The organism is Micromonospora sp. AMSO1212t, assembly GCF_008868145.1.
In the GTDB taxonomy this organism is placed as follows: domain Bacteria; phylum Actinomycetota; class Actinomycetes; order Mycobacteriales; family Micromonosporaceae; genus Micromonospora; species Micromonospora tulbaghiae.
The window spans coordinates 1-57,445 of sequence record NZ_WBKS01000004.1; the positions used below are offsets into that span (position 1 = coordinate 1).

The window sequence follows — 57,445 nt, forward strand, 5'->3', positions numbered from 1 at the left end:
TCTGTATCCCGTCGTCCGTCGTCGAGGAGCACCAGTGGTAACCAACGATTCGCCAGTCCTACCCCCGCTACGGACCGCCCGCGCCCCGCGCCCGGTCCGTGGGCGTCTCATCCTGCTCGGGCCGGCGTTCGTTGCGGCGGTCGCCTACGTCGACCCCGGCAATTTCGCCACCAACTCCACGGCCGGGGCCCGGTACGGATACCTGCTGGTCTGGGTGGTGGTGGCGGCGAACCTCGCAGCCATGCTGGTGCAGACGCTCACCGCCAAGCTCGGCCTGGCGACCGGGCGAAGCCTGCCCGAACTGTGCCGGGAACACCTGCCCCGGCCACTCAACCGGGTCATGTGGGCGCAGGCCGAACTGGTCGCCATGGCCACCGACCTGGCCGAGGTGATCGGCGGGGCGGTCGCGCTGTACCTGCTGTTCGGCGTCCCGCTGCTGCCCGGCGGCCTGATCGTCGGCGCCGCCTCGTTCGCCATCCTGGCGCTGCGCGCCAGGGGTTTCCGGACGTTCGAGATCGCCATCGCGGTGCTGCTCGGCGTGATCGTGCTGGCGTTCGCGGTCAACCTGGTCAGCGCGCAGCCGGACGTGTCCGACGCCGCGGCCGGGCTGCTGCCCCGGATGCAGGGAACCGACAGCATGCTGCTCGCCGCCGGCATCCTCGGCGCGACGGTGATGCCACACGTCATCTACGTGCACTCGGCGCTGACACCGAACCGCCTGCCGGCCGAGGGCGAGGCGCAGCGGCGTGTGGTCGCCAAGGGCCTGCGGGTCGACGTGCTGATCGCGCTCGGCATCGCCGGCGCGGTCAACCTGGCCATGCTGCTCGTGGCCGCGAGCAGCTTCCACGGCACCTCGATCCCCGGCACCGACACCCTCGAAGGCGTCCACGCCGGGCTCGCCACCACGCTCGGCACGGCCGCGGCGGTCGGCTTCGCGGTCGCCCTGCTCCTGTCCGGTCTCGCCTCCACGAGCGTCGGCACGTACGCCGGCGAGATCATCATGCAGGGCTTCCTGCGCCGCCGGATCCCGCTGCTGATCCGCCGGATGATCACGCTGCTGCCCGCGCTGGCGGTGCTCGCGATCGGCGTCGACCCGACCCGCGCGCTGGTGCTGTCCCAGGTGGTGCTGAGCTTCGGCATACCGTTCGCGCTGATCCCGGTGGTGATGTTCACGCGCCGCCGGGACCTGATGGGCAGCCTGGTCAACCGCCGGGCCACCACCGCCGCCGCGGTGACGATCACCGCGTTCGTGGTGGCGCTCAACGCGTTCCTGCTCTGGCAACTGGCCGCCTGAACACACCCGCGCCCGTCCGGCCGACGACGGCTGGACGGGCGCGGGTGATCGGGGCTCAGGCGGCCAGGTGCTTCTCCAGGTCGTCCAGGATCTTGTTGGCGGCGCCGACGCCGATGCCGGTCATCCAGATCTCGTCGGAGACCACGTGCGCCTTGCCGGCCTTGACGGCGGACAGGCCCTTCCACAGCGTGCCGCCGGTGACCTTCGCCTGCTCCGCGGCGGCCTTCTCGCCGTACGCGGTCACGAACACCACGTCGCCGTCGGCCTCGCCGATGCGCTCCGGGCTGACCCGGTCCATCCGCTTGTCCTCCTTGCCGGCGAGCATCTGCCGCTCGGGGCGGCCCAGGCCGGTGTCGCCGACGACGATGCCGGAGAACGAGTCCGGCCCGTACAGGCGGATCTCGGTCGGCATGAAGCGCACGATGGAGACCTTGCGGGACGAGGCGTCACCGAGCTTCGCGCCGAAGTCCTTCGCCCGCTTCTCGTACTCGGCCAGCAGATCCTTGGCCTGCTGCTCCTTGCCCAGCGCCGCGCCGTCGAGGAGGAAGTTCTCCTTCCAGGTGACGCCCACCTTCTCCGTGAACACGGTCGGGGCGATCTTGGCCAGCTCGTCGTAGAACTTCTCCTGGCGGAACTTGCTGCCGAGGATCAGGTCCGGGTTGAGCGCGTTGATCGCCTCCAGGTCCGGCTCGGTGAGCACGCCGACCTCGGTGATGCCGGCGAGCTTGTCCGCGCCGAAGTAGGTGGGCCAGCTCTTCGCCTCACCGGCGGTCGCCGCGCCCACCGGGGTGACGCCCAGCGACAGCGCGGTGTCGATCTTGTCGGTGTCGAGCACGACCACGCGCTTGGGCTCGACGGGCACCTTCGTGGTGCCCATGGCGTGGGTGATCTCCCGGGTCTCCCCGGTGCCGGTGCCGGCGACGGGGTCGCTCTCCCCGCATGCGGTGAGGCCGACGCCGAGAGCGAGGGCGGCGGTGAGTGCGACGGCGAGACGACGCATCAGGTTCCTTTCGGTGGTGCGGGCCGGCGCGCTCAGGCGTCGCCGACGGGGGCGCCGGCCGGGGCCGGCGTGACGGCCGGAACGGCCGAGGTCTGGGTGGAGCCGGTCTGGGTGCGGCCGGCCTGGGTCGACCCGGTCTGGGTGGACCCGGTCTGGGTGAGGGCGGGCACCACGAGCGGGGCGCCGCTGACCGGGCAGGGCACCACCACGCAGTCGAGCCCGAACACGTCGCGGACCAGGTCCGCGGTGAGGATCTCGCGCGGTTTGCCGGCGGCCACCACAGCGCCGTCGCGCATGGCGATCAGGTGGCCGGCGTACCGGGCCGCCTGGTTGAGGTCGTGCAGCACGGCCACCACGGTGCGGCCCCGCTCGGCGCGCAGCCGGTGCAGCAGGTCCAGCACCTCGACCTGGTGGGCCAGGTCGAGGAACGTGGTCGGCTCGTCCAGCAGCAGCGCGTCGGTGTCCTGGGCCAGCGTCATGGCGATCCACACCCGCTGGCGCTGCCCGCCGGAGAGCGTGTCCACCGCGCGGTCGGCGAGCGCGCCGACGTCGGCCAGCCGCATGGCCTCCTCGACCGCCCGCCCGTCCTCGGCCGACCACTGCCGCCACCACCGCTGGTAGGGCTGCCGGCCGCGCCCGACCAGGTCGGCCACGGTGATCCCCTCGGGCACCAGCGGGCTCTGCGGCAGGACGCCGAGCCGCCGGGCCACGTCGCGGGTCGGCAGGTCCCGGATCGCCGCGCCGTCCAGCAGCACCGCGCCGCGCCGGGGCGTGAGCAGCCGGGCCATCGTGCGCAGCAGCGTCGACTTGCCGCAGGCGTTCGGGCCGACGATCACGGTGAACGTGTCGGCCGGCAGGTCGAGGTCCAGCCCGTCCAGCACGGTGCGGCCCTCGTAGCCGACGACCAGGTCGCGGGTGGACAGCAGCGCGGTCACGACCGCCTCCCTCGGGTGCGGAGCAGCACGAAGATCAGATACGGCCCGCCGATCGCGGCGGTCAGCACGCCGGCCGGCAGTTGGGTGGGCGCCAGCAGCCGGCGGGCGCCCAGGTCGGCGAGGACCAGCAGCAACGCGCCCAGCAGCGCGGCGCACAGCAGCGGCGGGCGCTCGGCGCGGACCAGCCGGCGGGCCACCTGCGGGGCCACCAGCGCGACGAAGTCGACGGCGCCGACCTGGGCGGTGACCATGGCGGCGGCCAGCACACCCGTCCCGGCCAGGCCGATCCGCCGGGCCACCGGCCGCAGACCGATCCCGCGCGCGGTGTCGTCGTCGAGCGTGCTGCTGCGCAGCGCCCACCCGGCCCAGAGCAGCACCGGCAGCAGGACGGCGAGCGTGCCGGCGATCCAGGCCGCCTCGCTCCACCCCTTGCCGGCGAGCGTGCCGATCAGCCAGATCTGCGCGCGCAGCCCGTCGATCGGGTCGGCGGTGAGCATGACCACCTCGATCAGCGCCCGGAACGCGAACGCGACCGCCACACCGGCCAGCACGAACCGCTGGGCGGCCAGGCCGTGCCGGGCGCCGAGCGCGAACACCACCACCGCCGCGGCCAGGCCGCCGAGCAGCGCCGCCGGCGCCACCAGCACCGCCGCCGCGCCGCTGGTCAACGCGATCGTCGCGGCCAGCCCGGCGCCCTGGGTGACGCCGATGACGTCGGGGCTGGCAAGGGGGTTGCGGGCGACGCTCTGGATCAGCGTGCCGGCCACGCCGAAGGCCGCGCCGGCCACCGCCGCGAGGACCGCGCGAGGCAGTCGCAGGTCGCGCACCACGAGGTCGTACGGGGTGCCCGCACCGGAGAGCGACCGCACCACGTCCACCGGGGCGACGTAGGGCGTACCCAGCGACAGGCTGATCACCACGGCGAGGCAGAGCAGCACGAACAGAACAAGCGCCACCACGACGGGCCGCCACCGGAACGGCACCACCACCGCCCCGAGCCGCAGCACCCCTCGCCCGCGCCGCCGCCCACCGTCCCCACGTCGTTGATCTTGCACTTCGGGCCCTGCGGGTGCCCGGAATGCCCCTTCCGCCGGGGCAGCGAGTGCAAGATCGCGGGAGTGGGGGGCGGGGCGGGTCATGTGGTTACCGTCTTGGCTCGGTGGACCAGGAAGGCCAGGAGGGGCGCGCCGAGCAGGGCCGTGATGATGCCGGCGGGGATCTCGCCGGGCGGCGCGACCAGGCGGCCGGCCACGTCGGCCGTGAGCAGCAGCGCGGGGCCGAGCAGCGCGGCGACCAGGAGCGTCCACCGCTGGTCCGCGCCGACGAGCGCCCGGGCCAGGTGCGGCACCGCCAGCCCGACGAAGGCGATCGGCCCGGCGGCGGCCACCGCCGCGCCGGTGAGCAGCACGCCACCAGCCCCGGCGGCGAGCCGGACCAGGGCGACCCGGTGCCCGAGCCCCCGGGCCACGTCGTCGCCGAGGGCGAGCGCGTCCAGACCCCGGGCGGCGAGCGCGGCCAGCAGCACCCCGGCCACCACGAACGGCAGCACCTGCCCGGCCACGCCGACGTCGCGGCCGGTCAGCCCGCCGACCACCCAGAAGCGGTACTCCTCGAACGTGCGGGCGTCGATGCTGAGCAGCGCGTACACGATGGCGCCGAGACCGGCGTCGAGGGCCGCGCCGACGAGCGCGAGGGTGACCGGGCTGGCGCCCTCGCGGGCGCGGTTGGCGACGGCGAACACGAGCAGCCCGGTGAGCAGCGCACCGGCGATGCCGAACCAGACGTACCCGGCGAGCGTGCCGACGCCGAACACGGCGATGGCCAGCACCACGCCGAACGACGCCCCGGCGCTGATGCCGAGGATGCGCGGCTCGGCCAGCGGGTTGCGGGTGACCGCCTGGAACAGCACCCCGGCCAGCGCCAGCGCGAGGCCGACGACGAGCCCGAGGGCGGTACGCGGCAGCCGCAGTTCCCGGACCACGGTGGTGGCGTCGCCGCCGTCCGGGGACACCAGCGCGTGCCACACCTGGTCGACGGGCAGGTGCCGGCTGCCGAGCGCCAGGCTGGCCAGCAGCGCCAGCAGGAGCAGGAGTGCCGCCGCCACGGTGACCGCGACGCGGCGTACGGTGCCGCGGCGGACGGGAGCCCCGGCCCGCGCGGGCCGGACGGCGACGGTGGTCACGAGGGATCTTGGCCTTCCAGTTAGGTGCGCCTTACCTTAACTGACCTGCTAAGGCGTACCTAAGCGGGCGCTGTCGATGGGGTTGCGCCTCCACCGGGGGGAGGCGCGATGGTGGGCGCATGGACGGTGCGGAGCGCTACTCGATCGGTGACCTGGCCCGGCGGACCGGGCTGCCGGTGAAGACCATCCGGTTCTGGTCCGACCGTGGCATCGTGCCGCCCACCGACCGAGGGCCGGCCGGCCACCGCCGCTACGACGCGGCCGCGGTGGCCCGGCTCGACCTGGTACGGACGTTGCGCGAGCTGGGCGTGGACCTGACCACCGTGCGCCGGGTGGTGACCCGGGAGGTCACCCTGGCCGAGGTCGCCTCGGCGCACGCGGACGCGCTGACCGCGCAGATCCGCCTACTGCGGTCGCGCCGCGCGGTGCTCACGGTGATCGCCCGGCGCGGGGCCACCCCGTCGCAGGCCGACCTGCTGCACCGGCTGGCGGGCCTGGCCGAACGGGAACGACGGCGGCTGGTCGACGAGTTCCTCGACGCGTCCTTCGGCGGGCTGACCGATCCGGGGTTCGCGGGCATCCGCCGGTCACTCACACCGGAGCTGCCGGACGATCCGGACGACTGCCAGATCGAGGCGTGGGTGGAGCTGGCCGAGCTGGCTCTGGACCCGGAGTTCCGGGCCGGGCTGCGCCGGCTGGCCGAGCAGCACGCGGCCGACCGGGCGGGCGCCGAGGGCGTACGCCGGGACGTGGTCGCCGTGGTCCGGGAGGAGGTGGCCCCGGCGCTGGCCGCCGGTGTCGACCCGGCCTCACCCGGGGCAGACCCCGTTCTGGCCCGGGCGGCGGACCGGTACGCGCGGCTCTGCGGCCGGCCGGACGACGCCGGCCTGCGCCGGCGGATGCTGGACCGGTTGCGGACCGCGCGCGACCCTCGCCGGGAGCGGTACCTGGAGCTGCTCGCCGTGGTCAACGGCTGGCCACCGCCCGAGAGCCTGGCGCCGGTGCTGGACTGGTCGATCCGGGCACTGCACGCCCGGCAGCCCCTAGCCTGAGGACATGCGATTCGACAGGCACACGGTGGTGCTCCTGGTCCGCCCGGACGACGCGCCGGACCTGCCGCAGGACGCCCTCGACCGGATCCAGGACGCCCACCTGGCGCACCAGGCCGGGCTGGTGGAGCAGGGCGCGGTGCTCGCGGCCGGGCCGTTCCTGGACGGCGACGACGGGCGCGTCCGCGGTTTCGTGGTGCTGTCGGTGGACCCGCAGATGGCCCGTGAGCTGTACGCGAACGACCCGGCGGTCCGCGCGGGCCGGCTGGTCGCGCAGGTCAGCAGCTGGATGGTGCCGGAGGGTCAGGTTCGCTTCGAGGAGGTGCCGGTCCCCCGCTCGATGCTGGAGGCCGCGGCCGGCGACTGAGTGCCGCGGCTCGCCGCGCCCGGCCCCGGGCCCGGCTTCAGTCCTCGGCGGCCTGCCGGACGCCGGGCACCACAGGCACCGGCCACAGGGCGGCACGCGGCCCGGCCGGCACCTCGACCTGCTGGTCGGACCAGACGTACGTCTCGGGCAGCAGATCGGCGATCGGGATCGCGCGCAGCCCGTCGGGCGGGCCGACGATCACCTTGATCGACGGGAAGTAGTCGAGGAGCACCTGACGGCAGCGCCCGCACGGCGGCAGGACGCCCCGGCCCCGGTCCCCCACCGCGACGATGGCCTCCAGCTCACCCGCGCCCTGTGTCGCGGCGGCCCCGAGAGCCACCACCTCGGCGCACGGGCCGCCGGTGAAGTGGTAGACGTTCACGCCGCTGAACACCCGGCCCTCGGTGCTCCGCACGGCGGCGGCGACGGTGTGGTTGTCGCTGCGGCAACGCAGCTTCGCGACGGCGGTGGCAGCCTGCACGAGCGCCCGGTCGGTGTCCCGCATGATCATCCCCGCCCCTCGTCGGCCTCGTCCGTCGGCCTCGTCGGCGGCAACTTTATCCGGCGGGGACGGCCCGGGCAGGGAGGGCACGCCCGGCGCCGGTAACCCGGGGGCGGTCCGCCGCGCGGCTGCCTATCCTTGGCGACGACATGCAGAATCCAGCCGTACCCGCCGCCCCTGAGACCGCCCGCGACCTGCACCGCCGCCTCGGCCCCCTGATGTTCCGCGACCAGCGGCGGCTCCAGCGGCGGCTCGACGGCGTGCGCAAGCTGCGCGACCCGCAGCGGCGGGAGGCGGCGCTGGCCGAGATCGGGGCCGAGGTGACCCGGGCCGAGGCGCGGCTGGCGTCGCGCCGCGCGGCCGTGCCGGCGATCACCTATCCGCCGCAGTTGCCGGTCAGCGAGCGCAAGGACGACATCGCCGCCGCGATCCGCGACCACCAGGTGGTGATCGTGGCCGGCGAGACCGGCTCCGGGAAGACCACCCAGCTCCCCAAGATCTGCCTGGAGCTGGGGCGCGGCATCACCGGCCTGATCGGGCACACCCAGCCCCGGCGGCTGGCGGCCCGCACGGTCGCCGACCGGATCGCCGACGAACTCGGCACCGAGCTGGGCGACGTGGTCGGCTACAAGGTGCGCTTCACCGACCAGGTGGGCGACAACAGCCTGGTCAAGCTGATGACCGACGGCATCCTGCTGGCCGAGTTGCAGACCGACCGGATGCTGCGGCAGTACGACACACTGATCATCGACGAGGCACACGAGCGCAGCCTCAACATCGACTTCATCCTCGGCTATCTCAGGCAGCTCCTCCCCCGCCGGCCCGACCTCAAGGTGGTCATCACCTCGGCGACCATCGAGACCGACCGGTTCGCGAAGCACTTCGCCGACGCCGACGGCAACCCGGCGCCCGTGGTCGAGGTGTCCGGGCGCACGTACCCGGTGGAGGTCCGTTACCGGCCACTGGTCGAGGTCACCGAGACCGAGGAGGAGGACGAGGCCGACGAGGAGAACGTCCGGGACCAGATCCAGGCGATCGGCGACGCGGTCGAGGAGCTGGCCACCGAGGGGCCGGGCGACATCCTCGTGTTCCTCAGCGGGGAGCGGGAGATCCGGGACACCGCCGACGCGCTGGGCAAGCTGGTGCAGAAGAAGCGGTCGCTGCTCGGCACCGAGATCCTGCCGCTGTACGCCCGGCTCTCCACCGCCGAGCAGCACCGGGTCTTCGCCGCGCACAGCAACCGCCGGGTGGTGCTGGCCACGAACGTCGCGGAGACCTCGCTGACGGTGCCCGGCATCAAGTACGTGGTGGACCCGGGCACCGCCCGGATCTCCCGCTACTCCAGCCGGCTCAAGGTGCAGCGGCTGCCGATCGAGCCGGTCTCGCAGGCCAGCGCCAACCAGCGCAAGGGCCGCTGCGGGCGTACCTCGGACGGCATCTGCATCCGCCTCTACGACGAGCAGGACTTCACCTCCCGCCCCGAGTTCACCGACCCGGAGATCCTGCGGACCAACCTGGCCTCGGTCATCCTCCAGATGACATCGATCGGGCTCGGCGACGTCGCGGCGTTCCCGTTCATCGACCCGCCGGACCGGCGCAACGTCGCCGACGGCGTCAACCTGCTGCACGAGCTGGGCGCGCTGGACCCGGCCGAGACCGACCCGGCGAAGCGACTCACCGCCCTGGGGCGGCGGCTGGCCCAGCTCCCGGTCGACCCCCGGCTGGCCCGGATGGTCCTGGAGGGCGAGCGCAACGGCTGCGCCACCGAGGTGGTGGTGATCGCCGCCGCGCTGTCCATCCAGGACCCGCGCGAACGCCCGGCCGACAAGCAGGCCCAGGCCGACCAGGCGCACGCCCGGTTCGCCGACTCCGAGTCGGACTTCGTCGCGTACCTGAACCTGTGGCGGTATCTGCGGGAGAAGCAGCGGGAACTGTCCTCCAGCGCGTTCCGCCGGATGTGCAAGGCCGAATACCTCAACTACCTTCGGGTACGCGAGTGGCAGGACATCGTCAGCCAGTTGCGCCAGGTCCTGCGTACCTCGGACAAGGGTGAGGGCCGCCGCGGCGCCGGGGCCGACCTGCCGGAGGAGATCGACACCCCGAAGGTGCACCAGTCGCTGCTGCCCGGCCTGCTGTCGCACCTCGGCCTCAAGGACGCGCAGAAGCACGAGTACCTCGGCGCGCGGGGCGCGAAGTTCGGGATCTTCCCCGGGTCGGCGTTGTTCAAGAAGCCGCCGCGCTGGGTGATGGCCGCCGAGCTGGTGGAGACGTCGCGGCTGTGGGGCCGGGTGGCCGGGCGGGTCGAGCCGGAGTGGGTCGAGCCGCTGGCCCAGCACCTGGTCAAGCGCAGCTACAGCGAGCCGCACTGGGAGAAGAAGCAGGCCGCGGTGATGGCCTACGAGAAGGTCACGCTGTACGGCATCCCGATCGTCACCTCCCGCAAGGTGAACTTCGGGCGGATCGACGCAGGTCTGAGCCGGGAGCTGTTCATCCGGCACGCCCTGGTGGAGGGCGACTGGCAGACGCACCACCAGTTCTGGCGGGACAACCAGAAGCTCCTGACCGAGATCGAGGAGCTGGAGAACCGGGCCCGGCGCCGCGACATCCTGGTCGACGACGAGACCATCTTCGCCTTCTACGACCAGCGGATCCCCGCCGACGTGGTCTCCGGCCGGCACTTCGACTCCTGGTGGAAGAAGACCCGCCGGGAACAGCCCGAGCTGCTCACGTTCACCCGCGAACTGCTCGTCAACGACGGCCGGAGCGGGGTGGACGAGGGGGACTTCCCGGACGAGTGGCGGGCCGACGGCGTGACGCTGCCGCTGACGTACACGTTCGACCCGACCGCGCCCACCGACGGCGTGACGGTGGACATCCCGCTGCCGCTGCTCAACCAGGTGCCGGCGGAGACCTTCGACTGGCAGGTGCCGGGGCTGCGCGAGGAACTGGTGATCGCGCTGATCCGGTCGCTGCCCAAGCCGGTGCGGCGCAACTTCGTGCCGGTGCCCGACTTCGCCCGCGCCGCGCTGGCCGCGATCACCCCGGGCGAGGAGCCGCTGCTCGCCGCGCTGACCCGGGAGTTGCGCCGGATGACCGGCGTGACCGTACCGGCGGACGCGTGGGACCTGGGCCGGCTGCCGCCGCACCTGCGGGTCACGTTCCGGGTGCTCGGCGACGACGACAAGCCGGTCGCCGAGGGCAAGGATCTGCCGGCGCTGCAACGCGAGCTGCGCCAGGAGGTACGCCAGGTCGTGGCCGCCGCCGCGCCGGACGTGGCCCGTACCGGGCTGACCGAGTGGTCGATCGGCGCGCTGCCGCGCAGCATCGAGCAGGTACGCGCCGGCTTCGCGGTGACCGCGTACCCGGCGCTGGTGGACGAGGGCGCGACGGTCGGGGTGAAGGTGTTCGACTCCGCCGCCGAGCAGGAGGCCGCGCACTGGGCGGGCACCCGGCGGCTGCTGCGGCTGACGCTGCCGTCGCCGGCGAAGTTCCTCCAGGGGCGGCTGAGCAACGAGGCGAAACTGGCGCTGTCCCGCAACCCGCACGGCAGCGTGCCGGAGCTGATCGAGGACGCGGCCGGCGCGGCGATCGACAAGCTGATCGGTGACGCGGGCGGTCCCGCCTGGGATGCCGAGGGCTTCGCCGCGCTGCGCGACAGGGTGCGCGCCGACCTGGTGGACACGGTCGTCGAGGTGATGGAGCGGGTGCGGCGGGTGCTCGCCGCCGGGTACGCGGTGGAGCAGCGGCTCGGCGCCACCCGCAACCTGGCGGTGGTGGCCGCGCTGGCCGACATCCGCGGCCAGCTCACCGGCCTGGTGCACAAGGGCTTCGTGACCGAGACGGGGTACGCGCGCCTGCCCGACCTGCTGCGCTACCTGACCGCGATCGAGCGGCGGCTGGACCGGCTGGCCGGCAACCCGCAGCGGGACAAGTCTCAGCAGGACCGCGTCGCCGTGGTGCAGAAGGAGTACCAGGACATGCTCGCCGCGCTGCCCCCGCCGAGGCGCGCGACCCCGGCGGCCCGCCAGATCCGCTGGATGATCGAGGAGCTTCGGGTGAACGTCTTCGCCCAGGCCCTGGGAACCCCCTACCCGGTGTCGGAGCAGCGCATCTACCGAGCCATGGACGACGCCGAGGGCCGCTGACCCCCCCTCGACGCGTTGATCTTGCACTTGGCGCCCCCGCACCGGGGTTTTCGCCCCTTTCGCCGGGGCCCAATGTGCAAGATCAACGACGCGGCGGGGCGGGGCTACAGCGGCTCTACGCCTGGGGGGAGTTCGGCGGTGGCGGTGGCGTCGTGGACGTACTCCAGGAGGATGCGGCGCAGCTCGCGCCCGGCATGGGTGGGCACCACGTCGCGGCGGCGGGCCACCGCGATGGTCCGGCGGACGCCGGGCGGGACGAGCCGGGTGACCCGGATGCCGGCCCGGCGGGCCACCACGATGCCGGGCACCAGCGCGACGCCGAGCCCGGCCTCGACGAAGCTGAGCACCGCGTCCATCTCCCCGCCGTCCACGGACAGGGTCGGCTCGAAGCCGGCCGCACGGCACGCCTGGAGCGTGGCGTCGCGCAGGTCGTAGCCCTCGCGGAACATGACGAGCGGCTGGTCGCGCAGGTCGGTGATGCGCAGCTCCCCCTCGGGCGAGGCGCCGGGCAGCGGATCGACCGAGGCGACCACGAGGCTCTCGCGCAGGATCGGGTCGGCGCGCAGCCCCGGGTCGGTGCCGGCCGACGGCATGATGATCAGGGCGAGGTCGAGGTCGCCGCGGAGCAGGTCCCGGACGAGGTCCTGCGAGCCGCCCTCCTCGACCCGCAGGTCGACAGTGGGGTACGCGTCGCGGAACCGCCGCAGCACCGGCGGGGCGAGCGAGGTGGCCAGGCTGGGTGTGGCGCCGAGCCGGACCCGGCCACGGCGCAGCCCCACCAGCTCCTGCACCTCGCGGGTCGCGGTCTCCACGTCGGCCAGGATCCGCTTGGCCAGCGGCAGCAGCACCTCGCCGGCCGCGGTGAGTGTGATGTTGCCCCTTACCCGTTCGAACAACGGGGCACCGAGGTCGGCCTCCAGCGCGTGAATTTGCTTACTCAACGAGGGCTGGGTTATGCCGACAAGATCGGCTGCCTGGGTGAAATGTCGTACTTCGGCGACCGCTACGAAGTACCGAAGCTGATGGAGCTGCATCTACATAGCTTACGGCTATCAACACTGCGATTTCGATGCATTGGACGCCTGATCGAAGTGCTCCTAGCGTCGTTCGCGTGGTAATCACGAAAACTCGGTCGCCCATCCGCTCGAACGTCGGCCTCAAGGCCGTCATGGCGGTGACGGGCATCATCCTTGTGCTGTTCCTGATCCTGCACATGCTCGGGAACCTGAAGATCTTCACGGGCGAGACGTCGTTCGACCACTACGCGCACTGGCTGCGGGACATCGGCACGCCGCTGCTGCCCACGACCTGGTTCCTGTGGATCCAGCGCACGGTGCTCACCGCGGCCGTCCTCGGGCACATCGGTGCCGCCACCGTGCTCGCGATGCGGTCCCGGGCCGCCCGCCCGGTGAAGTACGCGCACCGCCGCAAGATCCACGTGAACTACGCGGCCCGCACGATGCGCTGGGGTGGTGTGATCATCCTGCTCTTCGTGATCTACCACATCCTGGACCTGACCACGGGTCACCTGAACCCGCAGGGCGACCCGTCGAACCCGTACGGCAACGTGGTCGCCGGCTTCGCGCCGGAGCGCTGGTACGTCACGCTCTTCTACACCCTCGCGCTGGTGACCCTCGGCTTCCACCTGCGCCACGGCGCCTTCAGCGCGTTCCGCAGCCTCGGCCAGCAGACGCCCAAGGGCGAGCGCCGGGCCCGGATCGCCGCGCTCGTCTTCGCCGTCGCGCTCGTCGGCGGCTACCTGCTGGTCCCGTTCGCCGTGATCACCGGATTGGTGGCCTGACATGGATCTCTACACCGAGGGCGACCCGATCGCCGACACCCGGGCCCCGGACGGCCCGGTCGAGACGCGGTGGGAGCGCCACCGCTTCGAGATGAAGCTGGTCAACCCGGCCAACCGCCGGAAGATGACGGTGATCGTGGTCGGCACCGGCCTGGCCGGCGGCTCCGCCGCCGCCACGCTGGCCGAGCAGGGCTACCAGGTGCGGTCCTACTGCTACCAGGACAGCCCGCGCCGGGCCCACTCGATCGCCGCGCAGGGCGGCATCAACGCCGCCAAGAACTACCGCAACGACGGCGACTCGGTGCACCGGCTCTTCTACGACACGGTCAAGGGCGGCGACTTCCGCTCCCGTGAGTCGAACGTGCACCGGCTGGCCGAGGTGTCGGTCAACATCATCGACCAGTGCGTGGCCCAGGGCGTGCCGTTCGCCCGCGAGTACGGCGGCCTGCTGGACACGCGCTCCTTCGGCGGCGCCCAGGTGCAGCGCACCTTCTACGCCCGGGGCCAGACGGGCCAGCAGCTGCTGCTCGGCGCGTACCAGGCCCTGGAGCGGCAGATCGGCCTGGGCAACGTGGAGATGAACGCCCGCCACGAGATGCTCGAACTGGTCCTCGTCGACGGCCGTGCGCGCGGCATCGTGGTGCGCGACATGGTCACCGGCGAGATCAGCACCGAGATGGCCGACGCGGTCGTGCTCGCCTCCGGCGGCTACGGCAACGTCTTCTACCTCTCCACGAACGCCAAGGGCTGCAACGTCACCGCCTCCTGGCGGGCGCACCGCAAGGGCGCGTACTTCGCCAACCCCTGCTACACCCAGATCCACCCGACCTGCATCCCGGTCTCCGGCGACCACCAGTCGAAGCTGACCCTGATGAGCGAGTCGCTGCGCAACGACGGCCGGGTGTGGGTGCCCAAGGCCAAGGGCGACCAGCGCAGCCCGCGGGAGATCCCCGAGGACGAGCGGGACTACTACCTGGAGCGGATCTACCCGTCCTTCGGCAACCTGGTCCCCCGCGACATCGCCTCCCGCGCTGCGAAGAACGTCTGCGACTCCGGACGCGGCGTCGGCCCGACCGGCCTCGGCGTCTACCTGGACTTCGCCGACGCGATCAACCGGCTCGGCCGCAAGGCCATCGAGGCCAAGTACGGCAACCTCTTCGAGATGTACGAGCGGATCACCGGCGAGGATCCGTACGAGGTGCCGATGCGGATCTACCCCGCCGTGCACTACACGATGGGCGGTCTCTGGGTCGACTACGACCTCCAGTCGAGCATCCCCGGCCTGTTCGTGATCGGTGAGGCCAACTTCTCCGACCACGGCGCGAACCGGCTCGGCGCCTCGGCGCTGATGCAGGGCCTGGCCGACGGCTACTTCGTGCTGCCGAACACGCTCGCCAACTACCTGGCCTCCTCCGGCCCGCTGGACAAGGTCGACGCCAGCCACCCCGAGGCGGTCGCGGCGCGTACCGAGGTCGAGGACCGGATCAAGCGGCTGCTCGCGATCAACGGCGACCGCACCGTGGACTCGTTCCACCGCGAGCTGGGCCAGATCATGTGGGAGCACTGCGGCATGGAGCGCTCCGAGGCCGGGCTGCGCAAGGCGATCGACGAGATCCGCGCGCTGCGCGAGCAGTTCTGGCAGCGGGTGCGCGTCCCGGGCGACGGCGAGGGGCTCAACCAGTCGCTGGAGAAGGCCGGCCGGGTGGCCGACTTCTTCGAGCTGGCCGAGCTGATGTGCATCGACGCCCTGCACCGCGAGGAGTCCTGCGGCGGCCACTTCCGGGCCGAGCACCAGACGCCCGACGGCGAGGCGCAGCGCGACGACGACCGGTTCGCCTACGTGGCGGCCTGGGAGTACACCGGCACCGGTGAGCCCGTGCTGCACAAGGAAGACCTGACCTTCGAATACGTCCACCCCACGCAGCGGAGCTACAAGTGAACCTGACCCTGCGCATCTGGCGCCAGCACGGCCCCGAGGACAAGGGTCGGATGGTGACCTACCCGGTGCAGGACGTGTCCCCGGACATGTCCTTCCTGGAGATGCTCGACGTACTCAACGAGCGGCTGATCCTGGACGGCGAGGAGCCAATCGCGTTCGACCACGACTGCCGCGAGGGCATCTGCGGCATGTGCAGCCTCATGATCAACGGTGAGGCGCACGGCCCGCAGCGCGGCACCACCGCCTGCCAGCTGCACATGCGGCAGTTCTCCGACGGCGACACGATCGACATCGAGCCCTGGCGGGCCCGCGCCTTCCCGGTCGTCAAGGACCTGGTCGTCAACCGCAACGCGTTCGACCAGATCATCGCCGCCGGCGGCTACGTCACCGCGCCGACCGGCAGCGCCCCGGAGGCGCACTCGGTGCCGGTGCCGAAGGCCGACGCGGACGCCGCGTTCGAGTCTGCGGCCTGCATCGGCTGCGGCGCCTGCGTGGCGGCCTGCCCGAACGGCTCCGGCATGCTGTTCACCGCCGCGAAGATCACCCAGCTCTCGCTGCTGCCGCAGGGCCAGCCGGAGCGCTACACCCGGGTGATCGGCATGGTGGACGCGCACGACGAGGCCGGCTTCGGCGGCTGCACCAACATCGGCGAGTGCGCCTCGGCCTGCCCGAAGGGCATCCCGCTGAACACCATCGGCCGGCTCAACCGGGACTACCTGAAGGCGACGGCCAAGCGCGCCGGCTCCTGACCGGACACCGCACGACCCAGGCGACCGCCGCGCCCCGCATCCGCGGGGCGCGGCGGTCGCGCTCGCACGGGGGTACGCCCCGGCGATTGGTACGGTGAAGCGCCAACCGCGTCACTGTCTCTCCCGGGAGGGCACCCATGGCCCGGACCGCTCCGGCGCAGGCGTCCTCCCCCGATGCGGGTCACGACGAACCGGCCGGCCCGCCGGAGTCGCTGCTGGAACGCGCCTTCACCGAGGCGCTGCACAGCGCCGACGACGCCGACGAGGTGGCCACCCGGATCCTCGACGCCGCCTACGAGCAGTTCTGCCGGATGGGCATCCGCCGCTCCACCATGGAGGACGTGGCCCGGCGGGCGGGCGTCTCCCGGATCACCGCGTACCGCCGGTTCGCCACCAAGGACCGGCTGGTCGAGCAGGTGGTCCGCCGCGAGTTCCGGCGCTACTTCGACCGGTTCCTGGTCGACATCCAGCAGGCGGAGACAGTCGGCGACCGGGTGGTGCTGGGCTTCGTCAGCGCGCTGGACGCGATCCGCCGCAACCCGCTGATCGGCGGGCTGATGAGCGTCGAACCGGACGTGCTCATCCCCTCGATGATCAGCGACGGCGGGCGGACGCTGGCGACTGTGCAGCGGTTCGTGGCCGGGCAGCTGCGCCGCGAGCAGCGCGCCGGCACCATCGCCGCCACTGTTGACGTCGAGGTGGTCGCCGAGCTGATGACCCGGCTGTCCTGCTCCTTCCTGCTCACCCCGAGTCACGTCATCGACCTCGACGACGCCGACGAGCTGCGCGCCATGGCCCGCCGGTTCCTCGTACCCATGCTGGAGCCCGGCTCACAGGCCGAGTGACCGGCCGATCACCTCCTTCATGATCTCGGTGGTGCCGCCGTAGATGGTCTGGACGCGGGCGTCCAGGTAGGCGCGGGCCACCGGGTACTCGCGCATGTAGCCGTAGCCGCCGTGCAACTGGAGGCACCGGTCCACGACGCGCTGCTGCAACTCGGTGCACCACCACTTCGCCATCGCCGCCGTCTCCGCGGTGAGGTCCGGCGCGACCAGGCACTGATCCACGAAGACCCGGCCCAGACGCAGCTCGGTGGCGAGTTCGGCGAGCACGAACCGGTTGTGCTGGAAACTGCCGATGGGACGGTCGAACGCCTGGCGCTGCCTGCAGTAGTCGAGCGTCTGCGCGAACACCGTCTCGGCGCCGGCGAGCGCCGCGACGGCTATCGACAGCCGCTCCAGCGGCAGGTTGCGCATCAGGTAGGCGAAGCCCTCGCCCTCGGTGCCGAGCAGGTTGGCCGCGGGCACCCGTACGTCGGCGAAGAACAGCTCGGCGGTGTCCTGCGCCTTCTGCCCGAGCTTGTCGAGGTTGCGGCCACGCTCGAACCCGGGCATGCCGCGTTCGACCACGAGCAGGCTGATCCCCCGCCGCCCGGCCCCGGGATCGGTACGGGCGACCACGACGACCAGGTCGGCCAGGATGCCGTTGCTGATGAACGTCTTCTGCCCGTTGAGGACGTAGTCGTCGCCGTCGCGTACCGCCGTGGTGGTGATGCCCGCCAGGTCGCTGCCGGCGCCGGGCTCGGACATCGCGATAGCCGTGACGATCTCGCCGGAGCAGAAGCCCGGCAGCCAGCGCTGCTTCTGCTCCTCGGTGGTCAGGTCGGTCAGGTACGGCCCGATGATGTCGTTGTGCAGGCCGAACGCCGGCCCGCTCGCACCGGCCCGGGCCAGTTCCTCGGTCAGCACGGCGTGGAAGCGCCGGTCGGTCACCCCGGCGCCGCCGTACCGTTCGTCGACGAAGAAGCCGAGCAGGCCGGCGGCGCCCGCGGCCCGCCACACGCCGCGGTCGACGATGCCGTCGGCCTCCCAGCGCTCGTGGTGCGGGGTGATCTCCTTGTCGATGAACGCGCGCACCAGTTCGGCGAACGCGAGGTGGTCGGCGGTGAAGACGGTGCGGTCCATGTGTGTCAGCTCCCTCCTCCGCGCTACCGGGCCATGTCCGCGACGGCGGCGACGAGGCGCCGGGGGTCCTCGCCCAGCGGCGCGACGTTGAGGATCGTCACGCCGGCGTCGCGGTACTCCTGGACCCGGTCGCGCACGTAGCTCTCCGGCCCGATCAGGCTGGTGCGTTCCAGCAGTTCCGCCGGAACCGCGGCGGCGGCCTCGGCCTTGCGGCCGTCCAGGTAGAGTTCCTGGATGCGGTCCGCCTCGGCGGCGTAGCCGTAGCGGCACAGCAGGTCGTGGTAGAAGTTGCGGCCCTTGGCGCCCATCCCGCCCACGTACAGGGCGATCAGCGGCCGGGCGAGGTCGCGCAGCCCGGTCACGTCCGGTCCGATGGCCAGCGGCCCACCGGCCACCACCTCCAACGGCCCGAGATCGGCCGACCGCTTCGCCCGGCCGGCCGCCAGCGCGGCGCCCCAGACGTCGCCCGCGCGCCGCGGGTCGTAGAGGAACGGCAGCCACCCGTCGGCGATCTCGGCGGTCATCCGGACGTTGCGGTCACCCAGGCTGGCCACGTGGATCGGGATGCGGTCGCGTACCGGGTGGGTGAGGATCTTCAGCGGCTTGCCCAGCCCGGTGCCGTCGCCGGGCGGCAGCGGCAGCCGGTAGAGGCCGTCGTTCGTCAGCGTCTCGCGCCGCCACACCCGCCGGCAGATCTCGATCACCTCACGGGTGCGGGCCAGCGGCCGGTCGTACGCGACGCCGTGCCATCCCTCGATCACCTGCGGTCCGGACGCGCCCAGGCCGAGGATGGCCCGGCCGCCGGACATCGCGTCCAGGCCCGCCGCGGTCTGCGCCAGCAGAGCCGGGGTACGCGAGAAGATCGGCAGGATCGCGGAGCCGATGTGGACGCGGCTCGTCCGGGCGGCCAGGTAACCCATTACCGTGGGCGCGTCGAAGCCGTACGCCTCGGACACCCAGACCACGTCCAGGCCGTCCTCTTCCCAGGCGGCCACGTCGTCGGCGCCGCTGCGGGGGTCGGCGGCGTACGCCAGTGTCGTCCCGATACGCATCAGTGCGCTGCTCCCTGCTTCCGGCCGACGGCGCCGCCGTCCAGCCACCGCGGTAGGTGTTCGTCCAGCCCCCAGTCGGTGAGGACGGGCTCGGTGTCCGCGCCCGGCACGGGCGGCGGGCCGCCGACCCGGCCGGGTGTCCCGGACAGACGGGGCGCCACGGCGGGCTGCCGGACGCCGAAGTGCTCCTCGTACGTGCCACGCGCGGCCAGGTGCGGGTGACCCGGCGCCTCGGTGAGCGACAGCACCGGCGCGACGCAGGCGTCGGTGCCGTCGAACACGGCCGTCCACTCGTCGCGGGTACGCCCGGCGAACACCTCGGCGAAGCGGGCGCGCAGCACCGGCCATCCGGTGACGTCGTGCCGGTCCGGCAGGTCCGCGTCGGCGAGCCCGAGCCGCCGCAGCAGTTCGGCGTAGAACTGGGGTTCCAGCGCGCCGACCGCCATGTGCCCGCCGTCGGCGGTGGCGTACACGTCGTAGAACGGCGCGCCGCCGTCGAGCAGGTTGCGGCCCCGCTCGGGTCGCCAGGCGCCCTGCGCGAGCAGCCCGGCGAACGGGGTGGTGAGGTGGGCCGCGCCGTCCACGATGGCGGCGTCGACGACCTGCCCACGCCCGGTGGCGCCGGCGACGTGCAGCGCCGCCAGGATGCCGACGACCAGGTAGAGCGCGCCGCCGCCGAAGTCGCCGACCAGGTTGAGCGGGATCTGCGGCGGCCCGCCGGCGCGGCCGATCGGGTGCAGCGCCCCGGCCACCGCGATGTAGCCGATGTCGTGGCCGGCGGCGCGGGCCAGCGGCCCGTCCTGTCCCCAGCCGGTCATCCGCCCGTAGACCAGCCCCGGGTTGCGGGCCAGGGCGGCCTCCGGTCCGACGCCGAGCCGCTCGGCGACACCGGGGCGCCAGCCCTCGATCAGGATCGCGGCCCGGCCGGCCAGCGCGAGGACCACCTCGGCGCCGTCGGGGTGCTTCAGGTCGACCACGATCGAGCGCTTGCCCCGGTTGAGCAGGTTCCGCGCGGGGTCGCCGGCCGCGAACGCGCCGGGTTCCGGCCGGTCGATGCGCACCACGTCGGCGCCGAGGTCGGCGAGCAGCATGGCGGCGAACGGGCCGGGGCCGATCCCGGCCAGTTCCACGACCCGGACGCCGGCGAGCGGGCCGCTCACGCGCCGGCCCGTGGGGCGAAGCGGGGCGCGCGCCCCTGGGCCCGGCCGATCAGGGCCTCGCCGAAGTCGGCGCCGGCCAGCGACTCGACCATGAGCCGGATCGCGTCGGCGGCGGCCTCGGCGGCGCCGGTCTCCAGGCCGGAGAACACCTGCCGCCGGATCACCGCCATGGAGGCCGGTGAGCAGTGCTGCGCCAGGTCCGCCGCATAGGCTTGTGCCTCGGCCAGCACCTCCTCGCGCGGGAGCACGCGTTGCACGAGCCCGATCCGGAACGCCTCCACCGCGTCGACCTTGCGGCCGGACACCAGCAGGTCCAGCGCGGCGCCGAGGCCGACCAGCCGGGGCAGCAGCCAGGCGCTGCCGTACTCGGCGACGAGGCCGAGCCGGCTGAACGTGGTGGACAGGCGCGCCTGCGCCGCCATGAACCGCACGTCGGCGTAGAGCGCGTGGACCAGGCCGAGGCCCGCCGCGCCGCCGTTCACCGCGGCGACGATCGGCGTGCCGAGCGTCAACGGCAGGTGCGGCGGGAAGCCGAACTCGCCCGCCAGCAGATCGCGGTTGTGCTCGTCGAGCAGCGCGGCGAGCGCCTCCGGGTCGGCGCCGGCACAGAACCAGTCGCCGGTGCCGGTGACCACGACCGCCCGTACCTCCGGGTCCGCGTCGGCCGCCACCAGAGCCGCGTAGTAGTCGCGGAACATCTCCAGCGTCATCGCGTTGCGCCGGTCGGGCCGGTCGAACCAGATGGTGCGTACGCCGTCGGCGGTGGCGGCCCGCAGACCGTCACCGGCCTGCTCGGACGCGCTCACCGACTCGATCCTTGTGACATTTGACATTTGATACCCTTGTCCGGTGGCGGAACGTGGCAAGACCCCGAGCGTGTCCCAGCCCCAGCTCTCCGAGACGGTGGCGAGCTTGCTGCGCGACCGGATCATGTCCGGCCAGCTGCGCCCCGGCGAACGAATCCGGCTGGAGGAAATCGCCCAGGAGACCGGGCTGAGCATCACACCGGTGCGTGAGGCGCTGCTGATGCTGCGCGCGGAGGACATGGTCGAGCTGCAACCGCGACGCGGGCACGTGGTGGCGCCGCTGTCCCGGCAGGACATCATCGACGTGTTCAGCCTCCAGGGCCACATCGCCGGTGAGCTGGCCGCCCGGGTCGCCGTCAGCATCACGCCGGACCAGCTCGACGACCTGCGGCAGCAGCACGAACGGCTGCGCCGCGCCGCCCAGGCCCGGCAGACCAGCCGGGTCGAGCAGCTCGAATACGAGTTCCACCGCCGGATCAACCGGCTCGCCGACGCGCGCAAGCTGTCCTGGCTGCTGCGGACCGTGACCCGCTACACGCCGTCGCGGTTCTACGCCGCCGACCCGGAGTGGCGGGCCGGCATGGTCGCCGATCACGAGGCGCTGCTCGACGCGCTCGCGGCAGGCGACCCGGAGGCCGTCCGGCCGGTCATGGCCCGGCACTTCACCGACGGCGCGGAACGGCTGGTCAAGCACCTCGACGGACTGGGCGTGTGGAACGAGTGAGTCACCGGCGGCCATGACGCCACGCGAACATCACCAGCGAGCGCTTCATCGCGGAGGCGGACGGCTGGAGCGTCATCACTTCGATCAGCGGCCGGAACCGCTGCCACGTCACCGATCGCGCCCGGCTGAACTCGCGCAGGCCGTCCGCGCCGTGGACCCGCCCGAATCCGGAGTCGCCCACACCGCCGAAGGGCAGTGACGGCACCCCCGCGTACCCCAGCACGGAGTTGACCGACACCGCGCCGGCCCGCAGCCGCCCGGCGAGCGCCAGGCCACGGCGACGGTCGCGGGTGAAGATCGAACCGGAGAGCCCGTAGCTGGTCGCGTTCGTCCGGCGTACCGCCTCGTCGGCGTCGGCCACCGGGTTGACCACGAGCACCGGGCCGAACGTCTCCTCGGTGACGGCGGCGCTGTCCTCGGGCACGTCGGTCAGCACGACCGGCTCCACGAACGGGGGACGTACCGAATCCACGTCACCGACCACCGCCCGGGCGCCCCGGTCGAGCGCGTCGGTGACGTGGCGCCGCACGACGTCCGGCTGGGTGGGCGTGGTCATCGGCCCGTACGGCGCGTCCGGCTCGGCGCCCGGCCGGACCTGCCGCGCCAGCTCGGTGAGCGTGGCCAGGAACGGCTGGTAGACGGACCGTTCGACGTAGACGCGCTCGACGCCGGCACACGTCTGCCCGGCGTTGCCCAGTCCCCCGAAGACCGCCGCCCGCGCGGCCGCGTCGAGGTCGGCGTCGGCGGTGACGATCAGAGCGTCCTTACCCCCGCCCTCGATCACCACCGGTGTCAGGCTCTCGGCGCAGGCGGCCATGACCGCGCGCCCGGTCGCGGCCGACCCGGTGAACGCGATCTTGTCGACCGACGCGCGGCACAGCGCCGCGCCGGTCGTGCCGTCGCCGGTGACCACCTGGAGGACCGGGTGGTCGGGGAACAGCTCGTGCCAGCGCTCGGCCAGCCACACACCGACACCGGGGGTGAACTCGCTGGGCTTGAACACCACAGCGTTGCCGGCGGCCAGCGCGTGCGACACCGCACCCATCGGCGTGTAGACGGGGTAGTTCCACGGGCCGATCACGCCGACCACGCCGTACGGCACGTACTCGACGGAGGCGGCCTGGTTGAACGCGAGCAGGCCGGAGGGGACCGAGCGCCGCCTGAGCACCCGCGCGGCGTGCCGGGCCGCCCAGTCCAGGTGCTCGACGGCGAGCATCACCTCGAGCTGCGCCCCGGCGAGGCTCTTGCCGGTCTCGCTCCGGACGATCCCGGCCAGCTCCTCGATACCGCCGGCGACTGCCGCCTTGTACGCCAGCAGGTGGCGGCGGCGTTGCCGGGCGTCCAGGCCGGCCCACCAGCCGGCCGCCTCGCGGGCTCGCGACACGGCGGCGCGCACTGCGGCGTCGTCGGCGATCTCGTAGTCGGCGCGGTGCTCACCTGTCACCGGGTCGACGACGCGCAGCCGGCGAGGGTGCTCCACGAGGGACGTCATCGACAGCCTCCTGACATTTGATATTCGATAGTCTAGCCTTGCTGTCAATCCCTGCTGACGCGCTGGAGGTACCGCAGTGGAGTGGAGCGACGAGCAACGATCCCTGGTCGAGGCGGTGCGGGACTTCTGCCGCCGCGAGGTGGGCACCCGCGAGCAGCGGCAGAACCTCACGAACGGCGGCCGGGAACCGCACAGCCCGGAGCTGTACCGCAAGATGGCCGACCTCGGCTGGCTGGGCCTGTCCCTGCCGGAGGAGTTCGATGGCGGCGGCGCCGGCATGACGGAGCTGTGCCTGTTCCTGGAGGAGACGGCCCGCGCGATGGCCCCGATCGGCGGCTTCACCACCTCGATCATCGTGGCCGCCACCTACCAGCGGTTCGGCACGCCGGCGCAGAAGAAGCTGATCCTGTCCGGAGTGGCCCGCGGCGTCATCGAGGCGGTCGCGATGTCCGAGCCCGAGGCCGGCTCCGACGTGGCGAACCTGAGCTGCCGCGCCGAGCGCCGCGACGACGGGTACGTCGTCAACGGCCAGAAGACGTGGTGTTCGAACGCCCACCTGGCCGAGCACATCCTGCTGGTCGCCCGCACCTCCGGCCGGGCCGGCGACCACCACGGCCTGACCATGTTCCTGGTCCCCGCCTCGGCGCCCGGCCTGACCGTCTCCGGCATCGACACCATGGGCGGCCGGGAGGTGAACGACCTCTACTTCACCGACTGCGTGCTGCCCGCCGACGCCGTGGTCGGCGAGGTCGACAACGGCTGGCGGCAACTGATGGCCGGGCTCAACATGGAGCGGCTGATCCTCGCCAGCGTCATGCTCGGCACCGCGCAGCGGGCGTTCGGCGACGTCGTCGAGTACGTGAAGCACCGGCGGCAGTTCCGCCGGCCGATCGGATCGTTCCAGGTGCTCCGGCACCGGCTGGCCGACCTGGCCACCGAGATCGAGTGCGCCCGGCTGCTGGTCTACGACACCGCCGCCAAGGTCGACAAGGCGCCGGACACGGTGCTGCCCCGGGAGAGTTCGATGGCGAAGCTCAAGGCCACCGAGACCGCCCGCCGGGTCGCCCTGGACGCGATGCAGATGATGGGCGGCTACGGCTACACCACCGAGTTCGACATGGAGCGCCTGGTGCGCTCGTCGATCGTGTCCACCGTCTACGGCGGCGCCAGCGAGATCCAGCGCGAGATCATCGCCAAGACGTACGGGCTGTCCGAGCAGATGTCCTGACGTGATCCGGCCCGCGCACCAGCAGGTCGATCACGCCCGTCAGGTCCTCCTCGCCGCCGCCCTGCGCCAGGCGGCGGCGCATCAGTTCGAAGTACGGGCTGAGCAGTTCCGGGCTGACGCCCTGCTGTTCGGCGGTGCTCAGGAAGGTCGGCGTGCCGGCCACCTGCATGGCGAGACTGGAGACGACACCCTTCGTGTAGTCGCCGCCGCGCAGCTGGTCGGCGGTCTGATGAACTGCCGGGGCCATCGTCACGAGCCAGTCGGCGAGCAGCGGGGCCAGCGACGCGGGGTCGATGTCCTCCTTGCGGATCAGGGCGAAGGCGTGCGCTGCCCCGGCGAACATCCCGTACATGGCGCTGAGCAGGGCCACGTCGTGCAGGGCGGCGAAGCCCGCGTCCCGGCCGACGTAGGTGGTGCCGGCCGGGACGCCCAACGTCTCCCGGTGCCGCTCGAACAGCTCCCGCGAGCCGCTGTAGAAGACGTAACCGCCGGCCTCCGGGAGGCCGATCATCGGAGGAACGGCCATGATCCCGCCGTCCAGGTAGCGGGCACCGCGCTCGCGGGCCCACTCGGCTCGGGAGCGGGCCTCGGCAGGGGTGCCGGTGGTCAGATTGACCAGATCCTTGCCGGTCAGGTCGGTGCCGGCCAGCACCTCCCCGACCGAGTCGTCGTCCAATAGACAGACGACGACCAGGGTGTTCGCCGCGACGGCCGCAGCGGCGCTGTCCGCGAGCCCCGCCCCCTCGTCGGAGATCGCCGCTGCGCGGGCCGGGGTGCGGTTCCAGACGGTGAGCGGGTGGCCCGCGGCGATCCAGGTGCGGGCCAGCGCGGTGCCCATCGCGCCGAGGCCCAGCAGCGTGACGGGGGTCTTGTCGACAGTGTTCGGTGCCATGCCCTCAGGCTGGTCGCAGGCCAAAAGATGATCAAGTACGCACTTCGGAGTAGGTGGTTACCCTGAGGTGAGCGAGCACGTCGGAGGGGCGGGGCATGGCGACGTTGAACCGGCCGGGCGCACCAGGAGGCCACGTCTGCGGGATCGACACCGCGATGGAGGTGATCGGGGGCAAGTGGAAGGTGCTGATCCTCTGGGCCCTCCACGAGCACCCCTGCCGCCGCTTCGGCGAGTTGCGTCGACTGCTGCCGGGGGTCACCGAGAAGGTGCTGGCCGCACACCTCCGCGAGATGGAGGCGGACGGCGTCGTGCACCGCGTCTCCTACGACGAGGTGCCGCCCCGCGTCGAGTACTCGCTGACCGCGGACGGCGTGCGCCTCAACGACGCCCTCGAGCCGCTGGCCGCCTGGGGACGCGAGCGGCCGATCGCCCGAGGGCTGGCGAAGACGGGCCGGGGCGTCTGAGGAGAGCGCCGGCCGCGGCCACTCGTCGAGGCCGCGGCCGGCCGGACCCTATTCGAACCGCTCGCCCCGCTCGGCCATGGCCACCAGCAGCGGCGGCGGGTCGAACCGCTGCCCGTACCGCTCGGCGAGCACCCGGGCGCGGGCCACGAAGCCCGGCAGCCCGCCGTCGTACTGGTTGACGTACTGGAGGACGCCGCCGGTCCAACTCGGGTAGCCGATGCCCAGGATCGAGCCGACGTTGGCGTCGGCCACCGAGGTCAGCACGCCCTCGTCCAGGCACCGCACCGACTCGATCGCCTCGATGAACAGCATCCGCTCCTTGAGGTCCTCGAACGGCGTGTCCAGGTTCGTGCCGCCGAACTGCTCCCGCAGCCCCGGCCAGAGCCCGGCCCGTTTCCCGTCGCGGTAGTCGTAGAAGCCGGCGCCACCGGAGCGCCCGGTCCGGCCGCACTCGTCGATCATCCGGTCGATCACCGCGTCGGCCGCGTGCGGCGTCCAGGTGCCACCGGCGGCGACTGTGGCCGCGGCCGTCTCCTGCCGGATCTTCCGGGGCAGGGTCAGGGTCAGCTCGTCCATCAGCGCGAGGACCGGCGCGGGATACCCGGCCTGGCTGCTGGCCTGCTCGACGGTCGCCGCCGGGATGCCCTCGGCCAGCATCGCCACGCCCTCGTTGGTGAACGTCCCGATGACCCGGCTGGTGAAGAAGCCCCGGCTGTCGTTGACCACGATCGGCGTCTTGCGCAGCCGGCGTACGACGCCCAGCGCTCGGCCCAGCGTGGTCTCGTCGGTCCGCTCACCGCGGATCACCTCGACCAGCGGCATCTTGTCCACCGGGGAGAAGAAGTGCAGCCCGACGAACTCATCCGGCCGGCTGACGCCCTCGGCGAGCAGCGTGATGGGCAGCGTGGACGTGTTGGAGGCGATGAGCGCGCCCGGCGCGACCTGCTCGATCTCGGCGTACACCTTGTGCTTGAGCGCCGGGTCCTCGAAGACCGCCTCGATCGCGAGGTCGACGCCGGCCAGGTCGGCGAGGTCGCCGGTGGCGTGGATCCGGCCCAGGATCTCGTCGCGCTCGTCTGGCGTGGACCGGCCCCGGGCGACCGCCTTGTCGAGCAGGCCCGCCGAGTACGCCTTGCCCCGCGCCGCCCCCTCGGCGGTGACGTCCTTGAGCACGACCCGCATCCCGGCACGGGCGCAGACGTACGCGATGGCGGCGCCCATCATGCCCGCGCCGACCACCGCGACGCTGCTCACCGGCTCGTGTGCCCCGCCGGCGGCCCGGGACCGGGCGGTCTGGAGGTCGAAGAACAGTGCCTTGATCATGTTCTTGGCGATCTGGCCGGTGGCCAGCTCGGTGAAGTACCGCCCCTCGACGGTGAACGCGGTGTCCAGGTCGACCTGGGCGCCCTCGACGGCGGCGGCGAGGATGTTGCGGGGCGCCGGGTAGGGCGCACCCTTGAGCTGTTTGCGCAGCAGGGCGGGCATGGCCGGCAACTGGACCGCGAGCCCCGGGCTGGACGGGGTGCCGCCGGGCATCCGGTAGCCCTTACGGTCGTACGGCTGGGTCGCGTCGGGGTGGGCGGCGATCCAGTCGCGGGCGGCGGCCATCAGGGCGTCCCGGTCGGTGGCGAGCTCGTCGACCAGCCCGTGCGCGAGCGCGTCCTGCGGCCGGCGGCGCTGGCCGCGCAGCAGCCAGTCGGTCAGCGCGGCGGTGACACCGAGCAGCCGGACGGTACGCACCACGCCACCGCAGCCGGGCAGCAGGCCGAGCGTGACCTCGGGGAAGCCGATCTCGATCGCCGGGTCGTCGAGCACGACGCGGTGGTGGCAGCCCAGCGCCAGTTCCAGTCCGCCGCCGAGGGCGGATCCGTTGATCGCGGCGACGACCGGCCGGCCGAGCGTCTCCAGCCGGCGTACGGCGTGCTTGAGCGCGGCCGCGCCGGCCGCTGACGCCTCGGCGTCGGCGGGGGTCAGCCGCACCAGGGTCTCCAGGTCGCCCCCGGCGAAGAACGTCTTCTTGGCCGAGGTGACGATCACGCCGGTGATCCGGTCGCGCTCGGCTTCGAGCCGGTCCACAGTGGCCGTGAGGCTCGCGCCGAACTCCGCGTTCATCACGTTCGCCGAGCGGCCGGGGTGGTCGAGGGTGAGCAGCACGATGCCGTCGTCGCCGTGCTCCCACCGGATGGTGTTGGCCATTCGTGCTCCTCAGATTCGTTCGATCACGGTCGCGATGCCCATGCCGCCGCCCGCGCAGAGCGTGGCCAGGCCGTAGCGGCCGCCGCGTCGTTCCAGTTCGTCGACGAGCGTGCCGAGGATCATGGCGCCGGTCGCGCCCAGCGGGTGTCCCATCGCGATCGCCCCGCCGTTGACGTTGACGGTGTCCGGGTTCAGGCCGAGGTCGGCGACGAACCGAAGGACCACCGCGGCGAACGCCTCGTTGATCTCCACCAGGTCGAGGTCGTCGACGCCGAGACCGGCCTTGGCCAGCGCCTTGCGGGCCGCCGGGGCCGGACCGGTGAGCATGATGGTGGTGTCGGCGCCGCTGAGCGCGGTCGCCAGGACGCGGGCTCGCGGGGTGAGGCCGGCGGCGGCGCCGGCCGCCTCACTGCCGACCACGACGAGCGCGGCGCCGTCGACGATGCCGGAGGAGTTCCCCGCGGTGTGGACGTGCTCGATCCGCTCGACCCAGTGGTACTTCTGCAACGCGACCGCGTCGAAGCCCGCCTTCTGGCCGATCTCGGCGAACGAGGGGCGCAGCGCGGCGAGGCTCTCCGCCGTCGAGTCAGCCCGGATGTGCTCGTCCCGGTCCAGGACGGTGAGCCCGTTGCGGTCGCGGACCGGCACCACGGACCGGGCGAAGTAGCCGTTGGCCCACGCCTTCGCGGCCCGCGCCTGCGACTGGAGCGCGTACGCGTCGACCGTCTCCCGGTCGAAGCCGGCGATGGTGGCGATGAGGTCGGCGCTGATGCCCTGCGGCACGAACCCGGTGGTGTAGTTGACCTCCGGATCGAGCGCCCACGCCCCGCCGTCGGAGCCCATCGGCACCCGGGACATCGACTCGACGCCACCGGCGAGGACGAGATCCTCCCAGCCGGAGCGCACCTTCTGCGCGGCGATGTTCACCGCCTCCAGGCCGGAGGCGCAGAAGCGGTTGAGCTGGACGCCGGCCACGGTGTCGGGCAGGCCGGCGGCGACGGCGGCGGTCCGGGCGATGTCGGCGCCCTGGTCGCCGAGCGGGGACACCACCCCGAGCACGATGTCGTCGATCAGCGCCGGATCGAGGCCGGGCATCCGCCGCAGGGTCTCCTCGATCAGGCCGGTGATCAGCGAAACCGGCTTCACCCCGTGCAGCGCTCCGGTCGGCTTGCCCCGCCCGCGCGGCGTGCGCAACGCGTCGTAGATGAACGCATCGGTCGTCATGCCAAGCTCCTCATTGCTCACCCGCATGCGAATTTCGCCTAACTTTTCTTGAGCCTGCCGCCGCTTGTCAAGAAGCGTTCCGCGCTGTCCGGCTCCGGCTCCGCGACGGAAACCGCCGAGGGGCGTCACCGGATCCACGCGAGCGGGCGCTAACGTGTAGCGGTGCGACGAACAGCCAGCGACACCGCCCCGGCACCGGTCAGACGGCCCAAGGACCGCAAGGCCCGGATCGCGCTCGCCGGTGCCGAGCTGTTCTGCGAGCGGGGCTACCACGGCGTCTCGGTGGACGAGATCGCCGCCGCCGTCGGCATCAGCGGGCCGGCCGTCTACCGGCACTTCCCGAACAAGTACGCGATCCTCGTGCACGCCACCCGCGAGGTCGTCGGCGCCCTGCTCGCCGCGACCGGGCGGCCGGCGGCGAACAGCGCCGACGGGCTGCTCGACGAACTGCTGCGCGCGCTCGCCGAGGTCGCGGTGAGCAGGCGGCGGGTGGCCGGGCTGTACCAGTGGGAGGGCCGCTACCTGACGCCCGAGCACCGGCAGGAGTTCGCCGCGTCGATGGCCACGCTCGTCGGCCGCGTCGCCGCGCCGCTGCGCGAGCTGCGTCCCGAGCTGACCGCCGGGCAGGCGGACCTGCTGGTGAACGCGGCGCTGAGCGCGTTCGGCAGCGTTACCACGTACCGGGCCGCGGCCACCGGCACCGACACCGAGCACCTGCTCACCCGGGTCGCCTGGACGCTGCTGCGGACCGACGCGCCGGCGGTGCCGCCGCGGCGGCGTCCCGCGCCGGAGGACACGCCCGCCACCGGCCCGGTGCGCCCGGCGTCGCGCCGCGAGCTGCTGCTGATCGAGGCGATGCGGCTGTTCCACAGGCACGGCTACCACGCCGTCGCGGTCGAGGACATCGGCCGCGCCGCGGGCATTCAGGCATCCAGCGTGTACCGCTACTTCCCCGGCAAGGCCGACCTGCTCGCGGCCGCCTACTACCGGGCCACCGACCGGCTGACCGGTGCCACCACCGCGGCGATCGCCGACGCGAGCGACCCGGCCGACGCGCTGCACCGGGTGGTGCGGGCCTACGTCGACTTCGCGTTCGGCCAGAGCGACCTGGTCGCGGTGTACCTGGCGGAGAACAACAACCTGCCGGACCGGGACCGCCACGAGTTGCGCGGCGCGCAGCGCCTGCACGTCGAGGAGTGGGTGGGCCTGGTCCGGGCGGTACGGCCGGACCTGCCGGCCGGCGACGCCCGCGTCCTCGTGCACGCCGCGCTGAACGTGGTCACCGACGTCGGACGGCTCGGCCGCTTCGACCGCACCGCGGGCTACGACACCTGGACCGCCCGGCTCGCGCTCGCCGTGCTGCACGCCTGAGCGGCGTCATCGCGAGGGCGCGGGCGGCGTGAACCGCTGTGGTTGACTGACACCCATGGTCCTGTGCCCGTCCGCGTCCGCCCGGACGGTCCGGTGACCACCGGGCCGGCCGCGGCCACCCGGCCACGCAACCGCAGGCAGGTCATCGTGGAGTCGGCCGGGCAGGTGTTCAGCGAGCGCGGCTACCACGGCGCGTCCATGGAGGAGATCGCCGCGGCGGTCGGCATCAGCGCGCCGGCGCTGTACCGGCACTTCCCGAACAAGTACGCGTTGTTCGCCGAGTGCGCCAACGTCATGGTGGACAACCTGGTCGGGGTCGTCGACGAGTGGCCGCCCGACGCGGCGCTGGCCGACGTGCTGGTGGCCCTCACCCGGGTCACCGTCGCGCACCGCGCCTCCGGCGGCATCTACCGGTGGGAGGCCCGCTACCTCGGGCGCGCGGACCGCCACCTGCTCCGCGCGAAGTTCGGCCACGTCGTGGGCCGGGTCACCGAGATGGTACGGCGGGAGTACCCGCTGCCCGAAGAGCGGCTGCGGGCGGTCGCGGCGCTCGGTGTGATCGGCTCGGTGACCATGCACCACACCTCGATCGCCCAGCGCCGGATCGAGGATCTGGTGCTCCGGTCCGCGATGCGGGTCGTGGCCACCGACCCGACGACCGCCGCCGGGACGGCGCGGCTGGTCGAGCTGCCCGCCCAGCCGGTGCCCCGCACCCGGCGCGCGGAGATCCTGGCCGCGGCCGTGCCCCTGTTCGCCCGGGACGGCTTCGCCACCGTCACCAACGCGCAGATCGCCCAGGCGGTGGGGCTCGCGCCGTCCGCGATCTACCGCCACTATCCCGGCAAGGTGGACATCCTCGTGGCCGCCTGCCTCCAGGCGGCGGAACTGCTCGCCCAGGCGGTGGACCGCAGCCTCCAGCGGGCGGCCGATCCTCGTCAGGCGGTGGTCGCGCTGGCGGCGGCGTACGTGGCCTACTGCTTCGAGCACAACACCCTCAACAGCGTCGCCGAGGCCGAGGTGGCCGGGCTTCCGGACGACGTCCGGCGTCCGCTCATCCTCGCCCAGCGGGAGCACATCGCGGTCTGGGAGCAGCAGTTGCGGGCGGTCCGGCCGGACCTGGACCGGCGGCAGGCCCGGCTGCTCGTGCACGCCGGCTTCGGCGTGGCGGTGGAGGCCGGGCGGGCCCTGCGCTGGCAGGACTCGCCCGGCCACCGGGACGCGGTGACCGCGCTGGTCACCGGCGCCCTGACGCTGTGAAGCCGCACGCGCCTCAGGTGCCCGGCCGGTTCATGACCGGGATCGTGATCGGGGTGTGCGACGCGGACGAGCCGTTGTTGAGGAACAGCATCGCCAGCCCGCGGATGAACCTGTCGAACAGGCCGAACGTCTCCGGCATGAGCGGCGAGAGCCCTTCGCGGAACATCACGTACGTCGGCCAGCCGGCCTCGATCACACCCCGGGAGATGTAGTCGCGGGGCAGCCGCAGCCAGTCGCCGATCCGGTCGGTGAGCACGTAGCGCGCGAACTCCCGCTGGAATCCCCGGGTGACGCCCAGGTCCACCGAGGACGTCAGGTTCAGCAGGATGTCGGCCAGGTCGATGCCCTCGGGCGTCGGCGCGAGGAGCGGGTTCAGCGCGTACCGGGACTGCTCCTCGGCGGCGGCCCAGCTGTTCGGGATGAACTCGTCGCGGACCCCGAGCAGGTGCAGGGCGACCTGCCACATGTGCAGGTAGGCCTCCTCCTCCGCGGCCGACATCCGCAGGCCCCAGCGACGCCAGTCGAGCAGCTTGCGGTGCACGTAGGTGCCGAGGCTGTGGAAGGTGATGAGGATGTCGCCGTTGCTGATCGGGATCGGGTGGTCGGTGACGCCGCGCCACGGCGCGGACTGCGGCAGCAGGTGCCGTACGGCCGCGTGGGTGAGCCGCGTCTTGTGCGAGGTGACCACGAAGCTGCCGGTGGCCTTGAACGCGTCGGGAGCGCTCAGGTCGTACCCGTAGGTGAAGGTCTTCGCGGCGCGCGACTTCATGTCCGCGCCGCCCTCGGACCAGTAGACGTTGCGGGCCTCGCGCGGGATCACCGTGCTCATGATCCCGCTGCCCAGGCCGTAGAGCAGGAACAGGTACATGCTCATGCGCTTGTTGAACTGGGCGGCGCGGTCCAGCTTGGCCTGGTCGGCCCAGGACGGCAGCGTGTTGACGCGCCGCAGGTAGGTGGTGAGCGCCGGGGGCAGGCCGGCGGGCAGCGCGTCGCCGTTGCGGATCCAGGACGCGAACGCGGTGTTCACCGCCGGGATCTGACCGGCGTCCAGCAGCGAGGCGACGAGCGGGTCGGTGTCGTCGTCCCAGACGTCCCACGGGTCGGTGACCGTGTCGGTCCCGGCGATCGAGCCGGACGACGACCACGCCCACGCCTTCGGGGTGTCCGCCACCGCCACCAGTCCCAGCGCGGCACCGAGCGTCAGGACGCTTCGTCTACTGAGATTCTCCATTAGCACCACTTCCCGGTTTCGACCGGACATCGCCCTGAACACCGGCCCGTGAGGTGCGCACAAGCAGGTTTCGAGTTATCCGGGGATGTGATTTTCTATTAACATAGAGGAGCTTGACTGCATGGGCAAGGGTGGACGGTGGAGGTGGTCGCGATGGCTCGTGACGGGCGGTACCGCTGGTTGCGCCGGATCGAGACGCTCGACCCGGTACGCGACCACCACGAGATCTACCGGCTCTCCGCCGGGTACGAGTTCCCCTTCGACTACCAGCGGGCGCTGGAGCTGGCGCTGCTGCGCACGTTCTGCGTGCCGGGCATCTCCGCGCTGCTCGACGCGACCGGCGAGTTCCGGCTGCGGGCGCAGCAGCGCTACGACGACACCGCGCTGCTGATGGCCGAACTGCTGGAGCACGGGTACGACTCGCCGCGCGGCCGGGAGGCGCTGCGGGTGGTCAACCGGGCGCACGGGCGGTACGCGATCTCGAACGACGACATGCGCTACGTGCTGTCCACGTTCGTCTACGAGCCCATCGACTGGCTGGACCGCTACGGCTGGCGCCCGCTGCACGAGCACGAACGGCTGGCCGCGTTCCACTACTACCGCGCCGTCGGCGGGCGCATGGGCATCCGGGACGTCCCGGCGGACTTCGCCGCGTTCCGGGCCTTCAAGGACGCGTACGAGCGCGAGACGTTCCGCCGCACGCCGAGTAACGAGCGGGTCGCGGCGTACACGCTGGACCTGTTCGCGTCCTGGTACCCGGCGCCGCTGCGCCCGGCCGCGCGCCTCGGCGTGCGCGCGCTGCTGCCGCCCGAGATGCGGGCCGCCTTCGGGCTCCCGGCCGCGCCACGGCCGCTGACCGCGCTGGTCGGCGGCGCGCTGCGCGCCCGGGCCGCCGTGGTTCGGCTGCTGCCCGCGCGGACGGTGAGCCGGCTGACCCGCGCGCCGCGCAACCGCACCTATCCCGGCTACCCGCGGGGGTACCGGCCCGCCGACCTCGGCGCGCCGCCACCCCCGCCCGGCATCGACCCGGCGCTACTCCGTGACGGGCTCCGCCACCGCGTCGCCCGGCCGGTAGAGGGCGTCGATCCGGTCGCCGTACCGGTCGACGACGACCCGGCGCCGTAGCTTCAACGTCGGGGTCAGCTCGCCCGACTCCGGCGTCCACGCCGACGGCAGCACCTGGAACGTCTTGACCTGCTCGGGCCGGGCGAGCCGCGCGTTCGCCGCGTCCACGGCGGCCTGGATCTCGGCCAGCAGCACCGGGTCCGACGCAAGGGCGGGCAGCTGCGGGTCGGCGACGCCGTGCGTGCGCGCCCACTGCGGCGCCACCTCCTCGTCCAGCACGATCAGCGCCGTGACGTACGGCCGCCGGTCGCCGATCGCCACCGCCTGACCGATGAGCGGGTGCGCCCGCAGCAGGTTCTCGATCTGCGCCGGCGAGATGTTCTTCCCGCTGGACGTGATGATGAGTTCCTTCTTGCGGTCGGTGATGGTGAGGAAGCCGTCGTCGTCGAGCGTCCCGACGTCGCCGGTGGCCAGCCAGCCGTCCGCGTCGACGACCGGCTCGACGGTGCCGTCCTCGCGCAGGTAGCCGGAGCACACGAGCGGACCCCGGACGAGAACCTCGCCGTCGTCGGCGAGGCGCACCTCCATGCCCACGTTGGGACGGCCGACGGTCCCGGTGCGGAATCGGTCGGGGGTGTTGAGGGTGGCGGTGCCGGTGGTCTCGGTCAGACCCCACACCTCCAGCACGTCGACGCCGAGCCCGGCGAGGAACCGCAGCACGTCCACCGGGATCGGGGCGGCGCCGCTGCCGGGCCAGACCATGTTGTGCAGGCCCAGTGTCGACTGCAACGGTCGCAGCACGGTGTCGCGGGCCTGCGCCACCCGCGCGGCCAGCTCGTCCGGCACCGGCTTCCCGGCCGCGCGCAGCTCGTACGCCTCCAGGGTCACCGCGGTCGCGGCGGCGACGGCGGCGCGGACCGCGGGCTCGGCGCCGGCCAGGTGGGCCTGGACGCCGGCGGCCATCTTCTCCCAGACCCGCGGCACCCCGAAGAACGAGGCGGGACCGACGGTGCGCAGCGCCGCGACGAGCTGCGTGGCGTCGGGGCAGATGGTCACGTGCCCGGCGCGGTAGATCGGGTTGTAGATGCCGAGGAACCGTTCGGCGATGTGCGCGAGCGGCAGGTAGGCCACAGTCGGCGCGTGGTCCGGGACGGACACCATCGCCTCCAGCGCCACCGCCTGGTAGAGCACGTTGTGGTGGCTGAGCACGACGCCCTTCGGGTCGCCCGTCGTCCCGGACGTGTAGAGCAGCGTCACCGGCTGCTCGGGCCGGATCGTGCGCCAGCGCCGCTCGAAGGCGTCCGGGTCCGCCTCGCGGGCGGTGCGGCCGAGGGTACGCACGCGGGACAGCGGCACGGCCTCCGTCGACGCTTCGCCCGGATCGTCCACCAGCACCACCCGGAGCAGGTCGGGCAGGTCGGGCAGGATCGGCCGCCAGCGCTCCAGCTCGGCCGGGCCCTCCAGCACGAGCACCTGGGCGGCGCTGTGCCGCGCCAGGTAGCGCATCTGCTCGGGGCTGAGCGTCGGGTAGATCGTGGAGGGCACCGCGCCCAGGTGGACCGCGGCGAGGTCGACCAGCCAGTGCTCGGCGCGGCTGGACATCATGACCAGCATGTGCCGCCCGGCCTCCAGGCCGATCTCGGCCAGGCCGGCGGACAGCTCGGCGACCTCGTCGCGCAGCTGCGCCCAGGTGCGGGTGTCGTCGCGGCCGAGCGTGGTCAGCGCGGGCCGGTCGCCGTGCTCGGTGGCGTTGCGGTGCAGCAGCGCCGGGACGGTCAGGTCGGCGGCTTTCTTGGCGCAGTCCTCGGCGAGGACGTCGGCGGGGTCCATGGGCTACTCCTTCACACGCAACCGGGCCTGGTGGTGGCAGGGCTGGCCGCACCCCGCCGTGGTGCCCGCGCGGGTTCCGCAGCCGATGGCAGCACTGTAAACGAGGGTTAACTTTCTGGGAAGGATCGCCCGCGATCTGGCGCTGTATCGACATGCGACGGTGACGCGGTGACGAACGCCGACTAACCAAGCGGTCCGCGGCTCACTGCGCGGTCCAGCCGCCGTCCACGTGCAACACGCTGCCGGTGACGTAGCTCGCGGCGTCCGAGGCCAGGAACAGCACCGCGCCGACGACCTCCTCGGGGCGGCCGAACCGGCCCATCGGGATGCGGTCACGCAGCCGCCTCGACCACTGCTCGTGGCCGCGCAGGCCCTCCGTCATCGGGGTCTCCAGGTAGCCGGGCGCGACCGCGTTGACGCGTACGCCGGCCGCCGCCCACTCCAGCGCCAGCGTGCGGGTGAGCTGCTCGACGCCGCCCTTGCTGGCGCTGTAGGCGGCCAGGCGCGGGAAACCGACCTGACCGTGCACGGAGGACATGTTGACGATGCTGCCCGCGCCCTGCTCGACCATGACGGCGCCGGCCGCGCGGGCGCAGACGAACACCCCGGACAGGTTGGTGTCGATCACCTGCTGCCAGTCCCCCAGGCTCAGCCGTTCGCTGCGGTGCAGCGCCGGGCTGATGCCGGCGTTGTTGACGAGGACGTCCAGCCGCCCCCAGCGCTGCCGCGCGAGGGTCAGCACGGCGTCCGCGGCGGACTCGTCGGCGACGTCACCGGCGACCACTGCCGCTGTGCCACCACCGGCCGCTATCCGGTCCCGCACCTCGTCCAGCGCGTCCGGGCGCCGCGACTGGAGGATCACCGACGCGCCGGCCCGCGCCAGCCCTTCGGCGATCGCCGCGCCGATGCCCTGGCTGGCTCCGGTCACCCACGCGACCCTGCCCGACAGCATCCCCTCGACCACCGCCACGGCGGGCTCCCCTCTTCTTGATCCATCGACAGTTGTCATCGCGAGCCTTGTGGACACCGTTACCACGTGCTCTCATGTGATACACGGGCGCAACATTCGTTTCACCGTATCAGCGGCCTCGACCCCGAGGAGTGAACGTGGAACCGGTAAGCAGACGCAAGATGTTGAAGGCCGGCGGAGCACTGGGCGCGCTCGGCGCGCTGAGCGTCGCCGCGCCGGCACAGGCGCGATCGGCGTGGACCTGGTCGCCCAAGGGATCGGTGGCCGGCGCCGGGGCGGGCGTGGACCCGCGCTGGGTGTGGGACGAGGAGGCCGACCCGCTCGTCGCCTCGCTCCTGGACCGGGGCGACGCACCACTGGTCAACCAACTGCTGCGGACGTGGACGAAGAACGGCCAGCCGCTGCCGTCCGGCCTCCCGGCGGACGTCCGCCAGTTCATCGAACGCGCACGCGTGCTGCCCTCCTGGGTCGACCAGGGCAAGCTGGCCACCGCCGTGCGCTTCAACGAGAAGCGCGGCCTCTACCTCGGCGTGCTCTACGGCCTGGCCAGCGGCATGATGAGCACCGTCATCCCGAAGGAGGCGCGCGCCGTCTACTACTCCAAGGGCGGCGCGGACATGAAGGACCGCATCTCCAAGACCGCCAAGCTCGGGTACGACATCGGCACCGCCAACGCGTACCAGCCCGACGGCTCGATGATCGTGACCGCCGTCAAGACCCGGCTGGCGCACGCCGGCGTGCGTCACCTCCTGCCGCAGTCGCCCGAGTGGGCCGACGTCGCACCCGAGGACATCCCGATCAGCCAGCGCGACCTGATGGTCACCTGGCACAGCCTGCCGACCACCGTCATGCGGAAGCTGACCGACTGGCGGGTGCCGATCCCCGCCGCCGAGTCGACCGCCTTCCTGCACCTGTGGCAGGTGGCCGCGCACATGCTCGGCATCAGGGACGAGTACATCCCGGCCACGTGGAGCGAGGCGAACTCCCAGGCCAGCGAGGTCCTCGACCCGATCCTGGCGCCCACCCGCGAAGGCAACGCGCTCGCCGACATCCTGCTCGGCCTCGGCAGGGAGATCGACGCCGGGCTGCTCAGCAAGCCCATCCTCGGCTCGTTCACCCGGTTCATGCTCGGCAACCAGATCGCCAACTGGCTGGAGATCCCACGCGACCTGCTCTGGGACACGCTCCTGCGGACGAGCTGGGGCCCGTTCATCGCGGTCCGGGAGGCGCTGCTGCCGTTCCCGCTCGCACCGGAGTGCTACTGGCTGTTCGACGAGTTCCTCCGCAAGCTCGCCCTGCTGTTCCTGTCCGAAGGGCAGTCCATCAACATCGAGATCCCGCTCGGCAACCGCGAGTTCTGACCACCGCGTCGCAGCCGGGGCGCCTCCCGTCCCCGGCTGCGGCGACGAGCGCCCGGGTGAGCACCATGACCGCGCCCCTCCCCCCGTTCCTGGGCTACGTGCTGGCCGCGCCGGTCCTCGTGGCCGCCGCCGAACTCACCGCGGCGTACCCGGCCGCCGCCCGGACGCCGTCGCCGGACGTGGCCGGGCTGCTCGGCCTCGGCCAGATCATGACGGCCGCGGCCCTGCCCGGGGCGGCGCTCATCTCCGTCGAGGTCGGCCCGGACGGGACCGTGTCGTTCACGCTGCCGCCGGACCGGTACGACGGCGACACCTCGGCCGCCGAACTGATCGCCGACGGGCTGTCCGTGCCGCGCCGGCGCGTCCGTGTGCCACCGCCACGGCCGGCAGCGGGCCGGACGCGTGGCGCACCCCATCCGGCGGTCGGAACCCGTACCCCGGTCCGGGTCGCCGTGGCGGTGGCCCGGCGGCGGCTGCTGGAGGCCGCGTCGGCGGCGCTCGGCACGCCCGTCGCCGGCCTGCGGCTCGCGGCCGGCGCCGTCACCGACCGCGCCGGCCGCCGCCTCGACATCGGCGCCCTCGCCGGCACCGCGGCCAGCACCAGCACCATCGCCGTGACGGTCGACCTCACGCCACGGTGACCGCCGCCGCCGATTCAACGGCCCCCTGCCGGGTAGCAGTCCGATGGACGGCACCGGAGAGGGGACAGACAGGCATGAAGGCACTGACCTGGCACGGTAAGCGGGACGTTCGCGTCGAGGACGTCCCGGACCCCCGGATCGAGGAGCCGACCGACGCGATCGTCCGGATCACCTCGACCGCCATCTGCGGTTCCGACCTGCACCTGTACGAGGTGCTCGGGCCGTACCTGAAGCCCGGCGACATCCTCGGGCACGAGCCGATGGGCATCGTCGAGGAGGTCGGGTCCGGCGTGACCCGGCTCAAGAAGGGTGACCGCGTGGTCATCCCGTTCAACATCTCCTGCGGCTCGTGCTGGATGTGCGAGCGGCAGCTCTACGCGCAGTGCGAGACCACGCAGGTGACCAGCCAGGGCAAGGGCGCGTCCCTGTTCGGCTACACCTCGCTGTACGGCTCGATCCCCGGCGGCCAGGCGGAGTACCTGCGCGTCCCGCAGGCCCAGTTCGGGCCGATCACGATCCCGGACAGCGGCCCGGACGAGCGCTGGCTCTACCTGTCCGACATCCTGCCCACGGCCTGGCAGGCGGTCAAGTACGCGGACACCCCGCCCGGCGGCACGCTCGCCGTGTTCGGGCTCGGCCCGGTCGGGCAGTTCAGCGCCCGGATCGGCCGCCACCTGGGCGCCGGCCGCGTGATCGGGCTGGACCTGGTGCCCGAGCGGCTGGAGATGGCCCGCCGCCACGGCATCGAGGTGCTCGACGTCAGCCAGCTCGACGACGTGCCCGGCACGCTCATCGACCTGGTCGACGGGCGCGGCCCGGACGCGGTGATCGACGCGGTCGGCATGGAGGCGCACGGCGCGCCGCTGGGCAAGATGGCCCAGACCGCCGCCGGGCTGCTGCCGGACAAGCTGGCCCAGGCGATGACCGACAAGGCCGGCGTGGACCGGCTCGTGGTGCTGCACGCCGCGCTCAAGGCCGTGCGGCGCGGCGGCACCGTGTCGATCTCCGGCGTGTACGGCGGCGAGCAGGACCCGATGCCGCTGATGGAGATGTTCGACCGGGGCATCCAGCTGCGCATGGGCCAGTGCCACGTGCGGCGCTGGGTCGACGAGATCATCCCGCTGCTGGAGCGCGACGACGACCCGCTGGGCGTGGAGGACCTGCGGACCCACCGGCTGCCGCTGACCGACGCGCCGCGCGCGTACGAGATGTTCCAGAAGAAGGAGGACGGCTGCGTCAAGGTCGTGCTCGCACCGTGACCCGCACGGTGGTCGTCACCGGCGCGACCAGCGGGATCGGCCGGGCGACCGCCAGGGAGCTGGCGGGCCGCGGGGACCGGCTGGTCCTCGCGGCCCGCTCCCCCGCCACGCTCGACGAGGTACGCGACGAGTGCCGGGCGGCGGGCGCGACGGCGATCGCCGTACCGATGGACGTGACCGAGCCCGGCGCGGTGGCCGCGCTGGCCGACGCGGCACGGGCCGAGTACGGCCGCGTCGACGCCTGGGTGCACACCGCCGCGGTGATGGCCTACGGCCGCTTCGACGAGACCCCGGCCGAGGTGTTCGAGCAGGTCGTCCGCACCGACCTGCTGGCCGCCGCCGCTGTGGCCCGGGAGGCGCTGCGCCGGTTCCGGGACGCCGGCGGCGGCACGCTCGTGCTCACCGGCTCGGTGCTCGGGCACATCACCGCGCCCTACATGAGCGGATACGTGGCCGCCAAGTGGGGCCTGCAAGGACTCACCCGCACGCTCCAGCAGGAGGCGCGGGAGACGCCCGGCATCGCGATCTGCCTGGTCAACCCGGGCAGCGTCGACACGCCCGTCTACCGGCAGGCGGCCAACTACCTGGGCCGGATCGGCCGGCCACCGCCCCCGATCGCCTCCCCCGAGCGGGTGGCACGCGCCATCGCGCACTGCCTCGACCGGCCACGCCGGGAGGTGTCGGTGGGACGGCTCAACGTGATCATGCGCTTCGGCTTCACCGTCCTGCCCGGCGTGTACGACGTGCTGGTCGGGCCGCTGATGCGCCTGGCCGGACTGACCCGGCAGCCGGTCGCCGCGCACCAGGGCATCGTGTTCACGCCCAACCCGGCCGGCGAGGCGGTCCGGGGCGGATGGGTGCCCGACGCGTCCCAGGTCGTCCGAGCCGTCGGCGGGCGCGCGGCGACAGTGGCGTCCGCGGTACGCCGCCGGCTGCCCTGACCGCCGCCGCGGACCGTCCGGTGGGCTGTCACGCGGGCGGACCCTCGTGCGGGTGGGCTGTCGCGCGGGCGGACCCTCGTGCGGGTGGGCTGTCGCGCGGACGGACCGCGACGAGGGTGGTTACCGTGTACGACGGGACACGGCGGAGGGACGAGCATGCGGCAACCAACGGGGCGGGAACCGGACCGGACACGCGGCGGGCGGGTGTGGAAGCTCGCCGGGCTGGCCGCCGTCGCCGGCCTGGCCTGGGTGGCGCGGGACGTGCCCGCCCAGCTCGGCGGCCGGCTCACCGGCGCCCGGGCGGACCGGGCGGCCCGGTCACCGCGCTTCCACGACGGCACGTTCCACAACCCGGCCGGCGCCAGCGCCACGATGGTCGCCGACCCGGGCCGCAACCTCGTCCGGGAGCTGATCTTCGGCAAGCAGAGGCGGCGGCCGGGCAGCCCGGTGCCGCTGCTGCGCCCCGGCGCCGCGCCGGCCGCCGACCCGGCCCGCGAGCTGAACGTCATCTGGTACGGCCACGCCTCCACGCTCGTCGAGATCGAGGGGCGCCGGGTGCTGCTCGACCCGGTGTGGAGCGACAGGTGCTCCCCGTCCGGACTGGTCGGCCCGCGGCGCATCCACGAGCCGCCGGTACGCCTGACCGAGCTGCCCCCGCTCGACGCGGTGCTGATCTCGCACGACCACTACGACCACCTGGACATGGAGACCGTCCGCACGCTGGCCGACCTCCAGTCCGCGCCGTTCGTTGTGCCGCTCGGCGTCGGCGCCCACCTGGCCCGCTGGGGCGTACCCGAGCACCGCATCGTCGAACTGGACTGGTCGGAGAGCCACCGGGTCGGCGGGCTGACGCTCACCGCGACCGCCGCGCAGCACTTCTCCGGGCGCGGGCTGCGCCGCGACGGCACGCTCTGGAGTTCCTGGACCATCACCGGGACGCACCGGAAGGTCTTCTACACCGGCGACTCCGGCTACTTCGACGGGTACGCCGAGATCGGCGCCGAACACGGCCCGTTCGACGTGACGCTCATGCAGATCGGCGCGTACGACCGGGCGTGGCCGCACATCCACATGTTCCCGGAGGAGGCGGTGGCCGCGCACCTCGACGTCCGGGGCGGACTGCTGGTGCCGGTGCACTGGGGCACGTTCAACCTGGCGCTGCACGACTGGTCCGAGCCGGTGGACCGGCTCTGGGCCGAGGCGAAGGCGCGGGACGTCCGGCTCGCGGTGCCGCGTCCCGGCGAGCGGGTGGTGGTGGACGAGCCGCCGGCGGTGGACGGGTGGTGGCAGTCGGTCGCCTGACCCGGCTCGGTCCCCGGGTGGCGCCGCCGCCTTCGTGCTCCGAGCGGGATCAGAGCACGAAGGCGTCCGTCCACAGCGCGCCCGAGCGGCCCGACAACGCGTCCAGCATCGCCACCGCCTGACCGTCGGTGAGCTGCGCGACGAAGTCGATGATCGCCCGGCCCCGGGCCCGTCCGATCCGGTCCGGGGTACGCGGGTGCAGCTCCGCCTCGGCCAGCTCCACCAGGTCGTGCAGCCGGCGCGGCAGCCGGGACTCCTCGTCCGGGTCCAGCAGCCACTCCCAGAGCGCCTCCACCAGCGTGCCCAGCAGCCGGGCCTGGCCGCGCTGGTGCAGGGCCAGGTCCGGGCGGGCCAGCACGAACCGGTGGTGCACGAACTTGAGCACCTGCACCTCGTGCCACTGCGGCTTCGCCAACAGCACGTACCCGGAGCGGACCCCCGGATCCGGCGTCACGGTGATGGCGTCCACGAAGCGGGTGGACCAGCGGGCCGAGAACCGGGCCACGTACTGCTCCGCCTCGATCGAGCCGTCGAACGGCAGCGCCAGCAGCCCCTCCACCAGCTCCTCGCGGACGTGCTCGACAGCGGCGGCGAACGCCTCGTCGTCGGCGATCCAGCCGTCCTTGCGGTGCAGTTGCCGGCGCAGCCGCTCGATCGCCGCGCCGGGCCGCCGGCCCGCCCCCTCCAGCGCCGACGCGGTGATCGACCGCAGGTGCCCGCACTCGCGCTGCCAGGCCATCAGCTCGGCCGCCACCGCGCCCTGCTGGAGCACCCCGACGCGGTAGAAGTCCTCCACATCGTGGATCGCGTACGCGATGTCGTCGGCGGTGTCCATCACCGACGCCTCGGGGGTCTGCTGCCAGTCCGGGATCCGCCCGGCGAACGGCTCCCGCGCCTGCCGCAGGTCGTCCAGCTCGGTGCGGTACGCGCCGAACTTCACCGACCCGCTCTGCGGATCCTCCGGCGGCGCCGCCGCGCCCCGGGGCGCCGGGTCCAGGTGACGCGGGTGCGGGTCGGGATGGTCCAGCCGGGTCCACGGGTACTTCAGCATGGCCGCCCGGACCGCCGCGGTCAGGTCCAGCCCGGTGGTCGCCGCGCCGCGGATCTCGGTGCTGGTGACGATCCGGTACGACTGGGCGTTGCCCTCGAAGCCGTCGGGCAGCCCGAGGCGCTGCCGGGCCAGCCGGTCGAGCACGCGCTCCCCCAGGTGCCCGAACGGCGGGTGCCCGAGGTCGTGCGCGAGCGCGGCGGCCTCCACCACCTCCGGGTCGCAGCCGCCGAGCTTCTCCAGCAGGTCCCGGTGGGTCGGGTCGGCGTTCAGCCGCTCCGCTATCGCCCGGGCCACCTGGGCCACCTTCAGGCTGTGGGTGAGCCGGTTGTGCACGAGCAGCCCGGACCCGCCCGGGCTGATCACCTGGGTCACGCCGCCCAGCCGGGCGAAGAACGGCGACCCGACGATCCGGTCCCGGTCGGCCCGGAACGGGCCGGCGGCCAGGTCGCCGAGCGCCCGGGCGCTGCCACCGAACAGCCGCCGGGCCCGCGGATCCGCAGGTGCCTCCATGATCGCCACGCTAGCGCAGCCGGCGGCGGGCCGGGCACAGGCGGTCGGAGGCGAACGGCACAATGCAGGGCGGAAACCACCCGAGAAGGCGGATGACAATCGTGACCCAGTCTGTGCACCAGCGGATCGCCGAGGAACTCGGCGTCGCCGAACGGCAGGTGCGGGCAGCAGTCGAGCTGCTCGACGGCGGCGCCACAGTGCCGTTCATCGCCCGCTACCGCAAGGAGGCCACCGGCCTGCTCGACGACGCGCAGCTGCGCACGCTGGAGGAGCGGCTGCGCTACCTGCGCGAGCTGGACGAGCGGCGCGCGGCGGTGCTGGAGTCGATCCGGAGCCAGGGCAAGCTGGACGAGGCGCTGGAGGCGCAAATCCTCGCCGCCGACTCCAAGTCCCGCCTGGAGGACATCTACCTGCCCTACAAGCCGAAGCGGCGTACCCGCGCGCAGATCGCCCGCGAGGCCGGGCTGGAGCCGCTCGCGGACACGCTCCTGGCCGATCCGGCCCAGGACCCGAAGACGGTCGCCGCCGGGTTCGTCGACCCGGACAAGGGCGTCGCGGACGCCGCTGCCGCCCTGGACGGGGCGCGGGCCATCCTGATCGAGCGTTTCGCCGAGGACGCCGACCTGATCGGCACACTGCGCGAGCAGATGTGGTCGCGGGGCCGGCTGGTCTCCCGGGTACGCGACGGCCAGGAGACCGCGGGCGCGAAGTTCGCCGACTACTTCGACTTCGCCGAGCCGTACCCGAAGCTGCCCTCGCACCGCATCCTCGCCATGTTCCGGGGCGAGAAGGAGGGCGTGCTGGAGCTGACCATGGACCCGGAGGCCGATGGCGACGCCGACGCGGCCACCGGGCCGAGCCGCTACGAGGCCGCCGTGGCGGGACGCTTCGGCATCAGCGACCAGGGACGCCCGGCCGACCGGTGGCTGGCCGACACGGTGCGCTGGGCCTGGCGTACCCGGATCCTGATCCACCTGGGCGCGGACCTGCGGATGCGGCTGTGGCAGGCGGCCGAGGAGGAGGCCGTGCGGGTCTTCGCCACCAACCTGCGTGACCTGCTGCTGGCCGCGCCGGCCGGGACGCGGGCGACGATGGGCCTCGACCCGGGCCTGCGTACCGGCGTGAAGGTGGCGGTGGTCGACGCCACCGGCAAGGTGGTCGCCACCGACACGATCTACCCGCACGAGCCGCGCCGGCAGTGGGACGCCTCGCTGCACACGCTCGCCACGCTCGCCGCCGCGCACGGCGTCGAGCTGGTCGCGATCGGCAACGGCACCGCCAGCCGGGAGACCGACAAGCTGGCCGGCGACCTGATCAAGCGGCACCCGGAGCTGAACCTGACAAAGGTGGTGGTCTCCGAGGCCGGAGCGTCGGTCTACTCCGCCTCCGCGTACGCCTCGCAGGAGCTGCCCGGCCTGGACGTCTCGCTGCGCGGCGCGGTGTCGATCGCCCGCCGCCTCCAGGACCCGCTGGCCGAGCTGGTGAAGATCGACCCGCGGTCGATCGGCGTCGGGCAGTACCAGCACGACCTGTCCGAGGTGAAGCTGTCCCGCTCGCTCGACGCGGTGGTCGAGGACTGCGTCAACGCGGTCGGCGTGGACGTCAACACCGCCTCCGCGCCGCTGCTCACCCGGGTCTCCGGCATCGGCGCCGGGCTGGCCGAGAACATCGTGCTGCACCGCGACGCCAACGGGCCGTTCCGCACCCGGGCGGAGCTGAAGAAGGTGCCGCGGCTCGGGCCGAAGGCGTTCGAGCAGTGCGCCGGCTTCCTGCGCATCCCCGGCGGCGACGACCCGCTCGACTCCTCCAGCGTGCACCCCGAGGCGTACCCGGTGGTGCGCCGCATCCTCTCCTCCACGGGGCAGGATCTGCGCGCGCTGATCGGCCGGTCGGCCATCCTGCGCGGCCTGCGCGCGACCGACTTCGTCGACGACACGTTCGGCCTGCCCACCGTCACCGACATCCTGGCCGAACTGGAGAAGCCCGGCCGTGACCCGCGCCCGGAGTTCCGCACGGCGACGTTCGTCGAGGGCGTGGAGAAGATCAGCGACCTGACGCCGGGCATGGTGCTGGAGGGCGTGGTGACGAACGTGGCCGCGTTCGGCGCGTTCGTCGACGTGGGCGTGCACCAGGACGGCCTGGTGCACGTCTCGGCCATGTCGCACACCTTCGTCAAGGACCCGCGCGACGTGGTGAAGTCCGGCGACGTGGTCAAGGTGCGGGTGCTGGACGTGGACGTGCCGCGCAAGCGGATCTCGTTGACGCTGCGGCTCGACGACGAGGCGCCGGCCGGTGGCCGTCCCGCAGCCGGGGGTCCGGGCGGCGAGGAGCGCGGCGGCCGGCGCGGTGGCGGGCAGCGCGGTGACGGCGGCGGGCAGCGGGGTGACCGCGGCGGGCAGCGCGGCGACGCCGGCGCCCGGCGTGGCGGCCAGGGCGAACGGGGCGGCTCGCGCGGTGGTCAGTCGCAGCGGCAGGGACGAGGTGGCGGAGCGGCGGCGCCGGTGAACGACGCCATGGCGGAGGCCCTGCGCCGCGCCGGCCTGGCCTGAGAGGCAGGGGAAGCGACGTGGCGGACGACGACCTCCAGTGGCGCGAGCGGCAGCGCCGCGCGGTGCGGGCACACGCCGAGGCCGAGGCCCGGCAGCGCGCCGCGGACCAGGCCGAGGCGGCGGCACTGGTGGCGTCGTTCGCCGCCGAGGCGATCCGCCTCGGGCTGCGCACCACCCGGCTCTCCGCCCGCTCCTACGACGGGCGAGCGCGTTACCGCACCCGGATCAGCGGCTGGTACATCGACCGGGCCCACACCCGGGCGGTGGATCGGGACGGTCGCTTCCATCTGCTCACCGTGCCGGCGAGCCTGCGCGCCCGGCTGTTCGGAGTGGATCCACAACCGGACCCGCCGCCCCTGGTGCTGGGCAAGGGCGGTCGCGACGGCGAGTCCGTTCCGCTGCGTGACGCGCTGCGGCGACGGCTCGCCGCCGGTGACTCCTGGGGGTAGCCGGCGGCGGACGCGCGCCGCCGTCGACACCTCACCGGCCCACTGTCGTTTGACCATCAGTGACGACGATGCGAATTGAGATCCTGGACGCCCGCAGCACGTCGGACCGCGAGCGCTGGGCCGCCCTCCACCAGACCTGGAGCCGTCGGGAGGTCTTCGCCCATCCGGCCTACCTCAGGCTCTTCGCGGGCCCGGAGGACCAGCCGTTGGCTGCGTACGCCCGCACCGGGAGCGGTTTCATCCTCTACCCGTTCCTGCTCCGCCCGGTCGACGCACCGCACCTGGACGTGCCGCCGGGCCGGTATCACGACGTCACCAGCCCGTACGGCTACGGCGGCGCCTTCCAGGAGGGCGCCGACGAACTCGACGCGAAGAGGTTCTGGGAGTCCTTCGACGTGTTCTGCGCCCGCCGCAACGTGGTGTCCGAGGTCACCCGCCTCACGCTCTTCGACGACGAGCGGCTTCCCTCGCCCGGCCCGGTCCGGGAGAAGCTCGTCAACGTGGTCCGCGACCTGCGCACCAGCGACGAGGACATGTGGCGCGAGTTCGACCACAAGGTGCGCAAGAACGTCAACAAGGCCCGCCGGAACGGGGTGACGGTCGAGGTCGACCTCGACGGCGCACGGCTCGACGACTTCCTGCGGATCTACCAGGGCACGATGGACCGGCGGGCGGCGACGAGCGGCTACTACTTCCCGCGTGACTTCTTCCAGACGATCATCGACGAACTGCCCGGCCAGTTCGCGTTCTTCCACGCACTGCACGACGGGCGGGTCGTCTCCACCGAACTGGTGCTGTCGAGTGCGCTGAGTCTCTACTCCTACCTCGGCGGCACCGAGCAGGCCGCATTCGACCTACGCCCGAACGACCTGCTCAAGTTCGAGATCTGCCGGTGGGGACGCGCCCAGGGCCGGATCCGGTTCGTCCTCGGCGGCGGGTATGCCCCGGACGACGGGATCTTCCGGTACAAGCGGGCCTTCGCCCCGCACGGGCTGGTGCCGTTCCACCTCGGTACCCGCGTGCTCGACGAACCGGTGTACCGGCGACTGTGCGAAGCGCACCAGCAGGAGGGGACGCGGCGGGACGCCGCCTGGTCGGCGTCTCCGGATTTCTTCCCCGAGTACCGGTGTGCGTTGCCCGGCAGCCGCTGACCGTCAGCGGGAGGCGTCCCGCCGCTCGGATGGTGGATCCGACTGCGGCGTCGGAGGCAATGCCTCGCCGGCCGGCGGGCGACGGCGGCCGGGCACCCGGGACGCTCCGGCCGGGTGGCTGTACCGCCCCCACCAGAACCGCTGGACGCCCAGGGTGAGCAGACCGGCGAGCACGATGGCACACAGGTTGATCACGAGTTGGAGAGCGGAGCCGGCCGCCTCGTGCCACACACCGTAGGCGAGCGCGACCGCGACGTTCGCCGCCGCCGGCACCGTGGTGACGGAGATCAGGACACCGACCAGGGAGCCGGACTTCTTCGACGTCAGTGAGAGCATTCCGGCGATCCCGGCCAGCATGCCGACCAGCCAGGAGAGCGCATCCGGGCGCCAGATGAAGTCGGTCAGGGGCCGCTCGGCGACGAGCATCTCCCGGGCGACCAGGCCTGCGGCCGTCAGTGCCCAGGTGCTGAGCACCGTGACCACCATCGCCACGACGAAGCCGACTACCAGCGCACGGAGGGCGGAACGGACCGTCCGGCCGTCGCGCCGCAGCAGGGCCACGCACAGAGCGGCCAACGGCCCGAACTCCGGGCCGACCACCATCGCGCCGACCACCAGGATGGGCTGGTCCAGGAGGACGCCGATGCCGGCGATGACGGTGGCGACGATGATCAGCGCGAGGTAGGTGCCGGAGAGCTGGGTCTGCTCGCCGGTCTGCGCGGCGATCTCGTCCCAGACCACCGCATCGGTTCCGCTGCCCGGCACGGTGTCGGCGGCCTTCTCGGCCGCTGCGGACAGGGCCAGCTCCACGTCGGTGGCGGAGACGCCACCGTTCTGCTCGACACCCAGCTCCTGAAGGCCGCGCAGCACCCCGTCCGCGCTCTCCCGCACCACGTCACAGAGGATCAGGTCGCCGGGTGGCTGCCGGGCCGCGCCCGGGAGGACCGCGAGGTGGGTGACACCGGGATCGGCAGCGAGGAGGTCGGCCACGGCCGCCGATCGTTCGGACGGCGCGATCAGTCGCAAGTGCAGCACCGGCGGATGCTATCGAACCGGCGCGATCCCTCTCCCCGTCCGGGCGCGAAACGATCGGGAGTGACATTCGGATAAGGCGGAAGACTGCCCTACAAACGATTTCCGATGGGATCGGTTACGGCTCCACAAGCAATTATATGAATAGACGGGAGAATCACCCGAGGGAGGTGTTCATGGGGAATCATCGGTGACGCCGCACAAATGCATTGGAGCGTCATGGGCTATCGGATTTTCCTCTCTCCCCCGGACGTCGGCCCCCTGGAGGAGTCGTACCTCCTGTCGGCACTGCGGTCCGGCTGGGTGGCGCCGACGGGACCGGAGCTCGACGCGTTCGAACAGGAGATCGCGCAGCGGAGCGGGAGACGCCACGCGGTCGCGGTCAGCTCCGGCACGGCGGCGCTGCACCTCGCGCTGCTCTGCACCGGCGCCCGGGCGGGCAGGGTGGTCGTGGTACCGACCCTCACCTTCGCCGCCACCGCCAACGCGGTGACGTACACCGGGGCGGAGCCGGTCTTCGTGGACTGCGATCCGAGCACGGGCAACATCGACGTCGCGCTGCTGGCCGAGACGCTGAGCCGGCTGCGCGCCGAGGGCGCCGAGGTAGCCGCCGTGGTGCCGGTCGACCTGTTCGGCGCCTGCGCCGACTACACGTCGATGCTGCCGGTCTGCGCCGAGGCGGGGGTGCCGGTCGTCGCGGATGCCGCGGAGGCGCTGGGCGCCGCCCACGCGGGCCAGCCGGCCGGATCGTTCGGCCTGGCCGCCGCCTTCTCGTTCAACGGCAACAAGATACTCACCACGTCCGGCGGTGGCATGCTCGTCTCGGACGACCAGGAACTCGTCGCGCGCTGCCGGTACCTCGCGACCCAGGCGCGCCAGCCGGCCGTCCACTACGAGCACACCGAGGTCGGCTACAACTACCGGCTGAGCAACCTGCTCGCCGCGTTGGGCAGGGCGCAGTTGCGCCGGCTGGACCGCATGATCGCCCAGCGCCGCCAGGCCCGGGAGCGATACGCGAAGCTCTTCGCCGCGAGCCCCGGTGTGCGCCTGCTCAACGACGCCGACGGCGACGCCAACCACTGGCTGACGGTCATCGTGGTTGACCCGCAGGAGGCCGGCTGGCACGCCTCCGATCTCGCCTCGCACCTGGCACGGCACGGCATCGAGACCCGACCGGTATGGAAGCCGATGCATCTTCAACCGGTGTTCCGGGACGCACGGCACATCGTCACCGGCGCCGCCGAGCGGCTCTTCGCCCAAGGGCTCGCTCTGCCCAGCGGCTCCGCCACCACCGAGGCCGACGCGCAGTTGATCGACGACACCATCGGCCGATTCCTGCTCAATCCGTGAGCCGGAGGCCGGCGGCGGCAGAAGTCGGCCTCCGAGGGACGGCCCAGTGGTCGTCCGCGTCACCGCACCACTAGCCATCGGAAGGACATTGACACGTGAGGCTGACCATCACCGAGGAATGCCGTTACGTCCGCACCCCGGACAACCGCTTCTGGGTCACCTTCGGCACCGACTACGCACTCTGGTGCCGCTACCTGGAGGCCTTCGACGAGGTGCGGGTCGTGGCTCGGGCTCGCGACGTGGCGGAGGTTCCGCCGAACGCCCTCCGCGTCGACGGTGACCGGGTGTCGGTGGCGCCCATTCCCTACTACCAGGGGCCGCGACAGTACGTACGGCAGATGCCACGGATAGACCGGGCCGTCCGCAGGATCGCCGCCGACGCGGAGGCGGTGTTGCTGAGGACGCCGTCGACGATCGCCACCCACATGCACCGGCACATCATGCGACGCGGTCTTCCCTATGCGATGGAGGTCATCGGCGACCCGTACGCCGTCTTCGCCCCCGGAGTGGTGGAACACCCGCTGCGGCCCTTCCTGCGCGCGTGGACCACCCGCAACCTCAAGCGGCAGTGCGAGTCCGCGGTGGCGGTGTCGTACGAGACGAGCCGGACGCTGCAGGCCCGGTACCCGACCCGGCCCGGGGCGCTCTCCACCGGCATCAGTTCGGTCAATTTGCCGCCCGCCGCCTACGTGCAGGAGCCCCGCACTCACCGGCCGCCCTCCGGATCGGTCACCCTCATGTCAGTCGGCTCGCTGGAGCAGCTGTACAAGGGCATCGACACGCTGATCGAGGCGATCTCCCTGTTGGGACCGTCGACACCGGCGGTACGGCACGTCCACGTCGGTCCCGGTCGCTACCAGCCTGCCCTGGAGGAACTCGCCACCCGCCTGGGGGTACGCGACCGGATCACGTTCGCCGGGTGGATTCCCACCGTCGAGGCGCTGCGGCACCGGCTCGACAGCGCAGACCTCTTCGTCATGCCGTCCCGGACCGAAGGTCTCCCCCGGGCTCTGATCGAGGCCATGGCCCGCGCGTTGCCGGCCGTCGGCTCCACGGCCGGCGGCATCCCCGAGCTACTCCCCCCGGAGATGCTGTTCACCGCCGGTGACGCCGACGACCTGGCCAAGGTCCTCCGTCGCACCCTGGCGGACCGGGAGGGAATGGTTGCCGCGTCGCGGCGCAACCTCGCGGTCGCCCGGGAGTTCGCCGAGGACAGCCTCGTCCCGAGGCGTACCGAGTTCTACCGGGCGGCCCGCGGTCTCATGTCGGGCCGGCCGAGGCTGCCGCAACCCGCCGCCCCCGCCGCGGAGGCCGTCCGGCACGAGAACCGGCCGGCCTGATGATCCGGCCATGACGACAGGAGGCCGGCACTCGTTCGGAGTGCCGGCCTCCTGTCGTCGAGTCAGACGGGTGTGCGGTCGCGTGCTGCCGTCGGCTGCCCAGGCATGGTGATCGTCTGCCGCCAGCCCCGGTACCAGTCGACGGTTCGGCTCACCCCTTCGGTGAGGGAGACGGTCGGCTCGAAGCCGGTCAGCCGCCGCAGGTTGCCCAGATCGGGGCACCGGCGTCGCACGGATCGGTCCGGGGCCGGCATGGGCAGCAGCGTGGCCGAGACGCCCACCACGTCGAGCACGAGCCGAGCGAGATCGGCGATGTTCGTCTGCTCCCTGTCGTTCCCGATGTGCACGATCTCCGGGCCCTCGACAGCGGCGCCCATCAGTCGCACGACCGCCTCGATCGCGTCGTCGACGTAGCAGAACGCGCGGTACTGATCGGCCCCCCACACCCGGAACGGGTTCTCACCCTCCATCGCCCGCAGCGCCATTTCCGGAACGACGTGGTCGGCACCCATCCGGGGCCCGTAGACGTTGTGGAATCGGCCGATGACCACCGGCACGCCCGTGGCACGGGCGTGGTGCAGCAGCATGGCCTCGCCAGCGAGCTTGCTGATGGCGTACGACATCCGGGGAGATGCCACGTCGGCAACCATGATCGGGACATCTTCCGGTGTGGGAACCGGCACCAGGCCGGCATCGACGCCACCGGCGTAGATCTCGCTCGTCGAGCTGAAGAAGACCTTCGGCCCGGGCCGCAGCCAGTTCACGAGATGGGCCACTGTGAGCGTGTTTACGCGCAGCACCCGACTGGGGTCCGCCTCGACGTTCCGCACGCCCACCACGGCGGCCAGCAGATACACCTGGTCGACGTCGGGCTGTAGCCGTGTCCAGGCCTCGGGCCGCGTCAGATCGGCGGAGACGACGTCGACCCCGGCACGGGCGCGCAGAGCCGCCACCCGTTCGTCGTCGGAACCGCGTGAGAAGTCGTCGACGACAGTGACCTCGCAACCCTCGGCGCTGAGCCGCTCCACCAGGTGGAGGCCGACGAAGCCTGCCCCGCCGAGCACGAGCGCGCGCATCAGGCTGTCACCGCCGTGGTGTCGGCCTTCGGAATCCGATAGCCGATACCGGCGTACCGGATGCCCGCGGCACGGACCTCGCCTTCGTCGAGGACGCGCCAGGAGTCGAACAGCACCTTGACGGACGTCCCCGCGAGCAGAGCGCCGACCGGCAAGGACCGGTAGTCGGGATGATCGGTGAGGACCAGCACCGCATCGGCCTCACCGAACGCCTTGTCGAGGCTGGTCGGTTCGCCGCCGTACCGGCGGATGACGTCACCGCTGACCATCGGGTCGTGACCGACCACCTCCAGCCCGGCGGCCCGGAAGATCGGCATCATCGTGGCGATCGGCGTACCCCGCATGTCATCGGTGGGCGGCCATCCCTTGTACGCCCACCCGAGCACGGCCAGCCGGGCTCCCGCGAGCCGGGGGCACGTCTGCCGGATCAGCTCGACCACGTTCTCGGCGACGTGGACCGGCAGGTCCTCGTTGAGCTGCCGGGCCGCGTTGACCAGGAGCGGCGTCCGCTGCCCCGCGCTCTCGACCATCAGGTACGGATCTTTGGACAGGCAGCCCCCACCGACATACCCGGGCTTGCTGAGGTCCGGACGCGGATAGTTCAGGTTCGCCGCCCGGATCACCTCCAGGGGGTCCAGCTGGTGGTTCTCCGCGACGAGCGCGAGCTCGTTGCCGAACGAGTAGATCAGGTCGGTGTGGCAGTTGTTCGCCAGTTTCACCAGCTCCGCCGCCTCCAGGCTGGAGACCGGGACCAACTCCCGGGCGAGGCCGCCGAAGAACGCCAGCCCCGCCTCGAGGCTGGCGGCGTCCAGCCCACCGACCACCTGCGGCAGATCGACCAGCTCACGCAGGGCCTGTCCCTGGATGGTGCGTTCCGGGGCCATGACGAGGCGCACCTGGCCCCACGCCCGGGCCAGTGGCGGCAGTACGACACGCCGGCTGACGCCGACGGGCACCGTGCTCCGGACCACCACCAGGGTTTCCGGCCGGCAGCGCCGGGCGACCGCCTCGGCCGCGGCGGCGAGGTGCTCCAAGCGGCCACGGCGGGTGGTCTCGTCGACCGGGGTCGAGACGCACAGGACAACGGCGTCGAGGTCGCTCGGCAATTCCTCCTCTATGAGCAGGGACCGCCCGACGTGCGCCGCGAACACCTCCTCGATACCCGGCTCGAACACATGGACCCGCCCGGCGCGCAGGGACTCCCGAACCTGGGGCTGGGTGTCCACGCCGTGGACCTCGTACCCCTTCGCGGCCAGTGCGGCAGCCAGCGTCACGCCGACGTACCCGAGTCCGACAACCCCTATCCGCTGATACAACCTCTACTCCTTCGGCAGTGCGGTCCGGTCAAGGTCGGACGCCTCCGCCCAGATGGCCTTCACCGTGTCTGTCACTTCGTAGGCAGGACTCCAACCGAGCCGCCGGACTTGCGAGATGTCCGCACACATCCACGTCACGCCCGCGGAGCGGTGGCCGTCCTCGGCGGGTGCCGCCTCCGCGATCCCGCCGGTGAAGCCCGCCACCGCAGCCAGTTCCCTGATCACCGTGCGCACCTGCACCGCCCGGCCGGCACCGACGTTGAGGACGGGATGCGGCGTCTTCGGTGCCGCCACGACGGTGGCCACGGCGCGAGCGACGTCCCGGACGTCCACGAAGTCCCGGTACGCGCCGAGCGGCCCCAGGACGATCTCCGGGACGCCGCGTGCCAGTCCGGCCCGCAGCAGACGTACCGCCCGGCCCAGCACGTTGTCCCGCGACAGACCGGCACCGATGGGGTTGAACACCCGTAGTACGACACCGTCCAGGCGGTTCGCCGCGACGGCGAGCTCCATCAGCCGGGTGGCGGCCAGGTGACTCAGTCCGTACGCACTCACGGGCGCGCCCGGCCAGGTCTCTGGCACCGCAATGCCGTCGGGAACGATCCCGTACTCGCCGGCGCTGCCGAGCCGGATCAGCCGGGCCTGGGGCGCGGCGGCCGCCACGGCCTCGACGAGCTTGGCGGTGACGAGGGTGTGGGCCGCGACCATGTCGTGATCGGTTCCGGAGAGCAGGCCGGTGCAGTTCACCACCGCCACGGGCCGGTGCGCCCCGATCAGCGCGCCCAGCTCACCCACCGTGGCCGTGAGCAGGTCACACTCGGCGCGACGGGGAGAGACGACGTCGTGTTCGCCGGCGAGGGCAGCATGGACGTGACGGCCGACGAAGCCGTTGGCGCCGAAGAGCAGAACGCTCGTCACAGCGTCTCCCGGAGGCCGGCGGGCAGGAGGATGTCCCGCTGTGCCTCGAAGGTTCGGTTGGCCTCGTCGTAGTCCTCAGGACGGCCGATGTCCAGCCAGTAGCCGCCGAAGGGGTAGTCGGCCGGGTACTGCCCCTGCTCGATGAGACTCGTCATGAGCTGGTCGAAGCCGAGCGGCATGCCGGCGGGGTAGGACGCCACGGTCTTGGCCGCCAGGCCGTAGACCCCCATGCTCACCCGATAGTCGAGGGTGGGCTTCTCGGCGAACTCGATCACCCGGCCGTCAGACACGGCGAGCACCCCGAAGTCCACCTTGACCTGACGGCGGAAGGTCGCCACTGTGAGCGGCGCGCCGCCGGCGGCGTGGGTCCGCAGCAGGTCGCCGTAGTCGAGGTCGGTGAGGATGTCGCCGTTCATGACCAGGAAGTGCTCGGGCAGGCGGTCACGGAGCCCGAACAGCGGGCCGACGGTCGACAGCGGCACCCGTTCCTCGGTGTAGTCGACCCGCAGTCCGAACCGCCGGCCGTCTCCCACGAAGGCGCGGATCAGCGACCCGAGGTGGTTGACCGCGAGCGTGACGCCGCTGAACCCGGCCGCCGCGAGCTGGTGCAGGACGATCTCCAGGATCGCGTAGCTGTCACCGATGGGCACCAGCGGCTTCGGCAGCGCTGTGGTGTACGGACGAAGCCGCGTCCCCCGACCACCGGCCATGATCACCGCGTGCATGCCGCACCCCCCGCCTCGCCGGCCGCGGCCGTCCGCAAGCTCTCCCGTGCCTGCGACGCCGTGCCGGTACCGCAGGTGGGCGGACCGTCCGGCACGACGATCCCGCCGGCCGAGCCCGTTTCCCTGAGAGCACACGTCAGGTTGGACCCCACGGAACCGGCACCCTCCGTGACGACGAATTCCACATCTGCTCCTACCGGTCGCGCGCCTCTCGGCAGGAGCAACGAAAAATAGGAGCTTTGGTTACTAAATGCCGCGAGCATCGTTCTTAACGCCAAAGCGACTATAAGCCTCGTATCACTCGTGACGAGGGTCCGAACGCTCGGAGGCGAACCCGTGAAGCCTGCTCCCCGGTCCGGTGCTGCCGCCCACGACCCGACCGGCCGACCGGCACTGCGCGTCGCCGTCATCGTCAAGACGAACTACGGCGGACTCTGGACCATCCCGCAGGCGTGCGCCCTGCGGGATCGCGGCCACGAGGTGGTGGTGATCTGCCCGCCCGGCGGCCGGCTGAACGCCCGCCTGGCCGAGGCCGGGATCCGTACGGTGGCGTCGCCGTTCTCGTTCCGCTTCCGGCCCAGCCTCACCACGCTGTCCGAGCTGTGGCGGCTGCGCCGCCTCGTCCGCCGCCTGCGGCCCCAGGTGCTCTACCACCACCTGTACGCGGCCACGCTGGGCGCGCGGCTCGCGACCGTCGGCCTGCCCCTGGCCCGGGTGCAGTTCGTCGCCGGCCCCGCGTTCCTGGAGTCACGGGCGGTCCGGGTGGTCGAGCGGCTGCTCTGGCGGCTGGACCGCACGATCATCTGCGGCACCCGCTACACCTCCCGCCTCTACGGCGAGTTGGGCGTGCCGGCGTCGCGCCGGCCGGCCGTGACCAGCGGGCTCAACCTGGCCTGGGCGACCGCCGACCTGCCGGACGACACGGCGGCGACGCGGGCGGAGGCCCGGGCGAAGTGCCGGGCGGATCTCGGGCTGAGCCCGGACCAGTTCGTCGTGATCATGGTGGCGTACGTATATCCACCGCGGAAGCTCGCCGCGCACCGGGACCGCGCGTTCAAGGGCCACGACGTCCTGCTCGCGGCGTGGCAGGAGATCCGGTCCCGGCACCCCGAGGCGGTGCTGATGCTCGTCGGGGGCGGCTCGGACCAGGCCGGCGAGGAGCACCGGCAGGAGCTGATCCGCCGGTTCGGGGTCGCCGACGACCACTCCGTCCGCTGGATCGACACCGCCGACGACGTGCGGCCCTACTACCGGGCGGCGGACCTCAGCGTGAGCCCGTCGCTGAGCGAGGGGCACGGCGCACCGCCCGAGGCGGCGCTGCTGGACGTGCCCAGCGTCGTCAGTGACGCTGGCGGGCTGCCGGAGACGGTGGACGAGAGCTGCGGGTGGGTGGTCCCCCGGGACGATCCGGCCGCCCTGGCGGAGGCCATCGAGCACGCGTACACGGAGTTCCGGTCCGGGCGTCTCGCCGAGCGCGGGTTACGCGCCCGCGAGCGGTCGCACCGGCACTTCGACAACCGGATCTCGGCGGTGCGGATGGCCGAGGTCGTCGAGCACGCCGCGGGCGTCGGCGGACCGCCCGGGG

48 protein-coding genes (1 of these 48 cut by a window edge) are annotated in these 57,445 nt (G+C 72.7%); 25 read left to right on the forward strand and 23 right to left on the reverse strand.

The genetic code is table 11. From position 1 onward, the window contains the following. Window positions 1-34 precede the first annotated feature (34 nt). Window positions 35-1,294: an Nramp family divalent metal transporter gene (locus F8279_RS01915; protein ID WP_091423825.1), complete on the forward strand. Its 1,260-nt coding sequence runs from the start codon at window positions 35-37 to the stop codon at window positions 1,292-1,294. 55 nt (window positions 1,295-1,349) lie between these two features. Here the strand turns inward: F8279_RS01915 and F8279_RS01920 are convergent, their stop codons facing one another. The 4 genes from F8279_RS01920 to F8279_RS01935 form a co-directional block, all read right to left on the reverse strand. Next, window positions 1,350-2,294, reverse strand: a complete 945-nt coding sequence (locus F8279_RS01920; RefSeq protein ID WP_151498919.1) for an ABC transporter substrate-binding protein — start codon at window positions 2,292-2,294, stop codon at window positions 1,350-1,352. A 32-nt stretch (window positions 2,295-2,326) separates the two neighbouring features. Beyond that, window positions 2,327-3,229, reverse strand: a complete 903-nt coding sequence (locus F8279_RS01925; RefSeq protein ID WP_091423819.1) for an ABC transporter ATP-binding protein — start codon at window positions 3,227-3,229, stop codon at window positions 2,327-2,329. After that, complete coding sequence (locus F8279_RS01930; RefSeq protein ID WP_091423816.1) at window positions 3,226-4,236, reverse strand: iron chelate uptake ABC transporter family permease subunit; 1,011 nt, start codon at window positions 4,234-4,236, stop codon at window positions 3,226-3,228. The genes F8279_RS01925 and F8279_RS01930 overlap by 4 nt, the downstream gene beginning before the upstream one ends. 128 nt (window positions 4,237-4,364) lie before the next feature. After that, window positions 4,365-5,411, reverse strand: a complete 1,047-nt coding sequence (locus tag F8279_RS01935) for an iron ABC transporter permease (protein WP_091423812.1) — start codon at window positions 5,409-5,411, stop codon at window positions 4,365-4,367. Between the two features lie 119 nt (window positions 5,412-5,530). Between F8279_RS01935 and F8279_RS30865 the strand changes: the two genes are divergently transcribed. Both F8279_RS30865 and F8279_RS01945 read left to right on the forward strand, forming a co-directional pair. Further along, window positions 5,531-6,463 (forward strand): MerR family transcriptional regulator, encoded by a 933-nt coding sequence (locus tag F8279_RS30865; RefSeq protein ID WP_091423809.1) that lies wholly within the window; start codon window positions 5,531-5,533, stop codon window positions 6,461-6,463. A gap of 4 nt (window positions 6,464-6,467) precedes the next feature. Continuing rightward, entirely contained in the window at window positions 6,468-6,827 is a 360-nt protein-coding gene (locus F8279_RS01945) for a YciI family protein (protein ID WP_091423804.1), read from the forward strand. A 37-nt stretch (window positions 6,828-6,864) separates the two neighbouring features. Here the strand turns inward: F8279_RS01945 and F8279_RS01950 are convergent, their stop codons facing one another. Beyond that, entirely contained in the window at window positions 6,865-7,338 is a 474-nt protein-coding gene (locus F8279_RS01950; protein ID WP_091423799.1) for a cytidine deaminase, read from the reverse strand. 140 nt (window positions 7,339-7,478) lie between these two features. Between F8279_RS01950 and hrpA the strand changes: the two genes are divergently transcribed. Then, window positions 7,479-11,474, forward strand: a complete 3,996-nt coding sequence (gene hrpA / locus F8279_RS01955; RefSeq protein WP_091423796.1) for an ATP-dependent RNA helicase HrpA — start codon at window positions 7,479-7,481, stop codon at window positions 11,472-11,474. Between the two features lie 104 nt (window positions 11,475-11,578). On the opposite strand, the gene F8279_RS01960 is transcribed toward hrpA, so the two are convergent. Continuing rightward, on the reverse strand, window positions 11,579-12,508 hold the full coding sequence (locus tag F8279_RS01960) for a LysR family transcriptional regulator (protein ID WP_091423792.1): 930 nt from the start codon (window positions 12,506-12,508) through the stop codon (window positions 11,579-11,581). A 35-nt stretch (window positions 12,509-12,543) separates the two neighbouring features. Between F8279_RS01960 and F8279_RS01965 the strand changes: the two genes are divergently transcribed. The 4 genes from F8279_RS01965 to F8279_RS01980 all read left to right on the forward strand — a co-directional run bounded on the left by F8279_RS01965 (window position 12,544) and on the right by F8279_RS01980 (window position 16,808). Further along, complete coding sequence (locus F8279_RS01965) at window positions 12,544-13,275, forward strand: succinate dehydrogenase cytochrome b subunit (protein WP_175438795.1); 732 nt, start codon at window positions 12,544-12,546, stop codon at window positions 13,273-13,275. 1 nt (window position 13,276) lies between these two features. Continuing rightward, window positions 13,277-15,214 (forward strand): fumarate reductase/succinate dehydrogenase flavoprotein subunit, encoded by a 1,938-nt coding sequence (locus F8279_RS01970; RefSeq protein ID WP_091423788.1) that lies wholly within the window; start codon window positions 13,277-13,279, stop codon window positions 15,212-15,214. Continuing rightward, a complete protein-coding gene (locus F8279_RS01975; RefSeq protein ID WP_091423785.1) occupies window positions 15,211-15,963 on the forward strand; it encodes a succinate dehydrogenase/fumarate reductase iron-sulfur subunit in 753 nt (250 codons plus the stop codon). Before F8279_RS01970 ends, F8279_RS01975 begins: the two co-directional genes overlap by 4 nt. A gap of 137 nt (window positions 15,964-16,100) precedes the next feature. Then, complete coding sequence (locus F8279_RS01980; protein WP_091423782.1) at window positions 16,101-16,808, forward strand: TetR/AcrR family transcriptional regulator; 708 nt, start codon at window positions 16,101-16,103, stop codon at window positions 16,806-16,808. Here F8279_RS01980 and F8279_RS01985 read toward each other — a convergent pair. From F8279_RS01985 to F8279_RS02000, 4 genes are read right to left on the reverse strand one after another with little or no spacing between them, the layout of a single operon-like run. Next, complete coding sequence (locus F8279_RS01985) at window positions 16,794-17,927, reverse strand: acyl-CoA dehydrogenase family protein (RefSeq protein WP_091423779.1); 1,134 nt, start codon at window positions 17,925-17,927, stop codon at window positions 16,794-16,796. The genes F8279_RS01980 and F8279_RS01985 overlap by 15 nt on opposite strands. 23 nt (window positions 17,928-17,950) lie before the next feature. Then, window positions 17,951-18,979, reverse strand: a complete 1,029-nt coding sequence (locus F8279_RS01990) for an LLM class F420-dependent oxidoreductase (protein WP_091423774.1) — start codon at window positions 18,977-18,979, stop codon at window positions 17,951-17,953. Further along, window positions 18,979-20,139, reverse strand: a complete 1,161-nt coding sequence (locus F8279_RS01995; protein ID WP_091423770.1) for a CaiB/BaiF CoA-transferase family protein — start codon at window positions 20,137-20,139, stop codon at window positions 18,979-18,981. Before F8279_RS01995 ends, F8279_RS01990 begins: the two co-directional genes overlap by 1 nt. Then, window positions 20,136-20,945, reverse strand: coding sequence for an enoyl-CoA hydratase-related protein (locus F8279_RS02000; protein ID WP_225853075.1), 810 nt, complete (start codon window positions 20,943-20,945; stop codon window positions 20,136-20,138). The genes F8279_RS01995 and F8279_RS02000 overlap by 4 nt, the downstream gene beginning before the upstream one ends. Before the next feature lie 43 nt (window positions 20,946-20,988). Here F8279_RS02000 and F8279_RS02005 point away from each other — a divergent pair, with 43 nt between their 5' ends. After that, on the forward strand, window positions 20,989-21,669 hold the full coding sequence (locus F8279_RS02005) for a GntR family transcriptional regulator (protein ID WP_091423763.1): 681 nt from the start codon (window positions 20,989-20,991) through the stop codon (window positions 21,667-21,669). 1 nt (window position 21,670) lies between these two features. Here F8279_RS02005 and F8279_RS02010 read toward each other — a convergent pair whose 3' ends face one another. After that, window positions 21,671-23,161, reverse strand: coding sequence for an aldehyde dehydrogenase family protein (locus tag F8279_RS02010; protein ID WP_091423760.1), 1,491 nt, complete (start codon window positions 23,159-23,161; stop codon window positions 21,671-21,673). A 76-nt stretch (window positions 23,162-23,237) separates the two neighbouring features. On the opposite strand from F8279_RS02010, the gene F8279_RS02015 reads away from it, so the two are divergent. Beyond that, window positions 23,238-24,389 (forward strand): acyl-CoA dehydrogenase family protein, encoded by a 1,152-nt coding sequence (locus tag F8279_RS02015; RefSeq protein WP_091423756.1) that lies wholly within the window; start codon window positions 23,238-23,240, stop codon window positions 24,387-24,389. Here the strand turns inward: F8279_RS02015 and F8279_RS02020 are convergent. After that, window positions 24,349-25,281: an NAD(P)-dependent oxidoreductase gene (locus F8279_RS02020; protein ID WP_091423753.1), complete on the reverse strand. Its 933-nt coding sequence runs from the start codon at window positions 25,279-25,281 to the stop codon at window positions 24,349-24,351. The genes F8279_RS02015 and F8279_RS02020 overlap by 41 nt on opposite strands. A 95-nt stretch (window positions 25,282-25,376) precedes the next feature. On the opposite strand from F8279_RS02020, the gene F8279_RS02025 reads away from it, so the two are divergent. Next, on the forward strand, window positions 25,377-25,745 hold the full coding sequence (locus F8279_RS02025) for a helix-turn-helix domain-containing protein (RefSeq protein WP_091423750.1): 369 nt from the start codon (window positions 25,377-25,379) through the stop codon (window positions 25,743-25,745). A gap of 48 nt (window positions 25,746-25,793) precedes the next feature. Here the strand turns inward: F8279_RS02025 and F8279_RS02030 are convergent, their stop codons facing one another. Next, a complete protein-coding gene (locus F8279_RS02030) occupies window positions 25,794-27,941 on the reverse strand; it encodes a 3-hydroxyacyl-CoA dehydrogenase NAD-binding domain-containing protein (protein WP_091423747.1) in 2,148 nt (715 codons plus the stop codon). A gap of 9 nt (window positions 27,942-27,950) precedes the next feature. Then, window positions 27,951-29,165, reverse strand: a complete 1,215-nt coding sequence (locus F8279_RS02035; RefSeq protein WP_091423743.1) for an acetyl-CoA C-acetyltransferase — start codon at window positions 29,163-29,165, stop codon at window positions 27,951-27,953. Window positions 29,166-29,327: 162 nt separating this feature from the next. On the opposite strand from F8279_RS02035, the gene F8279_RS02040 reads away from it, so the two are divergent. Next, entirely contained in the window at window positions 29,328-30,536 is a 1,209-nt protein-coding gene (locus tag F8279_RS02040) for a TetR/AcrR family transcriptional regulator (RefSeq protein WP_091423739.1), read from the forward strand. Window positions 30,537-30,629: 93 nt separating this feature from the next. Further along, complete coding sequence (locus F8279_RS02045; RefSeq protein ID WP_175438794.1) at window positions 30,630-31,793, forward strand: TetR/AcrR family transcriptional regulator; 1,164 nt, start codon at window positions 30,630-30,632, stop codon at window positions 31,791-31,793. A gap of 13 nt (window positions 31,794-31,806) precedes the next feature. Here F8279_RS02045 and F8279_RS02050 read toward each other — a convergent pair whose 3' ends face one another. After that, window positions 31,807-33,024 (reverse strand): oxygenase MpaB family protein, encoded by a 1,218-nt coding sequence (locus F8279_RS02050; protein WP_091423732.1) that lies wholly within the window; start codon window positions 33,022-33,024, stop codon window positions 31,807-31,809. A gap of 153 nt (window positions 33,025-33,177) precedes the next feature. Here F8279_RS02050 and F8279_RS02055 point away from each other — a divergent pair, with 153 nt between their 5' ends. Next, the gene (locus tag F8279_RS02055) at window positions 33,178-34,149 is read left to right on the forward strand and encodes an oxygenase MpaB family protein (RefSeq protein WP_091424537.1); all 972 of its coding nucleotides are present in this window, start codon (window positions 33,178-33,180) and stop codon (window positions 34,147-34,149) included. Here F8279_RS02055 and F8279_RS02060 read toward each other — a convergent pair. Continuing rightward, window positions 34,057-35,919, reverse strand: coding sequence for a long-chain fatty acid--CoA ligase (locus F8279_RS02060; RefSeq protein ID WP_091423729.1), 1,863 nt, complete (start codon window positions 35,917-35,919; stop codon window positions 34,057-34,059). The two genes, F8279_RS02055 and F8279_RS02060, sit on opposite strands and share 93 nt — an antisense overlap. Window positions 35,920-36,121: 202 nt before the next feature. Next, window positions 36,122-36,928, reverse strand: coding sequence for an SDR family NAD(P)-dependent oxidoreductase (locus F8279_RS02065; RefSeq protein WP_225853076.1), 807 nt, complete (start codon window positions 36,926-36,928; stop codon window positions 36,122-36,124). Window positions 36,929-37,050: 122 nt separating this feature from the next. Here F8279_RS02065 and F8279_RS02070 point away from each other — a divergent pair, with 122 nt between their 5' ends. From F8279_RS02070 to F8279_RS02090, 5 genes are all read left to right on the forward strand, one after another. After that, the gene (locus F8279_RS02070; protein WP_225853077.1) at window positions 37,051-38,250 is read left to right on the forward strand and encodes an oxygenase MpaB family protein; all 1,200 of its coding nucleotides are present in this window, start codon (window positions 37,051-37,053) and stop codon (window positions 38,248-38,250) included. Between the two features lie 65 nt (window positions 38,251-38,315). Further along, window positions 38,316-38,891 (forward strand): isoquinoline 1-oxidoreductase, encoded by a 576-nt coding sequence (locus F8279_RS02075; protein WP_091424531.1) that lies wholly within the window; start codon window positions 38,316-38,318, stop codon window positions 38,889-38,891. 74 nt (window positions 38,892-38,965) lie between these two features. Beyond that, window positions 38,966-40,150, forward strand: a complete 1,185-nt coding sequence (locus tag F8279_RS02080) for a zinc-dependent alcohol dehydrogenase (protein ID WP_091423722.1) — start codon at window positions 38,966-38,968, stop codon at window positions 40,148-40,150. Further along, entirely contained in the window at window positions 40,147-41,091 is a 945-nt protein-coding gene (locus F8279_RS02085; RefSeq protein WP_151498920.1) for an SDR family NAD(P)-dependent oxidoreductase, read from the forward strand. The genes F8279_RS02080 and F8279_RS02085 overlap by 4 nt, the downstream gene beginning before the upstream one ends. A gap of 156 nt (window positions 41,092-41,247) precedes the next feature. Further along, window positions 41,248-42,393: an MBL fold metallo-hydrolase gene (locus F8279_RS02090; protein ID WP_151498921.1), complete on the forward strand. Its 1,146-nt coding sequence runs from the start codon at window positions 41,248-41,250 to the stop codon at window positions 42,391-42,393. Window positions 42,394-42,442: 49 nt separating this feature from the next. On the opposite strand, the gene F8279_RS02095 is transcribed toward F8279_RS02090, so the two are convergent. Then, window positions 42,443-43,954, reverse strand: coding sequence for a deoxyguanosinetriphosphate triphosphohydrolase family protein (locus tag F8279_RS02095; RefSeq protein WP_013474761.1), 1,512 nt, complete (start codon window positions 43,952-43,954; stop codon window positions 42,443-42,445). Window positions 43,955-44,055: 101 nt separating this feature from the next. On the opposite strand from F8279_RS02095, the gene F8279_RS02100 reads away from it, so the two are divergent. The 3 genes from F8279_RS02100 to F8279_RS02110 all read left to right on the forward strand — a co-directional run bounded on the left by F8279_RS02100 (window position 44,056) and on the right by F8279_RS02110 (window position 48,103). Continuing rightward, entirely contained in the window at window positions 44,056-46,503 is a 2,448-nt protein-coding gene (locus F8279_RS02100) for a Tex family protein (RefSeq protein ID WP_151498922.1), read from the forward strand. Between the two features lie 17 nt (window positions 46,504-46,520). Then, window positions 46,521-46,952: a hypothetical protein gene (locus F8279_RS02105; RefSeq protein WP_225853079.1), complete on the forward strand. Its 432-nt coding sequence runs from the start codon at window positions 46,521-46,523 to the stop codon at window positions 46,950-46,952. 68 nt (window positions 46,953-47,020) lie between these two features. Then, window positions 47,021-48,103: a GNAT family N-acetyltransferase gene (locus F8279_RS02110; RefSeq protein WP_121683920.1), complete on the forward strand. Its 1,083-nt coding sequence runs from the start codon at window positions 47,021-47,023 to the stop codon at window positions 48,101-48,103. A 3-nt stretch (window positions 48,104-48,106) separates the two neighbouring features. On the opposite strand, the gene F8279_RS02115 is transcribed toward F8279_RS02110, so the two are convergent. Next, complete coding sequence (locus F8279_RS02115) at window positions 48,107-49,138, reverse strand: DUF389 domain-containing protein (RefSeq protein WP_151498923.1); 1,032 nt, start codon at window positions 49,136-49,138, stop codon at window positions 48,107-48,109. Between the two features lie 216 nt (window positions 49,139-49,354). Here F8279_RS02115 and F8279_RS02120 point away from each other — a divergent pair, with 216 nt between their 5' ends. Together F8279_RS02120 and F8279_RS02125 are read left to right on the forward strand one after the other, a co-directional pair. Further along, on the forward strand, window positions 49,355-50,485 hold the full coding sequence (locus F8279_RS02120) for an aminotransferase class I/II-fold pyridoxal phosphate-dependent enzyme (RefSeq protein WP_151498924.1): 1,131 nt from the start codon (window positions 49,355-49,357) through the stop codon (window positions 50,483-50,485). Window positions 50,486-50,580: 95 nt separating this feature from the next. Beyond that, complete coding sequence (locus F8279_RS02125; protein ID WP_151498925.1) at window positions 50,581-51,825, forward strand: glycosyltransferase family 4 protein; 1,245 nt, start codon at window positions 50,581-50,583, stop codon at window positions 51,823-51,825. 62 nt (window positions 51,826-51,887) lie between these two features. Here F8279_RS02125 and F8279_RS02130 read toward each other — a convergent pair whose 3' ends face one another. From F8279_RS02130 to F8279_RS02145, 4 genes are read right to left on the reverse strand one after another with little or no spacing between them, the layout of a single operon-like run. Further along, window positions 51,888-52,901 carry an NAD(P)-dependent oxidoreductase gene (locus F8279_RS02130; protein WP_151498926.1) on the reverse strand — a complete coding sequence of 338 codons (1,014 nt, stop codon included), beginning with the start codon at window positions 52,899-52,901 and terminating at the stop codon, window positions 51,888-51,890. Beyond that, window positions 52,901-54,175: a nucleotide sugar dehydrogenase gene (locus tag F8279_RS02135; protein ID WP_255474048.1), complete on the reverse strand. Its 1,275-nt coding sequence runs from the start codon at window positions 54,173-54,175 to the stop codon at window positions 52,901-52,903. Before F8279_RS02135 ends, F8279_RS02130 begins: the two co-directional genes overlap by 1 nt. A gap of 45 nt (window positions 54,176-54,220) precedes the next feature. Then, a complete protein-coding gene (locus tag F8279_RS02140; protein WP_151498928.1) occupies window positions 54,221-55,135 on the reverse strand; it encodes an NAD(P)-dependent oxidoreductase in 915 nt (304 codons plus the stop codon). After that, the gene (locus tag F8279_RS02145) at window positions 55,132-55,860 is read right to left on the reverse strand and encodes a sugar phosphate nucleotidyltransferase (protein WP_151498929.1); all 729 of its coding nucleotides are present in this window, start codon (window positions 55,858-55,860) and stop codon (window positions 55,132-55,134) included. The genes F8279_RS02140 and F8279_RS02145 overlap by 4 nt, the downstream gene beginning before the upstream one ends. A 336-nt stretch (window positions 55,861-56,196) precedes the next feature. On the opposite strand from F8279_RS02145, the gene F8279_RS02150 reads away from it, so the two are divergent. After that, window positions 56,197-57,445 carry the 5' portion of a glycosyltransferase gene (locus F8279_RS02150; protein ID WP_151498930.1) on the forward strand. 41 nt of this gene lie beyond the right edge of the window, so only the first 1,249 of its 1,290 coding nucleotides appear in the window; the start codon lies at window positions 56,197-56,199; its stop codon lies beyond the right edge, outside the window.

Excerpts from the sequence above, each read along its gene's own strand:
- F8279_RS02080 (WP_091423722.1), top strand. The coding sequence starts at position 38,966 with ATGAAGGCACTGACCTGGCACGGTAAGCGGGACGTTCGCGTCGAGGAC.
- F8279_RS02025 (WP_091423750.1), top strand. The coding sequence starts at position 25,377 with ATGGCGACGTTGAACCGGCCGGGCGCACCAGGAGGCCACGTCTGCGGG.
- F8279_RS02070 (WP_225853077.1), top strand. The coding sequence starts at position 37,051 with ATGTTGAAGGCCGGCGGAGCACTGGGCGCGCTCGGCGCGCTGAGCGTC.
- F8279_RS02075 (WP_091424531.1), top strand. The coding sequence starts at position 38,316 with ATGACCGCGCCCCTCCCCCCGTTCCTGGGCTACGTGCTGGCCGCGCCG.
- F8279_RS02120 (WP_151498924.1), top strand. The coding sequence starts at position 49,355 with ATGGGCTATCGGATTTTCCTCTCTCCCCCGGACGTCGGCCCCCTGGAG.
- F8279_RS01990 (WP_091423774.1), bottom strand. The coding sequence starts at position 18,979 with ATGCGTATCGGGACGACACTGGCGTACGCCGCCGACCCCCGCAGCGGC.
- F8279_RS02145 (WP_151498929.1), bottom strand. The coding sequence starts at position 55,860 with ATGCACGCGGTGATCATGGCCGGTGGTCGGGGGACGCGGCTTCGTCCG.
- F8279_RS02010 (WP_091423760.1), bottom strand. The coding sequence starts at position 23,161 with ATGACGTCCCTCGTGGAGCACCCTCGCCGGCTGCGCGTCGTCGACCCG.
- F8279_RS02090 (WP_151498921.1), top strand. The coding sequence starts at position 41,248 with ATGCGGCAACCAACGGGGCGGGAACCGGACCGGACACGCGGCGGGCGG.
- F8279_RS01970 (WP_091423788.1), top strand. The coding sequence starts at position 13,277 with ATGGATCTCTACACCGAGGGCGACCCGATCGCCGACACCCGGGCCCCG.
- hrpA (WP_091423796.1), top strand. The coding sequence starts at position 7,479 with ATGCAGAATCCAGCCGTACCCGCCGCCCCTGAGACCGCCCGCGACCTG.
- F8279_RS02035 (WP_091423743.1), bottom strand. The coding sequence starts at position 29,165 with ATGACGACCGATGCGTTCATCTACGACGCGTTGCGCACGCCGCGCGGG.
- F8279_RS02130 (WP_151498926.1), bottom strand. The coding sequence starts at position 52,901 with ATGCGCGCGCTCGTGCTCGGCGGGGCAGGCTTCGTCGGCCTCCACCTG.
- F8279_RS01985 (WP_091423779.1), bottom strand. The coding sequence starts at position 17,927 with ATGGACCGCACCGTCTTCACCGCCGACCACCTCGCGTTCGCCGAACTG.
- F8279_RS02065 (WP_225853076.1), bottom strand. The coding sequence starts at position 36,928 with ATGACAACTGTCGATGGATCAAGAAGAGGGGAGCCCGCCGTGGCGGTG.
- F8279_RS01920 (WP_151498919.1), bottom strand. The coding sequence starts at position 2,294 with ATGCGTCGTCTCGCCGTCGCACTCACCGCCGCCCTCGCTCTCGGCGTC.
- F8279_RS01980 (WP_091423782.1), top strand. The coding sequence starts at position 16,101 with ATGGCCCGGACCGCTCCGGCGCAGGCGTCCTCCCCCGATGCGGGTCAC.
- F8279_RS02110 (WP_121683920.1), top strand. The coding sequence starts at position 47,021 with ATGCGAATTGAGATCCTGGACGCCCGCAGCACGTCGGACCGCGAGCGC.
- F8279_RS02055 (WP_091424537.1), top strand. The coding sequence starts at position 33,178 with ATGGCTCGTGACGGGCGGTACCGCTGGTTGCGCCGGATCGAGACGCTC.
- F8279_RS01945 (WP_091423804.1), top strand. The coding sequence starts at position 6,468 with ATGCGATTCGACAGGCACACGGTGGTGCTCCTGGTCCGCCCGGACGAC.
- F8279_RS02060 (WP_091423729.1), bottom strand. The coding sequence starts at position 35,919 with ATGGACCCCGCCGACGTCCTCGCCGAGGACTGCGCCAAGAAAGCCGCC.
- F8279_RS01960 (WP_091423792.1), bottom strand. The coding sequence starts at position 12,508 with ATGCAGCTCCATCAGCTTCGGTACTTCGTAGCGGTCGCCGAAGTACGA.
- F8279_RS01965 (WP_175438795.1), top strand. The coding sequence starts at position 12,544 with ATGCATTGGACGCCTGATCGAAGTGCTCCTAGCGTCGTTCGCGTGGTA.
- F8279_RS02020 (WP_091423753.1), bottom strand. The coding sequence starts at position 25,281 with ATGGCACCGAACACTGTCGACAAGACCCCCGTCACGCTGCTGGGCCTC.
- F8279_RS02095 (WP_013474761.1), bottom strand. The coding sequence starts at position 43,954 with ATGGAGGCACCTGCGGATCCGCGGGCCCGGCGGCTGTTCGGTGGCAGC.
- F8279_RS30865 (WP_091423809.1), top strand. The coding sequence starts at position 5,531 with ATGGACGGTGCGGAGCGCTACTCGATCGGTGACCTGGCCCGGCGGACC.
- F8279_RS02050 (WP_091423732.1), bottom strand. The coding sequence starts at position 33,024 with ATGGAGAATCTCAGTAGACGAAGCGTCCTGACGCTCGGTGCCGCGCTG.
- F8279_RS01950 (WP_091423799.1), bottom strand. The coding sequence starts at position 7,338 with ATGATCATGCGGGACACCGACCGGGCGCTCGTGCAGGCTGCCACCGCC.
- F8279_RS02030 (WP_091423747.1), bottom strand. The coding sequence starts at position 27,941 with ATGGCCAACACCATCCGGTGGGAGCACGGCGACGACGGCATCGTGCTG.